This window comes from Micromonospora sp. NPDC005206 (genome assembly GCF_040608175.1).
Taxonomy (GTDB): Bacteria; Actinomycetota; Actinomycetes; order Mycobacteriales; family Micromonosporaceae; genus Micromonospora.
This window is the reverse complement of the sequence record NZ_JBEXHU010000021.1, coordinates 1-57024: the sequence shown is the minus strand read 5'-3', so window position 1 is coordinate 57024 and position 57024 is coordinate 1. Positions and strand designations below refer to the sequence as shown.

Annotated in this window: 51 protein-coding genes and 3 pseudogenes (1 of these 54 only partly in view); 25 read left to right on the top strand and 29 right to left on the bottom strand. The window is 70.7% G+C overall.

Going from position 1 to position 57024, the window contains the following annotated elements:
- A protein-coding gene (locus ABZU69_RS28675; protein WP_354967421.1) for a sigma-70 family RNA polymerase sigma factor crosses the window boundary here: on the top strand, positions 1-451 show its final stretch. 1433 nt of this gene lie to the left of the window's left edge; only the last 451 of its 1884 coding nucleotides appear in the window; its start codon lies off the left edge, out of view; the stop codon is at positions 449-451.
- 198 nt (positions 452-649) lie between these two features.
- Positions 650-976, top strand: a pseudogene (locus ABZU69_RS28670) (NAD(P)-binding domain-containing protein); the annotation flags it as partial.
- A 302-nt stretch (positions 977-1278) separates the two neighbouring features.
- Here ABZU69_RS28670 and ABZU69_RS28665 read toward each other — a convergent pair.
- Complete coding sequence (locus ABZU69_RS28665) at positions 1279-2391, bottom strand: RNA-guided endonuclease TnpB family protein (RefSeq protein ID WP_354967420.1); 1113 nt, start codon at positions 2389-2391, stop codon at positions 1279-1281.
- 101 nt (positions 2392-2492) lie between these two features.
- Between ABZU69_RS28665 and ABZU69_RS28660 the strand changes: the two genes are divergently transcribed.
- On the top strand, positions 2493-2861 hold the full coding sequence (locus tag ABZU69_RS28660) for a hypothetical protein (protein ID WP_354967419.1): 369 nt from the start codon (positions 2493-2495) through the stop codon (positions 2859-2861).
- On the opposite strand, the gene ABZU69_RS28655 is transcribed toward ABZU69_RS28660, so the two are convergent.
- The 6 genes from ABZU69_RS28655 to ABZU69_RS28630 form a co-directional block, all read right to left on the bottom strand.
- On the bottom strand, positions 2826-3725 hold the full coding sequence (locus tag ABZU69_RS28655; RefSeq protein WP_354967418.1) for an NAD(P)-dependent oxidoreductase: 900 nt from the start codon (positions 3723-3725) through the stop codon (positions 2826-2828). The two genes, ABZU69_RS28660 and ABZU69_RS28655, sit on opposite strands and share 36 nt — an antisense overlap.
- Before the next feature lie 85 nt (positions 3726-3810).
- Positions 3811-5040, bottom strand: a complete 1230-nt coding sequence (locus ABZU69_RS28650; RefSeq protein WP_354967417.1) for a TIGR02679 family protein — start codon at positions 5038-5040, stop codon at positions 3811-3813.
- On the bottom strand, positions 5037-9077 hold the full coding sequence (locus tag ABZU69_RS28645) for a TIGR02680 family protein (protein WP_354967416.1): 4041 nt from the start codon (positions 9075-9077) through the stop codon (positions 5037-5039). Before ABZU69_RS28645 ends, ABZU69_RS28650 begins: the two co-directional genes overlap by 4 nt.
- The gene (locus ABZU69_RS28640) at positions 9074-10297 is read right to left on the bottom strand and encodes a TIGR02678 family protein (RefSeq protein ID WP_354967415.1); all 1224 of its coding nucleotides are present in this window, start codon (positions 10295-10297) and stop codon (positions 9074-9076) included. The genes ABZU69_RS28645 and ABZU69_RS28640 overlap by 4 nt, the downstream gene beginning before the upstream one ends.
- The gene (locus tag ABZU69_RS28635) at positions 10294-11874 is read right to left on the bottom strand and encodes a TIGR02677 family protein (protein ID WP_354967414.1); all 1581 of its coding nucleotides are present in this window, start codon (positions 11872-11874) and stop codon (positions 10294-10296) included. Before ABZU69_RS28635 ends, ABZU69_RS28640 begins: the two co-directional genes overlap by 4 nt.
- A gap of 185 nt (positions 11875-12059) precedes the next feature.
- Entirely contained in the window at positions 12060-13037 is a 978-nt protein-coding gene (locus tag ABZU69_RS28630) for a Fic family protein (protein WP_354967413.1), read from the bottom strand.
- A gap of 612 nt (positions 13038-13649) precedes the next feature.
- Between ABZU69_RS28630 and ABZU69_RS28625 the strand changes: the two genes are divergently transcribed.
- Positions 13650-14144, top strand: coding sequence for a hypothetical protein (locus tag ABZU69_RS28625; protein WP_354967412.1), 495 nt, complete (start codon positions 13650-13652; stop codon positions 14142-14144).
- 166 nt (positions 14145-14310) lie between these two features.
- A complete protein-coding gene (locus ABZU69_RS28620; protein WP_354967411.1) occupies positions 14311-15180 on the top strand; it encodes an NAD(P)-dependent oxidoreductase in 870 nt (289 codons plus the stop codon).
- Between the two features lie 78 nt (positions 15181-15258).
- Here the strand turns inward: ABZU69_RS28620 and ABZU69_RS28615 are convergent, their stop codons facing one another.
- The gene (locus ABZU69_RS28615; RefSeq protein WP_354967410.1) at positions 15259-15609 is read right to left on the bottom strand and encodes a hypothetical protein; all 351 of its coding nucleotides are present in this window, start codon (positions 15607-15609) and stop codon (positions 15259-15261) included.
- Between the two features lie 99 nt (positions 15610-15708).
- Positions 15709-17643: a beta-propeller domain-containing protein gene (locus tag ABZU69_RS28610; protein ID WP_354967409.1), complete on the bottom strand. Its 1935-nt coding sequence runs from the start codon at positions 17641-17643 to the stop codon at positions 15709-15711.
- Between the two features lie 247 nt (positions 17644-17890).
- Here ABZU69_RS28610 and ABZU69_RS28605 point away from each other — a divergent pair, with 247 nt between their 5' ends.
- Complete coding sequence (locus ABZU69_RS28605; RefSeq protein ID WP_354967408.1) at positions 17891-18490, top strand: TetR/AcrR family transcriptional regulator; 600 nt, start codon at positions 17891-17893, stop codon at positions 18488-18490.
- On the top strand, positions 18487-20115 hold the full coding sequence (locus ABZU69_RS28600; protein ID WP_354967407.1) for an isovaleryl-CoA dehydrogenase: 1629 nt from the start codon (positions 18487-18489) through the stop codon (positions 20113-20115). Before ABZU69_RS28605 ends, ABZU69_RS28600 begins: the two co-directional genes overlap by 4 nt.
- Positions 20116-20226: 111 nt before the next feature.
- Here ABZU69_RS28600 and ABZU69_RS28595 read toward each other — a convergent pair whose 3' ends face one another.
- On the bottom strand, positions 20227-21417 hold the full coding sequence (locus tag ABZU69_RS28595) for an MFS transporter (protein ID WP_354967406.1): 1191 nt from the start codon (positions 21415-21417) through the stop codon (positions 20227-20229).
- A 230-nt stretch (positions 21418-21647) separates the two neighbouring features.
- Between ABZU69_RS28595 and ABZU69_RS28590 the strand changes: the two genes are divergently transcribed.
- Positions 21648-22154 (top strand): hypothetical protein, encoded by a 507-nt coding sequence (locus ABZU69_RS28590; protein WP_354967405.1) that lies wholly within the window; start codon positions 21648-21650, stop codon positions 22152-22154.
- 32 nt (positions 22155-22186) lie between these two features.
- Positions 22187-22693 (top strand): hypothetical protein, encoded by a 507-nt coding sequence (locus ABZU69_RS28585; protein WP_354967404.1) that lies wholly within the window; start codon positions 22187-22189, stop codon positions 22691-22693.
- A gap of 90 nt (positions 22694-22783) precedes the next feature.
- On the opposite strand, the gene ABZU69_RS28580 is transcribed toward ABZU69_RS28585, so the two are convergent.
- From ABZU69_RS28580 to coxB, 9 genes are read right to left on the bottom strand one after another with little or no spacing between them, the layout of a single operon-like run.
- Positions 22784-24547: a cytochrome bc complex cytochrome b subunit gene (locus ABZU69_RS28580; RefSeq protein WP_354967403.1), complete on the bottom strand. Its 1764-nt coding sequence runs from the start codon at positions 24545-24547 to the stop codon at positions 22784-22786.
- The gene (locus tag ABZU69_RS28575; protein WP_354967402.1) at positions 24544-25407 is read right to left on the bottom strand and encodes a Rieske (2Fe-2S) protein; all 864 of its coding nucleotides are present in this window, start codon (positions 25405-25407) and stop codon (positions 24544-24546) included. Before ABZU69_RS28575 ends, ABZU69_RS28580 begins: the two co-directional genes overlap by 4 nt.
- Positions 25404-26204 carry a c-type cytochrome gene (locus ABZU69_RS28570; protein WP_354967401.1) on the bottom strand — a complete coding sequence of 267 codons (801 nt, stop codon included), beginning with the start codon at positions 26202-26204 and terminating at the stop codon, positions 25404-25406. The genes ABZU69_RS28575 and ABZU69_RS28570 overlap by 4 nt, the downstream gene beginning before the upstream one ends.
- A gap of 3 nt (positions 26205-26207) precedes the next feature.
- A complete protein-coding gene (locus tag ABZU69_RS28565; protein ID WP_354967400.1) occupies positions 26208-26600 on the bottom strand; it encodes a c-type cytochrome in 393 nt (130 codons plus the stop codon).
- Complete coding sequence (locus ABZU69_RS28560; protein WP_354967399.1) at positions 26597-27511, bottom strand: cytochrome c oxidase assembly protein; 915 nt, start codon at positions 27509-27511, stop codon at positions 26597-26599. The genes ABZU69_RS28565 and ABZU69_RS28560 overlap by 4 nt, the downstream gene beginning before the upstream one ends.
- On the bottom strand, positions 27499-27903 hold the full coding sequence (locus tag ABZU69_RS28555) for a hypothetical protein (protein ID WP_354967398.1): 405 nt from the start codon (positions 27901-27903) through the stop codon (positions 27499-27501). The genes ABZU69_RS28560 and ABZU69_RS28555 overlap by 13 nt, the downstream gene beginning before the upstream one ends.
- Positions 27900-28526: a heme-copper oxidase subunit III gene (locus ABZU69_RS28550; RefSeq protein WP_354967397.1), complete on the bottom strand. Its 627-nt coding sequence runs from the start codon at positions 28524-28526 to the stop codon at positions 27900-27902. The genes ABZU69_RS28555 and ABZU69_RS28550 overlap by 4 nt, the downstream gene beginning before the upstream one ends.
- On the bottom strand, positions 28523-30448 hold the full coding sequence (gene ctaD, locus ABZU69_RS28545) for a cytochrome c oxidase subunit I (protein ID WP_354967396.1): 1926 nt from the start codon (positions 30446-30448) through the stop codon (positions 28523-28525). The genes ABZU69_RS28550 and ctaD overlap by 4 nt, the downstream gene beginning before the upstream one ends.
- A 17-nt stretch (positions 30449-30465) precedes the next feature.
- Positions 30466-31509 carry a cytochrome c oxidase subunit II gene (gene coxB, locus ABZU69_RS28540; RefSeq protein WP_354967395.1) on the bottom strand — a complete coding sequence of 348 codons (1044 nt, stop codon included), beginning with the start codon at positions 31507-31509 and terminating at the stop codon, positions 30466-30468.
- Between the two features lie 136 nt (positions 31510-31645).
- Here coxB and ccsA point away from each other — a divergent pair, with 136 nt between their 5' ends.
- The 6 genes from ccsA to ABZU69_RS28510 are packed head-to-tail and all read left to right on the top strand — an operon-like array spanning position 31646 to position 36434.
- Positions 31646-32398: a cytochrome c biogenesis protein CcsA gene (gene ccsA, locus ABZU69_RS28535; protein WP_354967394.1), complete on the top strand. Its 753-nt coding sequence runs from the start codon at positions 31646-31648 to the stop codon at positions 32396-32398.
- Positions 32395-32805, top strand: a complete 411-nt coding sequence (locus tag ABZU69_RS28530) for a cytochrome c maturation protein CcmE (RefSeq protein WP_354967393.1) — start codon at positions 32395-32397, stop codon at positions 32803-32805. The genes ccsA and ABZU69_RS28530 overlap by 4 nt, the downstream gene beginning before the upstream one ends.
- Positions 32795-34726: a cytochrome c-type biogenesis CcmF C-terminal domain-containing protein gene (locus ABZU69_RS28525; protein ID WP_354967392.1), complete on the top strand. Its 1932-nt coding sequence runs from the start codon at positions 32795-32797 to the stop codon at positions 34724-34726. The genes ABZU69_RS28530 and ABZU69_RS28525 overlap by 11 nt, the downstream gene beginning before the upstream one ends.
- Positions 34726-35277, top strand: a complete 552-nt coding sequence (locus ABZU69_RS28520) for a redoxin domain-containing protein (protein ID WP_354967391.1) — start codon at positions 34726-34728, stop codon at positions 35275-35277. The genes ABZU69_RS28525 and ABZU69_RS28520 overlap by 1 nt, the downstream gene beginning before the upstream one ends.
- Positions 35274-36170, top strand: a complete 897-nt coding sequence (locus tag ABZU69_RS28515; RefSeq protein ID WP_354967390.1) for a cytochrome c-type biogenesis protein CcmH — start codon at positions 35274-35276, stop codon at positions 36168-36170. Before ABZU69_RS28520 ends, ABZU69_RS28515 begins: the two co-directional genes overlap by 4 nt.
- 27 nt (positions 36171-36197) lie before the next feature.
- Positions 36198-36434, top strand: coding sequence for a hypothetical protein (locus ABZU69_RS28510; protein ID WP_354967389.1), 237 nt, complete (start codon positions 36198-36200; stop codon positions 36432-36434).
- A gap of 13 nt (positions 36435-36447) precedes the next feature.
- Here ABZU69_RS28510 and ABZU69_RS28505 read toward each other — a convergent pair whose 3' ends face one another.
- Together ABZU69_RS28505 and ABZU69_RS28500 are read right to left on the bottom strand one after the other, a co-directional pair.
- On the bottom strand, positions 36448-37938 hold the full coding sequence (locus tag ABZU69_RS28505) for a CoA-acylating methylmalonate-semialdehyde dehydrogenase (protein ID WP_354967388.1): 1491 nt from the start codon (positions 37936-37938) through the stop codon (positions 36448-36450).
- Positions 37935-39239, bottom strand: coding sequence for an aspartate aminotransferase family protein (locus ABZU69_RS28500; protein WP_354967387.1), 1305 nt, complete (start codon positions 39237-39239; stop codon positions 37935-37937). The genes ABZU69_RS28505 and ABZU69_RS28500 overlap by 4 nt, the downstream gene beginning before the upstream one ends.
- A 128-nt stretch (positions 39240-39367) precedes the next feature.
- Between ABZU69_RS28500 and ABZU69_RS28495 the strand changes: the two genes are divergently transcribed.
- The 4 genes from ABZU69_RS28495 (at position 39368) to hydA (ending at position 45023) form a co-directional block, all read left to right on the top strand.
- Positions 39368-40972, top strand: a complete 1605-nt coding sequence (locus ABZU69_RS28495) for a PucR family transcriptional regulator ligand-binding domain-containing protein (RefSeq protein ID WP_354967386.1) — start codon at positions 39368-39370, stop codon at positions 40970-40972.
- Positions 40973-41212: 240 nt separating this feature from the next.
- Positions 41213-42769 carry an NCS1 family nucleobase:cation symporter-1 gene (locus tag ABZU69_RS28490; RefSeq protein WP_354967385.1) on the top strand — a complete coding sequence of 519 codons (1557 nt, stop codon included), beginning with the start codon at positions 41213-41215 and terminating at the stop codon, positions 42767-42769.
- Entirely contained in the window at positions 42766-43608 is an 843-nt protein-coding gene (locus ABZU69_RS28485; protein WP_354967384.1) for a nitrilase-related carbon-nitrogen hydrolase, read from the top strand. The genes ABZU69_RS28490 and ABZU69_RS28485 overlap by 4 nt, the downstream gene beginning before the upstream one ends.
- A complete protein-coding gene (gene hydA / locus ABZU69_RS28480; protein WP_354967383.1) occupies positions 43605-45023 on the top strand; it encodes a dihydropyrimidinase in 1419 nt (472 codons plus the stop codon). Before ABZU69_RS28485 ends, hydA begins: the two co-directional genes overlap by 4 nt.
- A gap of 26 nt (positions 45024-45049) precedes the next feature.
- Here the strand turns inward: hydA and ABZU69_RS28475 are convergent, their stop codons facing one another.
- Positions 45050-46216 carry a transposase gene (locus tag ABZU69_RS28475; RefSeq protein ID WP_354967382.1) on the bottom strand — a complete coding sequence of 389 codons (1167 nt, stop codon included), beginning with the start codon at positions 46214-46216 and terminating at the stop codon, positions 45050-45052.
- Between the two features lie 22 nt (positions 46217-46238).
- Between ABZU69_RS28475 and tnpA the strand changes: the two are divergent.
- The 4 genes and pseudogenes from tnpA to ABZU69_RS28455 all read left to right on the top strand — a co-directional run.
- Positions 46239-46673: pseudogene (gene tnpA, locus ABZU69_RS28470) on the top strand (IS200/IS605 family transposase); the annotation flags it as partial.
- Between the two features lie 61 nt (positions 46674-46734).
- Positions 46735-47727 carry a TIGR03842 family LLM class F420-dependent oxidoreductase gene (locus ABZU69_RS28465; protein ID WP_354967381.1) on the top strand — a complete coding sequence of 331 codons (993 nt, stop codon included), beginning with the start codon at positions 46735-46737 and terminating at the stop codon, positions 47725-47727.
- 132 nt (positions 47728-47859) lie between these two features.
- Positions 47860-48105 (top strand): hypothetical protein, encoded by a 246-nt coding sequence (locus ABZU69_RS28460; protein WP_354967380.1) that lies wholly within the window; start codon positions 47860-47862, stop codon positions 48103-48105.
- Positions 48106-48259: 154 nt separating this feature from the next.
- The gene (locus ABZU69_RS28455) at positions 48260-49405 is read left to right on the top strand and encodes a hypothetical protein (protein WP_354967379.1); all 1146 of its coding nucleotides are present in this window, start codon (positions 48260-48262) and stop codon (positions 49403-49405) included.
- A gap of 70 nt (positions 49406-49475) precedes the next feature.
- Here the strand turns inward: ABZU69_RS28455 and ABZU69_RS28450 are convergent, their stop codons facing one another.
- The gene (locus tag ABZU69_RS28450) at positions 49476-49925 is read right to left on the bottom strand and encodes a VOC family protein (RefSeq protein ID WP_354967378.1); all 450 of its coding nucleotides are present in this window, start codon (positions 49923-49925) and stop codon (positions 49476-49478) included.
- A 125-nt stretch (positions 49926-50050) separates the two neighbouring features.
- Here ABZU69_RS28450 and ABZU69_RS28445 point away from each other — a divergent pair, with 125 nt between their 5' ends.
- Positions 50051-50485: a TIGR03668 family PPOX class F420-dependent oxidoreductase gene (locus ABZU69_RS28445; protein ID WP_354967377.1), complete on the top strand. Its 435-nt coding sequence runs from the start codon at positions 50051-50053 to the stop codon at positions 50483-50485.
- Between the two features lie 16 nt (positions 50486-50501).
- On the opposite strand, the gene ABZU69_RS28440 is transcribed toward ABZU69_RS28445, so the two are convergent.
- The 4 genes from ABZU69_RS28440 to aceE all read right to left on the bottom strand — a co-directional run bounded on the left by ABZU69_RS28440 (position 50502) and on the right by aceE (position 55233).
- The gene (locus tag ABZU69_RS28440; protein WP_354967376.1) at positions 50502-51458 is read right to left on the bottom strand and encodes a TIGR03619 family F420-dependent LLM class oxidoreductase; all 957 of its coding nucleotides are present in this window, start codon (positions 51456-51458) and stop codon (positions 50502-50504) included.
- Positions 51455-51847, bottom strand: a complete 393-nt coding sequence (locus ABZU69_RS28435) for a DUF2267 domain-containing protein (protein ID WP_354967375.1) — start codon at positions 51845-51847, stop codon at positions 51455-51457. Before ABZU69_RS28435 ends, ABZU69_RS28440 begins: the two co-directional genes overlap by 4 nt.
- Before the next feature lie 48 nt (positions 51848-51895).
- Positions 51896-52309 (bottom strand): DUF2267 domain-containing protein, encoded by a 414-nt coding sequence (locus ABZU69_RS28430; protein WP_354967374.1) that lies wholly within the window; start codon positions 52307-52309, stop codon positions 51896-51898.
- A gap of 239 nt (positions 52310-52548) precedes the next feature.
- Positions 52549-55233: a pyruvate dehydrogenase (acetyl-transferring), homodimeric type gene (gene aceE / locus ABZU69_RS28425; protein WP_354967373.1), complete on the bottom strand. Its 2685-nt coding sequence runs from the start codon at positions 55231-55233 to the stop codon at positions 52549-52551.
- A 397-nt stretch (positions 55234-55630) separates the two neighbouring features.
- Here aceE and ABZU69_RS28420 point away from each other — a divergent pair, with 397 nt between their 5' ends.
- Entirely contained in the window at positions 55631-56518 is an 888-nt protein-coding gene (locus tag ABZU69_RS28420) for an RNA polymerase sigma-70 factor (RefSeq protein WP_354967372.1), read from the top strand.
- A 112-nt stretch (positions 56519-56630) separates the two neighbouring features.
- Here the strand turns inward: ABZU69_RS28420 and ABZU69_RS28415 are convergent.
- Together ABZU69_RS28415 and ABZU69_RS28410 are read right to left on the bottom strand one after the other, a co-directional pair.
- Positions 56631-56811, bottom strand: a pseudogene (locus ABZU69_RS28415) (hypothetical protein); the annotation flags it as partial.
- A partial coding sequence (locus ABZU69_RS28410) for a hypothetical protein (RefSeq protein ID WP_354967371.1) occupies positions 56777-57024 on the bottom strand: 248 nt, incomplete at its 5' end. The pseudogene ABZU69_RS28415 and the gene ABZU69_RS28410, both read right to left, overlap by 35 nt.

Sequence of the window (57024 nt, the reverse complement as noted above, 5' to 3'; positions counted from 1 at the left end):
ACTGGAGTCAACCGGCCTCCCACTGGGCAGCCCTGCCGTAGCCTGGGGCGGGGACCGACCGGGCGAATGGCTCGACCGCTTCATGACCGGCGCGAAGGAGCGCGGCTACCGGGTCGACTTCATCGCCCTGCACTGGTACGGCGGCGACTTCACCACCGCCAACGCGGTCAACCAGCTCAAGTCGTACCTCCAGGCGGTCCACGACCGCTACAAGCTGCCGATCTGGCTCACCGAGTTCGCCCTGATCGACTTCTCCAACGGCGTCCGCTTCCCCAGCCAGGCCCAGCAGGCCGCGTTCCTCACCGCGGCGACCCGGATGCTCAGCTGGCTGAGCTGGCTGCACCGGTACGCCTGGTTCGGCCTGCCCGCTACCGACAAGGACCAGACCGGGCTCTTCCGTACCGGCAGCACGGCGACCGCCGTCGGCCGCGCCTACCAGGCCGCACGCTGAAACCTTCCAGGGTGTGCCACCCACCAAAAGGTAAGTACCTGAGGAAATAGTGCGTACTTGATGCCCCGAACCTGACGGACGCAGGATGGGACCGGCCCTGCCGAACGGTCCACACACGTTGCGGCGCCATCCCGTCTCTTTGAGGAGCACCTCCATGTCCGAGCACGTCCGTCCCCCCGTCACGATCTCGGACTCGGGCCGATGGGTCAGGCGCTGGCCGGCGCCATGCTGGCCGCCGGGCACCCCACCACCGTCTGGAACCGGACCGCCGCCCGGGCCGACCCACTCGTCGCCCGAGGCGCGCGACGAGCGACCACCGTGGACGAGGCGGTACGCGCCAGCCCACTGACGCTCGCCTGCGTCATCGACAATGCGGCGGTTCGCGCGATCGTCGAACCGGCCGCTGCCGCGTTGAAGGGCCACACCCTGGTGAACCTCACCGCCGACACGCCACGTAGCACTCGCGACATGAGCGAGTGGGCGGGCTCGCGCGGCGTGGACTATACCTCGACGGCGCGATCATGACCCCGGCCCTCACCATCGGCGGACCTGCCGCGCTCGTGCTGTACAGCGGCCCGGAGGACATCTGGCAGACCCACCGGGCGACCCTGGCCAGCATCGGCGGAGCCGCCGACTGGCTCGGACCGGAGCCCGGCCGCGCCGCCGCCCACGACATCGCACTGCTCGACATGTTCTGGACCGCGTTGACATCCTCCACCGCCCTGAAGGGCGGGGATTCCCTCGGTCACCCGAGGGGGTTCCTGTTTCACCGGGCCGCGCCTTCACCGCTTTCGCGGGTCGGGTCTCACCGGCCCTCCACAGGCGTTTCACCTCTCCGCCAGCCCGGCGGCGAGAAGGTTCCTGGCGGCGTTGACGTCCCGGTCGTGCACGGCATCGCAGCCGGGGCACGTCCAGACGCGAACGCCGAGGGTCATGGCGGTGTTGATCCGACCGCACGCCGAGCAGGTCTTCGTGCTCGGATGCCAGCGGTCGACGGCGATCACCTGCCGCCCGTACCAGGCGGCCTTGTACTCGATCATGCTGCGCAGTTGTGTCCACGCCGCGTCGGAGATGGCGCGGGCCAGCGAGTGGTTGCGCAGCATGTTGCGCACGCTGAGGTCTTCGATCACGACCGTTTGGTTCTCACGGACGAGTCGAGTCGACAGCTTGTGCAGGTGATCCCGCCGCCGGTCGGCGATGCGGGCATGGATGCGGGCCACCGCAAGCCGGGCTTTCGCCCGGTTCTTGGTGTCCTTGCCCTTACGGGACAGGTTGCGTTGCGCCTTGGCCAGCTTGCGCCGGTCGGCGCGCTCGTGGCGCGGGTTGGTGATCTTCTCCCCGGTGGACAAGGTGAGCAGACTGGTGATGCCCGCGTCCACCCCGACCGCCGTGGACAGCGGCGGCAGTGCCTTGACGGTGGGGTCATCGACCAGCAGGGACACGAACCACCGACCGGCCGCGTCGCGGGACACCGTGACCGTCGACGGTTCGGCCCCTTCGGGCAGGGGCCGCGACCACACGATGCCCAGCGGGGCGTCCATCTTGGCCAGGGTGAGTTGCCCGTGACGCCAGCGAAACGCCGAGCGGGTGTATTCCGCCGACGCCCGGGACTTGCGCTTGGCCTTGAAACGCGGGTAGCGCGACCGCTTGCCCCAAAACGCGGCGAACCCGGCTTGCAGGTGCCGCAGCGTCTGCTGCAACGGCACCGAGCTGACCTCGTTAAGGAACGCCAGCTCCTCGGTGCGCTTCCACTCGGTCAGCCACGCCGAGGACTGCACATAGGTGCTGCGCTGCCGGTCAACGGCCCACGCACGGGTGCGCGCCTCCAAGGCGAGGTTGTAAACCTTGCGCACGCACCCGAAGGTGCGGTTGAGCTGATCGGCCTGCTCGGGGGTCGGATAGAAGCGGTACTTGTATGCCCGCTTCACCACCTCACCCACGCCTCACATTCTATCCACCCATCATGCAAGACGAGCATCGAGGGGAGGGAGCGGCGTTACCTCCCGGCCCTAAACGGCCGGGTTTCCACGCCGCGATCCTGATGAGCGGCGTCGCCCACGCCTTCGCACTGGCCCGGGCCGAACAGATCAGCCCGACCGCGCTCGCCCCGTACGCCAAGGGCATCGGGGGCCTGCTGCCGGACCTCATCGACGACATGGCCCGCCGGCTGGGCGCCGACGACCATGCCGCCGACGTCTCCGCCATCGCCTCCACCGCCGCCAGCATGGCCCACATCATCGACGCCGCCGAGGAGCACCGAATCGACGCGGACGTGCTACGGGCGGCCCGCGCGGCGGCCCTGCGGGCGATCAGCGCCGGGCACGGCGCCGACGACTTCTCCCGGATGACCCAGGCCTACGCCGAGGTAGAGGCGTCAGCGGCCCGCGGTGTCCACGTGGTCTCGCCATGAGTGCCGCGGCTCGTAGCCCAGCACCCGTCGCGCCTTGTCGATGCTGAGCAGCGTCTCGTGCTCGCCGAGCTCCTTGCGGATCTCGACACCCGGGTAGACCTCGGCCATCAGGCTGGCGCTGGACCTGCTCATGACCGTGTCGGCGTTGGCGATGATGAAGACCTCGGCGCCCGGCTGGTCGTGGGCGAGGGCCCGCTCGACCGCCTGGGCGCCGTCGCGGGCGTCGATGTAGCCCCACAGGTTCCACCGGCGCAGCGCCGGGTCCGCGTCGAACGAGGGGAACGGCGCGTAGTCCTCGACGTCCATGACGTTGGAGAACCGCAGGCCCACCATAACCAGCTCGGGGTCCCACCGGCAGAAGTGCCGGGCCATCTCCTCCTCGAGCGCCTTGTTCAGCGAGTACGTGGACTCCGGTCGCGGCGCGTACTCCTCGTCGACCGGCGCGTACGGCGGCGGGGTGTCGAACGGCAGCCCCAGCACCGTCTCGCTCGACGCCCACACCACCCGCTTGATCCCTGCAGCCCTGGCTGCGGCGAACACGTTGTACGTCGCCGCCGAGTTGTTCGCGAAGGTGGTCGCGTTCGACATCAGGCCGGGGGCCGGGACCGCTGCCAGGTGCACGATCGCGTCGACGCCGCCGGCGTGCTCGTCGGCGCCGCCGGTGAACGCCTCCACCACCTGCCCGTAGTCGGTGAGGTCGACGAGGAGGAACTCGCCGTTGACGTCGCGGGGGTCGCGTCCGCCCGCGCGGTCGACGGCGAGCACGTCGACGCCTATGGCGCGCAGGTGCGCGACCACGGCGCGACCGAGTTTGCCGGTGGCCCCGGTGACGACGACGCGCCTAGGAAGTGTGGGATCGCTCATGCTGACATCTTCTCCGGCGGCGCGACGCGCCCCACCGGCGGGTGCGACCCTGGGTGTCAGCGGCCACGCACTCACCTGACCGCAGTCACACGGCCCGTTCGACACCAGCCCGTGCGGCCATGTCGACGAGCAGGGACTCGAGCACGACCTCCTCGAGCAGTGCGACATCGTGTCCGCGGACGACCTCAGCCAGCCGTGGGTCCCACGGCGTGTCGTCGATCCGGCCAGCGACCGGGCCGACACCCGGTGCGGCATCGAGATAGTCCTCAGCCTGTAACAGCCACGGCCGCGCGCCCGTCTTGGTCATCACGTGCGCGGCGATCCGCAGACCCTCACCGTCGATGTCTCCGTGATAGTGCAGCTCCGCCCCGGTCGCGGCGATACCGCGCAACAGCACCACGGCCGCCGTGCTCGGCCACCCGGCGACGCAGACCAGCGGCGGACACGCAGCACCGAAGTGCCGCAGAGCGACCGTCAACACTGCCGGGTTCTCGACGACGAACACCGGCCCGTCCAGCCGACTGACGGGGTAATGCTTCAGCTGCGCCAGGGTGACCACTGTGGCCTGACCGGCGTCAGCCCATGCCCGCAGTCCGCTGGCGAGCGGATCGTCGCCGGGTGGTCGCAGCCCGGCGACCAAGACGGTGGTGGAAAGCTCGTCGCAGGCGACGCCCGCATGTTCCCAGAGCCGTCGGCGGTGCTCGGCGTCGGCTGGCGGTTCTTCGTCGTGCAGGGCTGCCAGGGCACGGAGCACCAGCTTGCCGAGTCGACCATCGTCGTCGAGGGCATGCGAGTCGCCGATGAGCCGTGCGGCCAGCACCGGCAGCGGTTCCCCCAACACCGGCAATGCCGCGAGGACATGAAACACCTGATCCAGCAGGGCGCGGGTGACGAGCGCGTCGCCGGAAACGAGGCCGCCGGCGCGTACGCCGTCGAGCCAGGGCTGCAGTGCCGGTTCGGCGGCGACGACGGGGTGCTCACGCGCCCAGCGCCACAACTCGGCCCGGTCGGCTGCCTGCCGGCGCCGGTCACCCGCCCGGTCGGCGATCGGCCCACCGATCGCCTCCACCACACCTCGGGTGTCCAGCCCGCCGGTGGCGGCACGCAGGATCGCGTCCAGTCCCCGCAGCGCGACCGTGACCTCCGGATCGGGGGTGTACGCGAGGCCGAGCAGATCTGCCAGGGCGGCTCGCTCGGCCGGACGCAGCCCGCGCAGGTGCACGCGACTCACCGTTCCGTCGGTGGCCGCCAGTCGACGGCGTGCCTCCGCCCACAGCGGCGCGAGTTCCGGGCGGTCGAATCGAGCAGCCGTCATGTCACGTCTGCCGCCACGACGTCGCGGCCGGTCCAGACGAAACGGGCGGTGGTGACGGCGTCATCGCCGTCCTCCGCGCCGGCGATCAGTTGGTGGATGGCGATGCCGTCCACCTCGGCGTAGGTGCACCACTCCTGATCGGAGGTCAGCAGCAGGTCGAGGTCGAGGGCGCTCAGCACGGCCATCAACTGTCCACGGTTGGTCTGGTCGACGCCGACGAAGACCTCGTCGAGCAGGATGAGCCGGGGTGCCGAGGGTGCGGCCCGGTAGTGCGCGCCGGCCGCGGCGAACAGCGGCAGGTGCAGCACGATGGCCTTCTCGCCACCCGATTTGGCGCCGTGCTGGCGTCGAGTAACCGGGGACCAGTCGCCAGCGGCGGAACGGACCTGCACCACGAACCGGTGCCACCGTCGGTAGTCGAGAACCTCGCCGAGCTGCTGTTCCCAGCCGTCGGTCGAACCGGCGCCGCGGACGTCGTCGATGCGGGCGCGAAAGAAGTCGTGCAGCGCGGTGCGCTGGGCCTCGGTCAGCCGCGCCGGATCCTGCAACAACAGCTCCCGGGCCTGCCTCAACCGCGGATCGAGCTCGCTGTTGACCTCCCAGATCAGCCGGACGCCGAGGCCGGAGACGGTACGTACCTGCTCCAGCTGAGCACTGACCTGCCGCACCAGGTCAGCGGCCTGCCGGGTGCGGTGGGCCACGTGGCGACGGGTGTCGCCGGTGAGGGTGCGGTCGAACAACTGCCGCTCCTCCTCGGTCAGGTGGGCCCGCATCTCGTCGCGCTCCGTCGTCAGCCGGTGCACCAGGGCCGTTGGGGTGGTCCGCAGTCCGTCCACCGTGGCGGTGACGACCTGCACGTCGCACTCCTCATCGGCGTTCATCGCGAGATCGGCGTACCCGGCCAGCGAGGCGCTGATGACGTGCAGCACGTTGCTCAGCTCGCCCTCGTCCTGACGTAGGTGCCGGGGGCCGTGCGGAAGGCTGCCGAGTTCCTCCGCGAGCTGACGCGCGGCCTGCAGGGTCGCGGTGAGGGGACCGACGCCGGACAGGTCGGTGGCGAGCGCCGCGTCCGGGCCGAGGAGGTCGACGAGTCGGGCCAGCCGGGACACCGCAGCGTCGCGGGTGCCGGCGGCGGCGTCCCGGTCCTGTTCCGCTCGCTCGGCGCGGGCGTTGAGCTCGTGCAGGCGCCCGATGAGCGTGTCGTGGCGGGGCCGCAGCCGGCGCAGTTCCTGTTTCAGGGCTTCCGCATGGGTACGCAGCCGTTGCACCTCGTCGAGGACCGCGCGGTACTCGACGCCAACGGTGCGCTCGACGGCGTCGAGGCGGGCTTCGAGGCCGGCTGCGGCCTCCTCGGCGGTCTCTGCCCGCAGCGCCTCCTCCTCGGCCAGTGTCACGGCATGACCGGCGGTCTCGCGGGCGTCGTCGAGCCGGGCGGCGGCGTGGGCCTGCCGGCCCCGGTCGGTCAGCCACCCGTCCGCCGCCTGGCCCAGGGTACGCAGGGCGGCGGTCAGCAGATCGAGGTCCGCCGCGGTGGTTGGCAGGCCGTACCGGGAGCCGACGAGGGTCAACTCACGCAGTGCGGCTCGGGCGTCCTCGTCGCTGGCGAGCGCCTCGCGGGCTGCCTCATCGAGCAGGTCCTGGAGCCCGGCGAGCTTCAGCTCGGCCCGCCCGACCCGTTCTGCGAAACGCACCACCTCGCGATGATCCGGCCGGGCCGCCACCTCAGCGCGCAGCAGGGACCGCCGCTCAGCCAACTGCCGCAGCCGGTCGGCCACCACGCTGCGTTCCGCGTCGATTTCCGCGAGCTGTGCCGCAAGTTCGGCCAACCGGCGCTGCCGAGCCCGATCCCGGGCCGCCGCGCCCAGGAACTCCACGTCCGGCTTGCTCCAGCTGCCGTACAACGGACCGAGCCGCCACGTGCCGTCCGCGCCGATCGCCGCGCTGTGGTGGGGCGCGGCGGGCCCGAAGGCCACCCCGGCGAGGACGGCGGTCACCAGCGGCGCCGGCACCGTCGCCCGGGCATCGACGTCGAGTACGTCGAGCAGGGACCGGTGCGGCGCGGGCAGCGCGGCAGTCGCCGCCAGGTAGGTGTCATGGCCACGCCGGTCCGACGTCACCGAACCGTCGGGCCAGACCCAGGCGTCGAGCAGGCCGGAGACCTCGAGCGCGGCCTCCACGGCGGCCTGGACATGCGGGGGTACGTCGGCACGCCAGTCGACCAGCCGCCACAGTGGGCCGCCCGGCCGGTCCGTCCGGGGCGCGGTGCGATGCCGTGGTGCGGCTGGCTCCCGGGTCACGGCCGCCGCCAGCGCCTCGTGTTCCGCCGCCGGCGCGACACGACGCCGCTGCAGGTCGGCGCCGCAGGCCTGCTCACTGGCGTCCGTTGTGGCGAGCTGTTCGCGTACTGCGGCGGCGAGGTCAGCGACCACGGCGCCGAGGGAGACCTCGTCGCCGGCCAGGTCGACCAGATCCGTGCCACTGTCGGCGACGGGCAGAACACAGCAGCCCGACGCCCAACCCGCGATGTCGTCGCGCAGTCTGGCCAGCTCCTCCTCGTACCCTCGGGTGGTCTGTCGCAGGGCGGCGTCGGCCGCGTCGCGCTCCGCGGCCCGCCGCTCCCGTCGGCCCTGCGCCCGCTCCCGCTCGGCCACCGCCCGCTCGTGGCCGGTCAACGCGGCCCGCACCGACGTGACCTCGTCTTCCCGGCCGCGCACGAGGCCACGCAGCAACTGCCGGGCCCGCTCCACGGATTCGGCCGCGAGCGGCTCGACGAGCGTCGCTAGACCGGCCTCCAGCGCCGCGGCCGTCGTGTCCCGCCAGGATCGGGCGGTCTGCGCGACGGTCGCCGCCTCGTCAGCGGTCAGATGTTCCGCCCGCTCAGCGGCGCGTGCCGCCTCCGCGCGTCGACTTCCCGCCGTGGCGGCCACGTCCTGGGCACTCCGCCGGGCCGCGCGCGTCTGCGACCGCAGCTGGTCGAGCTGCTGCCCCTCCCGGTAGGCGTCGCTGTCGCGCAGGCCGCCGATCGCCTCTTCGGTGACGCCCTGGTCGCGCTCGTTGCCGGTGATGGCCGTCCGCACCTGCGTCAGCTCGTCGGCGGCCGTGGCGTGCTCCTGCCGGCGCTGCCGCGCGTCCCGGGTGACGTTGTCCAGCCCGGTGGTGGCGGCGATGACCTCACCGGCGCCCCGCCGCAGGGCCCGGCGGGCGTAGCGCCGCTGCCGCTCGGTCAGCCGCTGCGCGGCGAGCACCTCCTCATCGAGTCGGGCGAGCCGTTCGCGGCGCCGATCCAGCTGCTCAAAACCCTCGGCGATCTCGGCCAGGTCGCCCGCGTCCAACGGGGGGAGCGCCTTGGACAGCACCTCCGAGAGCGCGTCGGGATTCAGGTGCTCGGACAGCTTCGGGGTACGCAGTTGCAGCAGCGTCGCGATCAGTGCCTCGTACTGCGTCTCGCTCAACCCCCGGAACAGCGTCTCGCGCACCGTGCGCCGGTAGGACTCGGCTGCGGGGTGCACGACGCCCCGGTCGCCAAGCGCCTGGACCAGGTCCTGACGGGTCAAGGGCACGTTGCCGTCCTTGACCAGCGACAGGCCATCGGCGCCGCCCACGCGCAGGTCAGTGGTGAAGTAGGTCGCGTCGACGGTGCGGGTGTTGGTGGACGCGGCCAGCCGGGCACCGCAGGTGAACCAGCGCGGCGCGTCGTCGTCGCCGTGGCCGAACTCCAGCCACACATAGCCCACCCGGGTGGTGTGTGGGTAGCCGTCGCCCATCAGGTTCCAGTGCATGGTGCGCTCGGAGCCGCCGAAGGTGGACAGCCGCGACGGTCGCAGGTTGGCGTCGAGCAGGTACGGCAGCAGCAGCTCCAGGGCCTTCGACTTGCCGGTGCCGTTGGCACCGCGCAACAGCAGCCGACCTCGGTGGAAGGCGAACTCCTCGTCGTAGTAACGCCAGACGTTGAGCACGCCGGCTCGGGTGGGCTGCCACCGGTCGGTGCGCAGGGCGTCGGCGTCGGTGGCCGCGCCGGGTAGGGACAGAACGGTCACCGGTTGCTCCTGGCTGCTCGTGGGGTGGCGACGATGGCCGCGCCGACGGCGTACCGGGCCGCGGCGGGCAGCGCGCGCACGCCGCCGCCCGCCCGCTCGACCAGGCCGAAGCGGCCGAGCAGTGCCAGCGCCTCGCCGGCAAGCCGCTCCGGCCCGCCGTCGGAGCGGTAGGTACGCGCCCACGCCGGCACCGCCCCGAACCGGTCGGCGAGCTGCCGGATGAGCTGCTCCTCGGCGACCGGGGCGGGATGGGCCGCGAGGATGGTGTCGAGCAGCAGCAGCGCCGCCTGCCCTGCGACGCTGCCACCGGCCGGGAACTTCTCGTCCGTTGCTGCGGCGTCCGGGTCGACCGCGAGCAGGCCCTCGGCCCGCTCCTCCAGCAGCATCCCGGCCTCGGCCACCGCGGTGCGCAGCATCCGCCGGCCGGTGATGCTGGCGGCGTAGCTCCGCTGCGCCTCGGACAGGTCGGCGAGGTAGACGACCGGATCGTCGAGGAGCCGACGCACGATGGAGTGTCGCAGCCAGCGGTTGCGCTGCTCGTCGGAGACGTCCACGCCCGGGTCGTCGGCGCCGCCGTAGCGCGGCTCGTACACCAGGGCACCCAGGTCGAAGGCCGGCAGCCGCGACGGCGCCTGCCGCGCAGCGAGCAGCCGGACCAAACGACCGCTGTCGACCCGGTAGAGCACCTTGGCATCGGTCTGCTGCAGAAAGGCGTCGGTGCTGCCGTCCACGGCGGTGAGCACGCCCAACTCCTCGAGGACGAGCAGGGCGTCGACGTAGGCGCGGCGGTCGTCGTGCCGGATGCTGTCGAACCCGGGGATGTCGGGCTCGACCGCGGACGCCTGCGCCAGCCGCTCGGCGATGATGCCGATCGTGGTCACCGGCCCGGCGAGCAGCTCGGCGGCGACCAGGCAGAACAGGGTGTAACGGCGACGGTCGAACGGGGCTCGCGCCCCGCGCGGACGGCGGGCCGGGCGGTCGGCTGGCGGCTGCGGTGAGGACTTCAGCAGCCGGGCGTACCCGGCGCGGGGTTCGACGACCAACCGCCAGCCGGTGTGCGTGTCGAACCAGGTGATCAGCTCCCCGCGGTGCCGCACCACGAGGGCGAAGTCGTCCGGACCGGCGTCACGGGTGAGCAGGGGACGGGCGAGCAGCGCCCGGATCGCCTGGGCACGCTCGGTGGCCCGCTGACGGTCGAGTTCGCTGCGCAGGTCACTCACGCGCTCGCCTCCCGGGCGTCGGCCGCTCGGGCCTCGATGTCGTGCGGTCGGGCCTCGGTGATCGACACCAGGAAGTCCGGTGCCGAGAGAACGCCGTGCGGTGTCCGCAACCGGGCCCGGCCGGCACCCTGCGAACCGGTGAGCGCCACGATCAGCCGGCCGTCAGCCGTCGCCGCCCGACGTACTCCATTCTGGGGCGCGGCCGACAGCGCCCGCGACAGAAGCTCCAACAGCCGACCGAAGCTGCCCGGGTCCAGGGTGCCGAAGGCCGAGAGCCGCACCGGACCGGGAGTGGCCAGCCGGCGCCACGCCCGCTCCAGCTCGGCCCGCTCCGCGAGCACCCGTCCGCGCCGCAGCCGCCGCACCTCGCCGGTGTCCCGCACCCGGGCGGTGCGGGCGACCTTGTCCACCTGCCCGGTGGTGCGCAGCAGCGGCGACACGGGCACCGCCGGAGCCTGCCACCAGGAGGTGGTGGCCGGCACCGCGGTCGGGTCGTCCAGCGCGAGGTGGGTGTGCCGGGCCGGCCACAGCCCGAACGCCCCCGACCACAACTCGTGCGCCGCGTCGTCGGAATCGCAGGCGGAGAACCAACGGGCCAGGACGCGGAAGTCGGCGGCCGTGCTGGAGCCCCGGCGCCGACTGTCGCTGAGCCGCTCCAGCGCCCGCATCAGGGCGACGATGGCCCGCCGCGCCACGTCGGCGAGCTGATCGATGCGCGGACGGCCTCCATCGGTGGGCCGGAACCAGGCGCACAGACCGTCCCACCGGGCGGCACGATGCTGCAGCCAGCGCGGGGCCGGGTCAGCCTCACCCGGCAGCGCCGGCAGGTCGGCGCCACGCAGCGCCCGATGGTGCAGGACGGTGACCCCCCGCTCCTCGACCCGGGCCACGCCCTGCGCGATCCCCTGCCGGCGAGCGTCGAGGTTCGTCACGAACTCGGACAAATAGGCAATCGTTGCCTGCTTGACCTCGGCGAACGTCGCGGAATCGGCGCCCTCCGCGCGCAACAACCGCTGCAACTGGCCGTTGAACTGCTTGGTGCTGGCGCGCAGCCCGGCGAGGTGGCCCTCCAGCTCCATCAGGGCCGCATAGACCCGCCGGTCGGCGCTGTCGTCGGCGACGAGCAGATCGTGCAGCTCGCCGAGGCGGTCGAGGATCGCGTCGAGCACCGCGGTCTGCAGCGCCCCGGTCGACGACAACAGCTGGACCGCGTGCAGCACGCCCTCGTAGGCCGCCTCACCCTTGCGGCTCAACGAATAGTGCAGATTGCGTCGCTCGTACTCCTCCGCCGAGGCGTAGTGGGCGGTGTGGTTCTGGGTGCGCTCGACCAGCCCGTACTTGTGCAGCGCCCCGAGCGTGTAGTCCAGCGAGCTGTCAGTGACCGGCTCGTACCAACCGACGCCGGGCAGCGCGGCGAGAACCTCGTCGAACGTCAGCGCGGCGACCAGCCGCTCGTGGGCGTCGCCGAAGACCTGCATGACCGCCGTGTGCAGCTCGGCCCGGTCGGTGGTGGTGAAGGCGAACATGTCCGCCGGAACCTGGCGGAAGACCGGCCGTGGGCGCGGATCGTCGACCACTTACCCCTCCCGTGCTCACGCTTGCGGACGCCCTCGCAGGCTACCCGGCGCCGCCGACAAACCACCGCACGTCACCGGCCGCTCTCCGGGAGGCCTACAGCGGCCAGCGGAGGTGATTGTCGCCCCACAGGTCGCCACCGAACTGCTGCCGGCGGTTGCCGTCGAAGCGATGCGCGGCAACTGGGTCAGGTTCCCTCGGCGCGCTGCCGCTTCTGGTTCTTCGTCGCCCGGTACGCCTCGACCGCCTTGCGGGAACTTCGCCAGATGCCGTCCGATCCCTGTACGGCGTCCAGACGCCCGCGCTGCGCAGCCTGTCGCAACGCCGGAAGGCTGAACTCCTTTGTGACCAGGGCCGCGAGCGGCACGAGGCGGGCAGGGCCGGCGACGTTCGGCACGATGAAGCGGTTCAGGTTGTCGTACATGGCACGAGCGATGAGTTCTCCCAGCGCACCGTAGTCTCCGACGTCTGCCCTCTGCATCGCGGCGAGGTAGGCGTCACGCTGGCGCTTGAAGATGATCACGGGCGGGTAACCGAGGCGTACGAGGATTAGGTTGAGCAGCAGCCGGCCCGCACGCCCGTTTCCGTCAATGAATGGGTGCACCCGCTCGAAGTCGTTGTGCAGCCGGGCGAGTTCCTCCGGCAACGGCCGATGCTGCGGGCGGCCGGCCGCGAGACGCTCCCCGGTCGCGCAGGCGTCCTCGACCCATTGGTCGACCTGCGCCGGCACCAAGGGCCATGCTGGCGGGGCCATCCCGGCGGAGAACGGATGGATATCGTGCTGCCTGAAGCTTCCCGGCCCTTCGCTGCCGCTGGCCTCGGGGTGAGGTTCAACATCCCAGACGGGAGTCATGGCGGTGTGGTGGACCTGGCGCACCTCTGTGACGCTGACCAGCCGACCATCGTGCCATCCGTCGGGTTCGAGCGCCTGGCTGTAGACCCAACGGGCGGCGTCCGCATAGCCGCGGACCTCGTTGTACTCCCTCAGCGGCTTCGACCCGACGGCGCGGCCCCGTTCGAGCAACGCCTGCACCTCACGCAGCACGAGCGTGTTGCCCTCCAGTGCGGTGGAGTGGTGGGCCTCCTGGTGCCAGATGTCTTCCCAGATCGTCTGGGCCTCCTTCGGGCTCGGGAGGCCACCGAGACGCTGGTTCAGTTCGCCCAACGCCTGATCGAGACGTAGATAGACGGTGGCCCGGCTTGGACGCCCTCTACCGACCACGCACACCTCTTCTCAGCTATCCGCCGTTCCGATATCGATGAACGAAACTTGTCATAGGATTTCGGCGGCTAATTAAACTTATCAAGTTCTGCGAGTCGGTGAGCGACGGCGCGCAGCAGGAGTGGAACTTTCCCCCACCCACTTCGCCAAGGTCGTCGATTCAAGTTCTCGAAGACTGACCCAGCTCTGCCTTACAGACAGCGATCTGCCGGCGGCAGTGTCGTGCCAGCTCGCGGTCGCCGCCCCGGTTGCTCAAGGACTCGGGCCAACGCGACGAACTCGGCCAAGGGCCTCGCGGTAGGAGCCGACCATCTCGTGGAGGTTCGCCAGGTCCAGCCGGAGCCCGATGATCTGAGGATCCAGTGGGCTCGCTCCGCGGCTGAGACTTTAGACGCGGTTGCGGGACCACCTGGATCCGCTTCGGAGGGGAACGGGCACCGGTCAAGCGGCGCAATCGTCACCTCCGCAGGCGCCGACGCTCTGCCCATTCGATCTTCAGGCTGGGCCTGATGCCCTTGATCTTGAATGTCGTACCCCTGCGGCACGATGTGCGCCATGACGACGCACCACCCGAACCCCCGGCGCCTGGTCTACGGCCACGCACAGATGCACGACTGCCTCGCCTTCGCCGACGCCGACGCCGCCCCCGCCGAGGCCGAGGAGATCAAGGCGCTGGCTTCCGCCCACACCTGGGGCGAAGCCCGGCAGGTTCAGACCACCTATCTGTGGAACCCTGCGGGCCCGGAGTACTACGACCCCGAGGACGGTTTCGCCGACGACAAGCCCTTCAGCATCAACGAAGTTCGTGCGGTTGTGGAGGGAGACTGGCCCCCGATGGTCACGGAGCGGGCGTTCGAGCTGCTGCCGCGGGACCTGCAGGCCCGGTTCGGAGGACGCGAGTTCACAGCCCTCAACGGCGACATCCTCGAGATCCCGCTCGACCACGAAGCCGAGCTGGTGGCCGACCTGCGCCAGCGTGGCTACAAGGTGACCCGCGACGACGATCTCATCAACGTCCTCGACGGCCGCAGCTTCAGCCCCCTCGGCTGAAGCTGCCCAGGCAGGGACACCGCAGCGGCCAGGCACCCGGCGCCCGGTCGAGGCAGTTTCGACCTCGGCCGGGCTGCGGCGCCTCAGGGCCACGGAGCTGATGATCGATGTAGACGAGTCGGCGCTTTGTGCGGCATTGCCCGGACGAAATTGGAAGGATGGCGCCATGGCCACGGTCGCTGTGATCGGTCTGGGTGGGATGGGTAGCCGGATAGCAGGCCGGCTGCTCGACGCCGGCCATGACCTCGTTGTCTGGAACCGCACGCCGCAGAGGGCCAGCGATCTCGTGGCGCGTGGCGCGGCCGCGGCCGACAGTCCGGCAGGGGCTGCCCGCCGGGCCGATCTGGTCATCACCATGCTGGCCGACCCGACCGCGCTGCAAGAGGTGGCTGAGGGCGCACAGGGCATCCTCGCCGGTGTTACCGCGTCGACGACGCTCGCTGAGATGTCCACGGTCGGGCCGCCCGCGGTGCGACGGTTGGCCGAGATGCTGCCGGATGGTGTGGGCCTGCTCGACGCGCCGGTGCTGGGCAGCGTCTCGGAGGCCGAGTCGGGTTCGCTGCGGATCTTCGTCGGTGGGCCGGAGCCGCTTGCCCAACGGTGGATGCCGGTGTTGGGCGCTCTTGGCTCGCCGATGCATGTCGGACCGCTCGGTGCCGGCGCTGCGGCCAAGCTGGTCGCCAATTCGACCCTCTTCGGTGTGCTAGCCGTTCTTGGTGAGGCGCTCGCCCTCGCGGATGGGCTTGGACTGCCGCGTGACACGGCGTTCGAGGTCTTGTCCGCGACTCCTGTCGGCTCGCAAGCGGATCGGCGACGACCAGCGGTCGAGTCCGGTCAGTTCCCGCTCCGGTTCGCGCTGTCACTCGCCCTCAAGGACGCCAATCTGGTCGTGTCGGCCGCCGAGTCGGCAGGCGTCGACCTGCCGGTCGCGGCGGCCGCACGGCAGTGGGTCGCGTCAGCCCAGGAGGCCGGCCTTGGCGACCGGGACTACTCTGCCGTGATCGCGCACATCACCGACGCCGCCCGATCAGCTTGAGACCTGGCCGTGCGGCAGGCCCGTCAGTGACCCTTGAACTCGCAGGGCAGCAGGCAATGCCAGATCGACCCGCCAGGTTCAGCGTGGTCGACTCAGCCATTCCCAGGCTCGGCGGAGGCCCACCTGCACCGGGTCGTCACCCGCGCCCTCGACCTCTCTGGCCGGCGTGTCCTCGCCCGGCTCGTGCATCTCGCCACCAGGCACCGACAGCACGACCCCCCGCTCGTACAGGTCGGCGATCTGCTCACGGTGGGCGAAGCGGTGGGAACCGTACGGCTTCGGCGGGGCCACGATCACGCCGTGGAAGATGTCGGAGCGTTCGTCGGTGAGCACGTGCTCGACCACGCCGACGGGTGCCGAGTCGACGTCGTAGACCCGGGTGCCGACGGCGAGCGCAAGGTACGAGACCTTCGCGCCGAGATCCTCCACGGCGTTCACGGTACCCGCCGCCTGATCACCACGGGCCTGATCACTCGTAGTCGAGCGCACGCCAGGGCAATGCGCGGCCGGCCTACACGACCGTCCCGGTCACGGCGTACGCAGCCAGTCGAGGGTCTTCATCGTGGAGAGGCTGGTCGCCTTGAGGCCATCGGCGGAGACGGTCCAGAGCACTCCGTCGATCACCAGTGACCGGCGGATCGGCGTGAACCCATCGGTACGCTCGGTGCCTACTGTGTGGTCGATCCTGCCGACCTCGGTGAAGCCGCCGTCGCCGACCCGCAGAGCCACGGCGACGTTGCTCGGCATGCCCTTGCCGTAGACGGTCAGTGGGGCCACGACCAGGCGTTCGGCCGGCCAGTAGAGGAACGCATGCGGGTCGAACTCCGCCTCGGAGTGCCCCTGCTTGACGTGATACTGGGCGATCCGGGTCGGCCTGGCCGGATCGGCGACGTCGAAGAGCGAGAGCTGGGTGCCCTGGACACGGCCCTGGTCGGACGCCTCCTGCCCGACGCCGAGCAGCCGTCCTTCGCCGGCCGGGTGCAGGTACGCCGAGTACCCGTTGATCTTCAGTTCGCCGCTCACCTTCGGCGCCCCCGGATCACGCAGATCGACGGTGTAGAGCGGGTCGGTCTGCCGGAAGGTGACGACGTACCCGGTGCCGCCGACGAACCGTACCGCGTATATCCGTTCCCCCTTGCCCAGTCCGGTGACCTTGCCGACCTGGGTCAGCGCCGTGCCGTCGGCGCGCAGGACGTAGACACTGGACGTCGAGTTCGGCTTGTTGCCCCAGGTACGGCCAGTGGTGGTGGCCACTCTCAGGTGACCGTCCCACTCGGACATCGCGTACTGGTTGATGAGCCAGCCCGGTACGGAGGCGTCGGCGACGTACCGCGGGGCACCCGCGCCCGAGATGTCGAACTGATAGATCTCGGTGGTCTCGTCCCTGGGATCGGGTGCGACGTTCCGCGCGGTCAGCATCGGCAGCACCCGCCACCGCTGGTCGTTGGCGACGTACAGCCGGGGTCCGTTGCTGTAGACGGTGTCGCCGTCGGCGATCACGGTGACCGGGTCGCCAGCGCCGAGCGTGGCCACACCGAGGTCGAAGCTGAGCACGGTCAGCAGCGACGTGCCGGAGTAGGCGGCCGGCCGACTCACCCGTTCGCAGCCGACCCGTCCGGCGCTGGTTCGCCCGCCGGAGGTGACCTCGTACCGGGGCAGCCAGTCGTCAACGGTGGCGTTGTCGATGATCTCGCGGTTGGCAGCGGTGCGCTGCTCATCGGTGGCCCGTTGCCGGTACGGGAAGTTCAGCCGGGGCGCGGAGCGGACCACGACCCGGACCGTCGTGCCGACCTGGCGGGCGTCCACCAGATTGCCGTCGATCCGGTACTCGCCGATGATCTTCGGCTCGCCGGAGAGATCGACCATGATCAGCCGGGGGCCGACGATGCCGTCCGGCGTCGGGCCGTCTGCCGGGCGCGCGCCTCCCCCGCGGACGGCCGGTTTCGCCATCCCGGCCCACCCTTCGCGGAGCAGCACCAGCGCCCGTTCACCGTGCAGCAGCAGGCCGTCTTCGGCCCCGCGGAACCCATCGGCACCCGGTGCGAGTTCCAGTTCTCCGGTCAGCCGGCGGGTGGCCGGGTCGACCACGTACAGCTTGCCGTGCTGCACGGTGACAATCCGCTTGCCGTCGGTCTTGACCAGGTCCGGTTCATCGGCCCCGGCCTCGTGCGTGTTGGTGCCCGAGTAGCTCTTGGGCGCCGCATCCGCCCGCCCCGCAGTGGCGGGCCCAGCAGCCTGTTCGGCGCTGCCGAGGGCACGGATGTCCCCGTTCGGCCCGAGCCCCCAGGGCCCGACGTACGCCCTGGCAGCCGTCTTCAGCTGCCGCAGCGCCTCCGGGCAGGAGTCGAACGCGACGAGCCGGAACCCGCCGGCCGGCGCCGGCCGGTCACGGGGCGGCACGGGGACCGGCTCCGCCGTACAGCCGGTGACCAGCGCCAGGCCGGCGACAAGGGCGAGCCCCATGACGCGAGCTGGAGTCATGACTCGGGGGACGCCGGTGGCGGCCGTTGGCTGGGGTACGTGGGCGCTGCTACGCGTCATGCCCCCTACGACGTGGCCGCCCCCGGCTCGGTTCCCGGCATGCAGACCTCACGCCGAGCAAGCGACCGGGGGTTCGAGCGTCGGTGGCACCACCGCGACGGTCCGGCGAGGCCGGCCGGACCGGCACGACACCTTGTCGCGAAGGATTGAATGATGGTTCAATCCTTGCGTGGCGTACCGAAGCACCGAGCGGGTGAAGGCTCGGCTGAGCGCCTCCCGGGAACGGATCATCGCCGCGGCGCTGGGAATCATGGCCGAGCACGGGTACGCCGGCTGCTCGGTCGCCGCCGTCGCCGAGCGGGCCGGCGTGGCGACCGGCAGCGTCTACCGCCACTTCCCGACCAAGGCCGACCTGTTCGCCGAGGTGTTCCGCACGGCCTCCCAGCGCGAGGTGGACGCGGTCGCGCGCGCCGCAGCGCTGGAGACCTCCGCCGCCGAGCAGATGGCCGCCGTCGTCGAGACGTTCTCCGGCCGCGCCCTGCAGTCCCCACGGTTGGCGTATGCCCTGCTCGCCGAGCCGGTCGACCCGGCGGTCGACGCCGAGCGGCTCGTCTTCCGCCGCGCGTACGCCGAACTGATCGCCGGGTACGTCGCGGCCGGTGTGGCGAGCGGCGAACTACCTCCACAAGATCCAGAGCTGACCGCGACCGCGCTGGTCGGCGCCCTGGCCGAGGCCATGGTCGGTCCGCTGGCCGCCGGGGTCGCCGGCCCGGAGACCATCCCCGCCCTGATCGCCTTCATCCACCGCGCGCTGGGAGTATCGCCGTGACGACACACGAGGTCTTCAACCAGGTTCCCTCGCTCGCCGGCTACGACGCGGCGGACGACCCGGCACTGCTCGACGGGGTCGAGCGGGAGGGCGCCGGCTGGGCCACCGCCGAGCTGCACGAGCTCGGCCGCCTGGGCGGCGCCGAGCAGGCCAGCGAGTACGGGCGGCTGGCCAACGAGCATCCGCCGGTCCTACGCACCCACGACCGCTACGGCCATCGCATCGACGAGGTGGAGTTCCATCCCGCCTGGCACGAGCTGATGCGCACCGCGGTCACGCACGGCCTGCACGCCGCACCGTGGGCGGATGCCCGACCGGGCGCACACGTGGCCCGGGCCGCCAAGTTCTACACATGGCGGCCCGACGCCGGCCACGGCTGCCCGATCTCGATGACCTACGCGGCAGTGCCGGCGCTGCGGCACAACCCGGAGCTGGCCGCGCGGTACGAGCCGCTGCTCGCTGCCACGACGTACGATTTCGGGCTGCGTCCGCCGCTGGCCAAGCAGGGGCTGCTGGCGGGCATGTCGATGACGGAGAAGCAGGGCGGCTCGGACGTGCGCGCCAACACCACCACCGCCCGCCCTGAGCCGGACGGAACCTACCGGCTCGTCGGGCACAAGTGGTTCACGTCGGCGCCGATGTGCGACATCTTCCTCACCCTCGCCCAGGCACCGGACGGAATCACCTGCTTCCTCGTCCCGCGTGTCCTTCCCGACGGCACCCGCAACCCGATGCGGCTGATGCGTTTGAAGGACAAGCTCGGCAACCGGTCCAACGCCTCGGCGGAGGTCGAATACGAGCAGGCGGTCGCCTGGCGCGTCGGAGACGAGGGCCGTGGCGTGCGCACGATCATCGACATGGTCAACCTGACCCGCCTCGACTGCGTGATCGGCGCGGCGGCCGGGATGCGCCAAGGCGTGATCACCGCCGTCCACCACGCCACCCACCGGCAGACCTTCGGCCGGTACCTCATCGACCAGCCACTGATGCGCAACGTGCTCGCCGACCTCGCGGTCGAGTCCGAGGCCGCCACCGTCCTCATGATGCGCCTCGCCGGAGCGACCGACCGATCCGCGCGCGGCGACGCCGGCGAGACCGCGTTCAAGCGGCTCGCCCTCGCCGTCGGCAAGTACTGGGTCTGCAAGCGCTGGCCGGCACACGCCGCAGAGGCCCTCGAATGCCTGGGCGGCAACGGCTACGTCGAGGAGTCGGGCATGCCGCGGCTGTTCCGCGAGTCGCCGCTGAACTCGATCTGGGAGGGCTCCGGCAACGTCGCCGCACTGGACGTCCTGCGCGTTCTCGTCAAGGAACCCCAGGTCATGGAGGCGTTCCAGGCCGAGGTGAGCGCCGCTGCCGGCACCGACGCACGGCTCGACGCCGCGGTCCGCCAGGTGCGGGCCGACCTGTCCGACGTCGACGACCTCGAACTGCGGGCGCGGCGCGTCGTCGAGCGGCTGGCCCTGGTGCTGCAGGGCTCGCTGCTGGTGCGGCACGGCCACCCCGCCGTCGCCGACGCCTTCTGCGCGTCCCGGCTCGGCGGCGACCACGGCCAGGCGTACGGCACCCTGCCGACCGGCGTCGACTTCGCCGCGATCATCTCCCGCGCCACCGCGAAGGTGAGCTGACAGAAACCTCCCCGGTGGCCATCACCGTGCGGACCGGTGTCGGCCGTACCAGACGCGGCGGGGTGCCGGCTGGTCAGCCGGACGTCCGCCGCCGGCTCTCGGTACCCAACGTCAGGTCGCCGGTCGAGCGATGGCAAGGAACAGGGCCAGGGCGACGGCCTGGATGCCGGCCACGGTGATGATCAACGCGGTGATCGAGTAGTCGTAGAGGGCGCCGGTGAGCAGCCCACCGACCAGGGTCGCCCCGCCCAACCCGGCGGCGAAGATGCCGTAGGCGGTGCCCCGCCGAGCGGCGGGGACGATGTCGGCGATGGTCGCACGCATGGTGGATTCCTGGATGCCGAGCACGGCGCCCCAGGCCAGGACCCCGGCGACCGCGGTCGCCGGGGTCGTGGTGAAGGCCGCCAGCGGGATCAGGGCGGTCAGCACGGGTACGGCGGCCAGTACCCGGACGCCGGCCCGGTCGTACAGCCACCCCGAGGCCAGCGCGGCGAGCGCGTCGACGCCCATCGCGGCGGCGTACACGACCGGGACCACCGCCACGGGTACGACGTGCCGGGTGGCGAGGTGGAAGCTGAGCACCCCGAAGGTGGCGTAGCCGGCCGTGGTCACCGCCGTGAACGCCAGATAGGTCCAGAACACGCGGGGTAGCTGGCCGCCCGGCGGGGCGGGCGGCGCGCCGGGTCGAGGGCCCGGTTCGAAGCGACGCGGGTCGGGCACGCCGGCGCGTAGCCACAGCAGCAGGAGTATCGCCGCCACGGCGGGTACGGCCAAGGCGAGGAACGCGGGCCGGTAGTTGTGGGCGGTCGTGGCCAGTACGGCGGCGACCAGCAGCGGCCCCGCCACGCCGCCGGCCTGGTCGAGCGCCTCATGGACGGCGAAGCCCTTGCCGCGGCCGACTGCCGCAGCGGCATGCGAGAGCATGACATCCCTCGCCGGGCCGCGGATGGCCTTGCCGGCGCGCTCCGCGACGAACAGCGCCGAAGCCAGCCACAGTGCGGTGGTCAGCCCGAGAGCGGGCACGGCGACCATGGTCACGGCATAGCCGACCAGGACGAGCGGCCAGTAGGCGCGGGTCCGGTCCGCGAGGGGTCCGGTGGCCAGCCGCCCGGCCAGGGCGGTCGCCTCGCCAGCGCCGGTGACCAGGCCGACGACGGTCGCGGATGCGCCGACGATGGCCAGATAGGGGCCGATGACCGACCGGGCGCCCTCGTACACCACGTCCGACAGCAGGCTGACAAGACCGAAGGCGGTCACGAACCGCCACGGCGTCCACCTGATGGTGAGCGCGGTGACTCTCACCCGTGCAGTCTGGCCTACCGGCAAGTTGGCCGGGCGTGGATCGGCCCAGCGGCCCCGGTGAACCGCCCCGTGTACGCCGTGCACGTCGATCGCACTACCGCCACGGCCCAGGGCCGCCCCCGACGCCGACTCCCTGATCCCTGCACTGAACCGGGCTGAGCAGAAGGTTCAACACCCGCCGACCACGGCCAGGCAACAGGTGCCCACGAGGTGCCGGAAGACAGGCATACATGTCCCGGGAGAATCACTCTCGGTCAGCGCCCGGCCGGGCCGTTGAGCTGTCCCGCCCGCACGAGGGCAGCGTCATCACGGCGCGGTGGCACACCGACGTCGAATCCACCGCCATCACCGGGCCGGACGAGGTGGTCGTCCGTGTCGCCGACGACGCGTCGCCCGAGGTCCGGGAACGCGGGGTCACGTCGGCGGTCCTGCACCGGATCAACCGGCAGGTCGACGACATGGTGGCCGAGTTCCACCTCTTGCCGAGCGTCGGGGCGTACCAGGTGATGGTGCGGCGCTACATCGAGGGACGGCTCATCGAGCTCGCCCGGGCACGGGGTGCGACGGCGGATGGCTTCGAGTCGGACCTGCTCCCCGTCTGCGTCGACCTGGCCGGGCGCGGGGACGCGGATCCTCTCGGAGCGCTCGCCGCGGCTACCGGCCGGTCGCGGGAAGCCCTCGGCCGTCTGCTCGACATGGCCCGCCGGCGGAACGATCATGACGGGCACCCCGCGTGAACGCCCCGACCACCGGTTCGGATACTTCCCGCGTGACATCATCGAAGCCGAGCCGGGCCTGGTCGGAGGTCTTTCGCCGCAGCCGCATCTCGCCCTACGTGTTCGTCGTCGCCGAGGACGCCGCGAAGGAGGTCGACCGGGTCGTCGCCGGGCTCGGGCTGCCTGAGGCGTCCTCGAACAGCCTGTTCGACAACGCCCACTGGGCCACGCCGCTGCTCGACGGCGCCGTGGCGCGGCTGCGCACCTACGGTTGGTCCACCCTGCCGAGCGGCACCCGGGTATACGGTCACCGGCCGTTGCGGCTGCTCTGCCACTTCATGGACCTCCAGCCGCCCACCCGCGCGCTGTCCGGAGAGCGGTCGGTGCCGGAGGTGGACCAGTTGCTGGCCGACCTCGACCGGCAGCGGCAGGCCGATACCGCGGCGCTGCTCGCCCAGGCGGGTATGGCGATGGCCAACGATCCGCAGGAGGTCCTGGCGGCGGTTCGGGCGCTCCTCGGCGACGAGGCGATCGGCACCGTCGCCGAGGCTAGCGTCTAGCTCCATCGGTGATACATCACCGGTCGCGCCACCCTCGGCGACGACGGAGCCTTCATCGGCCCTTTCCCTCCACGCGCCCCACCAGGTGTGTCATGTCCGCCCATCCCCGGTCGGCGCCTCTTCCGCCGGCTCCGGCGGCGTCGGGCCGTCCACCCGTTCCCGCTCCCGGCGGTCCCGCCGTCTCTCGACGAGGGCTGCGAGCAGCAGCGACCCGACGGCCGCCGCCCGGCCCCAACGGCGCAGGGCGGCGCGGATCGGCCCGGGCGGTGGCGCCGGCGGCGGTCCGGGCACCACCACCCGGTCGACCCCCGGGTACGCGAGCCGGGAGGCCGAGATCGCTTCCTCCTCCGAGCGCAGGGCCCGGTTCCCGCCGATGACGAGGTGCCGGGCCTCGTCGCGGTAACGCCAACGCCACAGGTCGCCCTCCGGCCACAGCTCGATTCGCTCCCCCGGCCTGTCCAGGGCGGGTGTTTCCGGTTCACCCTCGCCCTCGGGCGAGTGAGGCGAGCGGTGGGCGGCCCGCCGCAGGTCCGCGCGGGTGAGTTCGCCGACGCCGGCTGCTCCGCCGCGGTGCAGCGCCCGCGCGGTCAGGAAGGCGAGCGCCCCGGCCAGGATCGGCAGGACGAGCACCAGCACCTGGAACACCGACAGCAGGTCGTAGATCGGCACCCGCAGCAGGCGGGCGATGATGTCGTCGCCGGCCGCCACCGTGAGTACCGCGTAGAAGGTCAGCGCGGCCACACCGATGCCCATCCGCAAGGGATGGTCGCGGGGCCGGTCGAGCAGGTGGTGCTGCCGGCGATCGCCGGTACGCAGCCGTTCGACGAACGGCCACGCGTAGAGGACGAGGAAGGTCAACCCGCCGAGCACCACGCCGGGGAAGAACGGCGCGGGCACCAGATGCCCGGCGACGCGGAACTCCAGCGGCGGGAACAGCCGCAGGGCCCCATCACCCCAGGCGACGTACCAGTCGGGCTGGGCCGGCGCGGTGGACTGGGCCGGTTCGAAGGGCCCGTAGAGCCAGACCGGGTTGATCTGGATCAGGCCGCCGAGGGCGAACAGTACCGCCAGCACCCAGGCGAACAGGGCGAGCGTGCGCAGGGTGTAGCTCGGCCACAGCCGGGAGCCGACGACGTTGTGCTCGGTCCGCCCCGGACCGGGGAACTGGCTGTGCTTCTGCCGCACCAGGATGCCCATGTGCAGCGACACGAGGGCGACGAGGACGGCCGGCACCAGCAGCACGTGGGCGACGAACATCCGGGGGATCATCTCGTCGGAGGGGAACTCCCCGCCCAGGGCCAGGGAAACCAGCCACGCCCCGACCAGGGGGATCGACTCCACCACCGAGGTGATGATCCGCAGGCCCAGCCCGGAGAGCAGGTCGTCCGGCAGGGAGTAGCCGGTGAAGCCGTTGGCCAGGGCGAGGGTCAGCATGGTCACGCCGATCAGCCAGTTGACCTCACGGGGTTTGCGGAACGCCCCCGTGAAGAAGATCCGCGCCAGGTGCAGCACGATGGCCGCGACGAAGACCAGCGCGGCCCAGTGGTGGGTCTGCCGGATCAGCAGGCCGGCCCGGACGTCCCAGCTGAGCCGCACCGTCGAGGCGTACGCCGCGGAGGTGGTGGCGCCGTCCAACGGGGCGTACGCACCGCGGTAGACCCGGTCGGCGGAGCTGGCGTCGAAGAAGAAGGTCAGGTAGACGCCGGTGAGGATCAGCGCGATGAACGAGTAGAGCGCGATCTCGCCGAGCATGAACGACCAGTGGTCGGGAAAGACCTTCACCAGCGCCCGGCGGGTGATCGGCGAGAGCCGTAGCCGGTCGTCCAGGGCCCGGGCCAGCCGGTCGGTGATCATGGTGAGCTCCAGAAGCCCGCGCCGGGCGGCACGGTGAAGTCACCGGTCGCGCGGAGGAAGCCGTCCGGTCCGACCTCGATCGGCAGCCCTGGTAGCGCCCGGGCCGCCGGACCGGCCACCGGCCGGGCATCTGCCAGCAGGTCGAAGGAGGACTGATGGCAGGGACAGAGCACCTGCCCGGTGCCCTTGAGGTAGATCCGGACCGGGCACCCTGCGTGCGTGCAGAGCAGCGAGTGGACGACCAGCCCGTTCAGGTGACCGGCGGAGGGCGGGCGGGAGAAGCGTTCCGGGTCAAGGCGGACCGCGAAAGCGGGGCCGTCCCCGGTGTCGAGGTGGCCCTCGGGAAAGATCCCGACCGCGGTGCCGGCGGGCACGTCCTGCAGCCGCAGTGGCCGTCCGTCCGCGGTGACCAGCCGCACGCCGGGTCCCCATGGGGTGTCTCTGCGTGCCTGGAGCGGGTCAGCCCGTCCGGAGGGCAGCAGGGAGCGCAGCGGGAACAGCGCGGCGGCGCCGAGCGCGCTCAGCGCGAGCCCGAGCGCGGCGAGCAGGCCCCGCCGCCGCACCGGGCTGTCCGGCGCGGCGAGCACCGAGGCGGTCATCGCCTGCTCGGTCGGAGGCGGCGCGAAGCCCTCGTGCTCCTCGACATACCCGTCGACCGGCACGAGCCGCCGGCCCCAGATGGCGAGGCCCACGGCCAGCCCGGCGAAGGCCACCGCGAGACAGACCCCCTCCCAGCGGGTGTCGCCGCCCACCGCGTACGTCACCGCGAAGCCCACCGCCCCGGCTGCGCTGACCAGAAACGCGACGACGGTCCGGCGACTGGCCGCCCGCTCGCTCGCCGAGGGACGCCGCGCGCTCACTCCCCCGCCCTCCTGCCCAGCCACCGCGCGGCTGCCACCAGCAGACCCAGGACGGCCACCCAGGCGACCAGTCCCTCGGCCAGCGGGCCGAGCCGACCGAGAGGGTTGCCGCCCCGGTCCAGCCGCTCGCCGCGGAGCCGCTGCACGTACGCGGTGAGGTCGTTGACCTGCTGGTCGTCGAGCACCTGGCTGGGAAAGTCCGGCATCAGCCCGGGGCCGACCCGGACCGCCTCGGCGACCTGCGTCGCTGTGGCGTCGTACAGCGGCGGGGCGGTCCAGCCGTCGGTCAGCGCGGTGCCCGCGCCGGTGGCCCCATGGCAGGGTGCGCAGTTGGCGGCGAAGATCTCCTGACCGGAGGCCAGGTTGCCCGGGGCGACCCGGGGTATCTGCGGACCACCCCCGCCGAAGCTGCCGACGTGGCCCACCAGTGCGCGGATGTCGTCGGCCGAGAACACCGGTTCCGCGCGCCGGGCCTGCTGCTCCTCCCGCGACAGCGGCATCCGTCCGGTGGAGACCTGGAAGTCGACCGAGGCGGGGCCGACGCCGATCAGCGACGGGCCCCGCTGCGTGCCCCGCCCCTGCTCACCGTGGCAACTCGCGCACTGCTGCAGGTAGAGCTCGGTGCCCCGGTCCGCCGGGTTGGACGACGGCGCGGACACGGCCGGGGTCGTCGCCCCGGGGGTCGGCTCGGCGGCGAGCGCCACCGGCCCGGCGGCGAGCACCAGCACGGCTCCGACCGCGAGCATCCGGCGGGGATGCAGGGTGAGCCGCCGGGCCGCGGCTCGTGAGTGCCGCATCGGTCAGTCCAGCGTGTAGAGGTAGGCGGCGATGTCCTGGGCGTCAATGGCACTGATACCGAGGTTCGGCATGGCGGTCCCGGGCTCCACGGCCTGGGGATCGGCGATCCAGCGCCGGAGGTTGTCGGCGTTGTTGGGCAGTTGACCGGCGATGTAGGAGCGGGCGCCGAACCGGGTCAGGGGCGGGCCGACCAGGCCGTCGGCGCGGTTGATGCCGGGGATGGTGTGGCACGACCCGCAGCCGTACTGGGCGATCAGCTTCGCGCCGCGGTCGGGCCGTCCGTTGCGCGACTCCGGTGGTGGCGGTGGGGCCGTCGAGGCGCAGGCGGTGACCGCGACCATCGGCAGGATCATGAGGGCCGCACCGAGTGCCCAGAGCTGGCGGGGCAGCATCATGGCACCATCCCTTCCGTTTCAGCTGTGGTCACCATCGGGCGGGTCCCTCCGGGTGGCGGCCCCCCGCGCAGGCCGTCGGGCCGGTCGCGGTCCATCCGCAGCAGCCAGCCCAGGAACACGGTCAGCGTCACGACCAGCACGGCCAGGTCCATCGGCGCCCACATCAACAGGCCGGCGAGTTGCTGGTCGGCCAGCGGGTCGGCGCCGAACACCCGCTGCGGATAGATCGGTTGCGGGGCGAAGGTGAGCACGGCTCCGAGGGCCGAGGCGGGCAGCATGGTGCCGGCCAGCAGCAGCACCGTCACCGGGGCGGGGGCGCGGTGCCGTGGCGAGCCGAGCACCGGGGCCCAGAACAGCCAGGCCGTGGCCAGGAAGCACAGATGCTCGGTGGCGTGCACGACGGGACGGTCGACCGCGGCCGCGTACGGCCCGGGCAGGTGCCAGAACCAGAGCACGGCGGTCTGTCCGCCGCCGGCCAGCAGGGCGTACGTGCCCGGGTGGCGCAGCCGGCGCATCGGCGGCGCCACCCGGCAGCGGGCGAGCAGCCGGCGCAGCGGGAGCGGCACGGCCATGTTCAGCGGCAGCCCCGCCGCGCCGGCCGCGAGCAACGGCCCGGCCACCAGCAGGAGCAGCATGTGCTGAGCCATGTGCCCGGCCAAGGAGGACTCCGCCATCTCGTGCGCCGGCCCGTGCTCAGTGCCGAGCACCACCAGCAGTCCGGCGCCGAACGCGGCCACCCGCCAGCGGGGGACCACGTGCCCCGCGCCGCGGCGCGACCACAGCTCCTGGACGCCCCGCCCGTAGCCGGCTGCCAGCAGGCAGACCGTGACGACGACGAGCATCGCCAGCAGGCTCTCGGCCAGCGGGCTCTGGCCGGGCCCGTGTGCCTGGTGGATGCTCAGAGCTGACATGGCGGCAGCACCAGCACGGCGACCCCGCCGAGCACGATGATCGTCAGGAACAGCAGGTTGACCCAGACGCCCACCACGGCGAGCATGCGGGACCGGCCGTACGCCCGGTCCTGGGTGCCCGTGGCCTGCGCGCGGGCGGTGCGTCGCCACGCCAGGGCGGCGACCGCCAGCGAGCCCGCGGTGACCAGGGCCGGGACGATCACCGCGAGCCCGACGACCCGCCCGAGCGGCATGGCGAGGACGCGGTCGGAGCCGGCGGCGCAGGCGAGTTCGTCGAGGCCCCAGGCGGCGAGCACGTGTACGGCCCAAGCGACGCCGCCGCCGAGGACGCCGTACCAGAGCAGCACCCCGCCGGTCAGACGGGCCCGTGGCCCGGGTGGTGTGGTGGTCATAGTCGTGGGGAGAGGTAGATGGTGAACAGGATGGCGGCCCACACCGCGTCGACGAAGTGCCAGTAGATGGCGGTGTTGCGGACCCGCTCGCGCCGGTGGGCGTCGATGGTGCCGCCGCTCAGGGCGGCGGCGAGCAGCCAGCCGATCATGGTCAGGCCGACCAGGACGTGCAGCCCGTGGAAACCGGTGATCAGGTAGAACAGCGACCCGTACACGTCGGTGGTCAGGGTGAAGTGCCGGAGCTTCTCGGCGTACTCGGTGGCCTGCAGGGTCAGGAAGGTCAGCCCGAGCACCATGGTGGCGCCCAGGCCGCACCGCAGCTGCCACCGCCGGCCGTGCCGGCTGCCGCGTTCGGCCCACACCATGGGCAGACTGCTGGGCAGCAGCACGGCGGTCATGATCAACGGCTTGAGCAGCTCCGGGGCCCCGATGGCGCCCGGCGGCCACTGGGGGCCGTACTGGAAGCGGAGGTAGAAGTAGCTGCCGAGCAGGCAGGCGAAGAGGGTGGCCTCGGTGGCCACGAACATCACCATGCCCCACCAGCCGGTCGATCGACCGGCTGGCAGCTCGGTGCTCAGCGCCTCAGCGCCGGTGGCCGCCATGATCCCGCCCCGATCCGTCATGGTGTCGCCACCCCGCTCGTCCGGCTCGGTCCAGCTGGCCAGAGCCAGACCGCGATCGTCGCGGCCACCACCACCGCGGCGACGGCCGCCACCGGGTACCAGGCGACGAGCAGAGCGGCGAAGAAGACCAGCAACGCGGCGGCGAGCACGAGGGGCTTGAGCGTTGACTCCGGCATCGGCACCGGGCGTTCGACGCGGGCGTCCAGTTCGCTGGTGAGCAGTGTGTCGCGTCCCTCGCTGAGGATGCGGTCCGCGGTCGCCCCCTCGCCAATCGAGTCGGCGGTCCGTTCGTCCCACACCGGGTGCAGGCTGTGCACGCGAGGCAGGACGGGGAAGTTGTACGGCTCGGGCGGTGACGTGGTGGCCCATTCCAGGGTGTCGGCGCCCCAGGGGTCCGGCGGGGCGGGCCGACCCCGTCGGACGGCGTGCACCACGCCGACGAGCACGAGCAGCAGTCCGAGAGCGAGCACGTAGGAGCCGATGGTGCTGACCAGGTTCCATCCGCCCCAGCCCGGCTCGCTGGCATAGGTGTAGACCCGGCGGGGCATCCCGAACAGACCGTAGAGGTGCATGGGGAAGAAGGTGACGTGCATGCCCACGAAGACCAGCCAGAACGCCCAGCGCCCCAGCCCTTCGTGGTACATCCGCCCGGTGATCTTGGGCAGCCAGTAGTAGATGCCGGCGAGCATCGGGAAGACCGCGCCGCCGATCAGCACGTAGTGGAAGTGCGCCACCACGAAGTAGGTGTCGGTGACCTGCTGGTCGAACGCGGTCAGGGCGAACATCGTGCCGGTGACGCCGCCGAGCACGAAGGTCACGATGAAGCCGACGACGAACAGTAGCGGCACCCGGATGACCAGCCGGCCGAGCAGCATGGTGGCCAGCCAGGCGAAGATCTGCAGCCCGGACGGAATGGTGATGATCGTGCTGGCCGCGCTGAAGAAGCTGTACGACAGTTGCGGCAGCCCGGTGGCGAACATGTGGTGCACCCAGACCCCGAACGAGATGATCGCGATCGCCACGATGGACAGCACGATCAGCGGGTAGCCGACCACGCCCCGCCGGGTGAAGGCGGGTAGCACCGCCGAAACGATGCCCAGCGCCGGCATGACGATGATGTACACGTCGGGGTGTCCGAAGATCCAGAACAGGTGCTGCCAGAGCAGGACGTTTCCGCCGGCCGACGGGTCGAAGAAGTGGGTGTCGAACCGGCGGTCGAAGAACAGCATCGCGTTGTCGAGGTTCAGCGCCGGCAGCGCGAAGATCACCATGAACGCGGTAGCGACGATCGCCCAGACGAACAGCGGTACCCGGTTGAGCGACATTCCCGGTGCGCGCAGCTTGAGCGCGGTGACGATGAAGTTGATCGAGGCGGCGGTCGTGGATATGCCGAGGAAGAGCAGACCGAGGGCGTAGACGTCCATGTGCAGGCCGGGGTTGTGCTGCTCGGAGCTCAGCGGCGCGTACGCGAACCAGCCGTTGTTGGGGGCGGCGCCGAAGGGCAGGCTCGCCCACATGAACAGGCCGGCGAACAGGAAGACCCAGTAGCCGAAGGCGTTCAGTCTCGGGAACGCCATGTCCCGGGCGCCGATCATCAGGGGTACGAGGTAGTTCCCGAAGCCGAAGAGCATCGGTGTGGCGAACAGGAAGATCATCGCCGTGCCGTGCATGGTGAAGAGCTGGTTGTACTCCTGGGGTGATAGCAGTCGCGCCTCGGGTCGGGCGAGCTGGGTGCGCATGGCCAGGGCGCTGAGTCCGGCGAGGACGAAGAAGACCCCGGCGGTGACCAGGTAGCGCCGGCCGATTCTCTTGTGGTCGACCGTGCTGAACCAGCCCCGTACCGAGGGCGACTCCGCCCAGTGTTCCGTCAGCCGGGCCAGGTCCACCCGGCTGACTCCGGGCGGCGTGCTGGTCGTGGACATAGTTCCCCCTCCCCGACCTACTCGAGCGACCGCAGGTACGTGATCAGGTCGGGCAGCGCGGCCGCGCCGACCGGCTGTGGGGGCATCGCGTTGCCGGGCTTGACCGTCTGGGAGTTGACGATCCAGCCGCCGAGGTGTCCGGCGTCATTCGGTACCGCCCCGGCGCCGAGGCTCCATCGGGAGCCCACGTTCGACAGGTCGGGCCCCACCTGGCCCTGGGCGCCGGTGCCCCGCACCGCGTGGCAGGCGGCGCAGGTGCCCTGCACGAACGCCTGCTGGCCGCGGCGCTCGGCCTCCGTGCTCGGCTGACGGGCCGGGGCGTTCAGGCGGGTCAGCCACGCGTCGAAGTCGGCGCGGGGTTCCGCCACGACCAGGAAGGCCATGTGAGCGTGCTGGGTGCCGCAGTACTCGGCGCACTGGCCGCGGTAGCGGCCGGCCCGCTCCGCCCGCAACCAGGTCTCACGGGTCTCACCGGCGATCAGGTCCGTCTTCGGCATGAGCTGCGGCACCCAGAAGCTGTGCAGCACGTCGTCCGTTCGCAGCCGGACCTTCACCCGCTCCCCCACCGGAATGTGGATCTCGTTCGCGGTCGCCCCGGACGCCCCCGGATAGCGCACCTCCCACCACCACTTGTGGCCGGTCACCTCCACCGTCGGGGCGTCGGGGTCGGGATCGGCGGCGAGCGCGGCGAGGTCCCGCAGCCCCACCCCGTAGACGGCGACGAGAATGACGAACGGCAGCCCGGCTCCGGCGATCGCGACGAAGCGGAGCGGCTGCCCGTGGCGCACCCGGACGTTGCCCCGCCGGAACACCAGCGCCCAGATCAGCAGCGCCATGACCTCGGCGACCACCGCCAGCGAGATCCAGAAGAGCAGCCACCACAGGTTGGCGACCCGGGCGGCGCCCGTGCCGGCGGGGTTGAGGGTGGACGGCGGGTCACCACCGCATCCGGCGAGCAGGGCCAGGCCGCACAGGGCCGTCAGCACCGGGAGCGGGCGCGGTTGCCGGCGCCGCCCGGCGGGTCGGGCGGCGCTCATGGTCATCCCTGCTGTCGTGTCCACCGAGAGCGACACTAGGCCCTTCCGAACCCTTTTCGTCCCTGTTTGCGGCTGATAACCCGACGAATGCGACCAGACCGATTTATGGTGATGTCGCAACTCGATCCGCAAGCGCCCCGGGGGCGCGGACAGGGAGATCATGCGAGCCTCCACCGTGGACCTTGTCGCGGACACCGGCAGAGCGGCCGCCGGCCGCCGGACCATGGCCTGGCTCGCCGGCGGGCTCACCGCGGCGGCGACGGTGGCCGGCGGATGGCTGGCACCCCCCGACGAGGTGCAGGGCCAGGCGCAGCGACTGATGTACCTCCACGTCCCCGCGGCCTGGGTTGCCTACGCTGCGTTCGCCGTCGTGCTGACCGCCAGCGGCGCGTACCTGATCGGGGGCGACCTTCGCTGGGACCGGTTCGCGCGGGCGGGCGCCGAGATCGGCGCGGCCCTGACCGCCGTCGCGATCGCCACCGGGTCACTGTGGGGGAAGCTGGTCTGGGGTGCCTGGTGGGCGTGGGACCCCCGGCTGGTCAGCACCGTCCTGCTGCTGCTGGCGTACGCCGGCTACCTGGCCCTGCGCCGCTCGCTGGCAGAGCGGACCGGCGCGCGAGACGGAGGCGACCACCGGGTGGCGCGGCCCGCCGCGGTCGTCGGGATGGCCAGCTTCCTGCTCGTCCCGGTGGTGCACTTCTCCGTCGTCTGGTGGCGGTCGCTGCACCAGCAGGCGACCGTGCTCGCCCCGCAGCGCCCGCCCATCGACCCCAGGATGGGCGCCGCCCTGCTGCTCGCCGTCGCCGCCGCGACGCTCGCCGCGCTCTGCGTCCTGCTGCACCGGGTGGTCCGGCTGGAACGCCGGCTGACCCCCGACACGGCCCCCGACCGCGTCCCGGCCCGGGTCGGATGATCCGTCGCCGGGCGGGCCGGACCGCCGTCGTGGCCGTGCTCCTCGCCGCCGGCGCGCTGCTGGTCACCAGCGCGCTCCGGGAGACCCTGACCTATTACCGCACTCCGGGCGAGGTGCTCGGCGATCCGGACGCGACCTGGGAACGGGTACGCCTTGGCGGCGACGTGGTGCCCGGGTCGCTGCGGCGCACCGGCGACCTCGTGGTGTTCCGCCTCACCGAAGACGGTCGCGAGATCACCGTCGAGCAGCGGGGCGTGCCGCCGGAGACCTTCCGGGAGGGCGAGGGAGCGGTCGTCGAGGGCACGCTCTCGGAGGACGGGGTGTTCCGCTCCGACCACGTCGTGGTCCGGCACGGCAACGAATACCGCCCGTCCACCGCCCCGCCGGGGTCGGTCGATGCTCGCTGACCTCGGCACCGCCAACCTCACGGTCGGTCTGCTCTGCGCCACCCTGACCGCCCTGCTCTGGCTGCGGGTGGCCCTGTTCGCCACGCCCACCCGAGCGGCCCGCCTCGGGACCGCCGCGACCCTGACGACCGCCGCCCTCGCCTGCGCGCTGCTGGAGGCGGCCCTGCTCCGGCACGACTTCAGCGTCCGATTCGTGGCGGAGAACGGCGGACGCCAGGTGCCGTTGTACTACACGCTGACGAGCCTCTGGTCCGCCCTGGACGGGTCGCTGCTGCTCTGGCTGCTGATCCTCGCCGGGTACGCGGCACTGCTGGCCCACCGCAGGCACCCGCCTCGGCTGCACGCCTACGCGATGGTGGTCGTCAGCACGGTAACCATGTTCTTCTTCGCGCTGTCCGCCTTCGCCGCGAACCCGTTCCGCGAGGTGAACCCGGTACCCGCCGACGGCCCGGGGCCGAACCCGCTGCTGCAGCAGCACCCGGCGATGGGCGTGCACCCTCCCCTGCTCTACGCCGGCTACATCGGCCTGGTCGTGCCGTTCGCCTTCGCGATCGCCGCACCACTGGCCGGCCAGCAGGGGCGGGGCTGGCTACGGTCCGCCCGACCCTGGGCCCTGGCGGCGTGGGCGGCGCTGACCGCCGGCATCGGGCTCGGGGCCTGGTGGTCGTACGCGGTGCTGGGCTGGGGCGGCTACTGGGCGTGGGACCCGGTGGAGAACGCGTCGCTGCTGCCCTGGCTGACCGCCACCGCCTTCCTGCACGCCACCCTGGGCCGCGCCGCCGGCCGGGCCGGCTGGAACCTGGCCCTGGCATGCGCGAGCTTCGTGCTGGTGCTGCTCGGCACGTTCCTTACCCGGTCCGGCGCGGTGGCCAGCGTGCACGCCTTCACCGACTCACCGTTGGGGCCGATGCTGCTCGGCTTCGTGCTGCTGACGGTCGTCGTGTCGACGGTCCTGACCGGATGGCGCGATCGAGAACCCGCCCACGGCGGGAGCACACCGCTGCTGTCCCGGATGACGGCCGTGCTGGTCAACGGCGTGCTTCTGGTGACGATCGCGGCGGTGGTGCTGATCGGCACGATCTTCCCGCTGCTCTCCGAACCGCTCGGCGGGGTGCGCACCTCGGTCGGACCCGGCTACTACCAGCGGACGGCGGTACCGCTGGCGATCGCGGTGCTGCTGATGATGGGCGTGACGCCGGCCCTGCGGGTCCGCGACCGGACGCAGGCGCTGCGGCGACTCGCCCTACCCGGCGCCGTGGCGCTCGCCACCGTCGCCGTGGTGGGGCTGCTCAGCCGGCCCGGCCTGCCCGCGCTCACCGCGTTCGGAGCGGCGGCGTTCGTGCTCACCGGCGTGGCCGCAGAGCTGGCCGACCGGCGGCCGCGCTCCGGCCGGAACCGGAGACCGGGCAGGGCTGCCGGACTGGTCGCGCACGCCGGGATCGCCCTGATTGCGGTGGGCGTCGCGGGATCCTCCGCGTACGGCCGCGACGCGGAGCGAACCATCCACACCGGGGAGGCGCTGCGGGTGGGCGACGTGTCCGTGCGCCTGGTCGGCGTGGACCGCAGCGGCGCCAGCGGGGGTATGACCGTACGGGCGCGGCTCCGGCTCACCGAGGCGGGCGGCGGGGAACGAACGGTCCGGCCCGCCCTACGCTACAACCCCGCCCGGGACACAGCTGTCACGGTGCCGGCGATCCAGACCGGACTGCTGCGGGACACGTACGTCACCCTGATCGCGGTCGCCCCGGACAGCGGCAGCGCGACCGTACGGCTCGCGGTGAACCCGCTCGTCGGGCTGCTCTGGGCCGGCGGCACGCTGACGGCCGCGGGGGGACTCCTGGCGGCGATCCGCACCGCCCGTCCGCGACGCCCGGACGTCGTCGCGGCGTCGCCTGACCCGGTCGCCGCCGGGGCCCGGTGATGACCGCCCGCCGCCTGCTGCGACCTGGCCCGGCGCTGGTGCTGGTGCTCATCGTCGCCGTTGGCACCGTGGTCGCCCTCGGCCTGCGGTCACCGTCGACGCCGCTCGACGCCGGCGCCGCCAACGGCGTCACCCCCGCGCCGGCCCCGGCGCTCACGGGCGCCACCCTGGATGGTGGCCGGTTCGACCTGACCGAAGCCCGTGGTCACGTGCTGCTGGTCAACGTGTTCGCCTCCTGGTGCGGCCCGTGCCGGGACGAGCTGCCGCTACTGGTCGAGACGGAACGGCAGTGGTCGCCCCGTGGGCTGCGGCTGGTGGGGTTGAACGTCCGGGACGGCGCCGAGGCGGTCCGGGCGCTACTTGACGAGACCGGCGCACGGGAGTTGACCGTGCTGCCAGACCCGGAGGGCACCCGGGCGGTCGACTGGGGCGTCCGGGCAGTGCCGGAGACGTTCGTGGTGGACCGGGACGGCCGGATCGTCGACCGGCAGCCGGGTGTGGTCACCCGGCAGTGGCTTGAGCAGCGGGTGGCGCCGTTGCTGGCCCGATGAGGTGGCGCGCGGCCGTTGGGGCACTCGTCCTCACGGCGCTGATCGCCGCAGCGGGCGCGGGGTTGGTCCGGTCGACCGGCGGCACCGGTCGGGAGGACCCCGTACGCGCCGTGGCAGTGGGTCTACGCTGCCCGGCCTGCCAGGGTGAGTCGGTGGCGGACTCCCGGTCGCCGATCGCGGCGGCCATGCGGCAGGTGGTGGCGGACCAGCTGGCCCAGGGGCGGGACCGCGACGAGATCCGCCGCTGGTTCGTCCAGCGCTACGGCCCGGAGGTGCTGACCGACCCGCCGACCCGCCGGGCGGAGCTGCTGCTCTGGGCCGTACCCGCGCTGACCTTGCTGGCCGGCGGCTACGCGGCCCTGCGCACGCTGCGTCCCCGCCCGACCCCGTCCGCGCGGGCCACGGCGGTGCGGGCGGCGCCCACCGGTCGGGCCGCGCGCCGGGCGTGGCGCGCGGTGTCGGTGGGAATGGTGAGCCTCGTCGCGTCGGTCACGGTGGCCGCCAGCCGCCTGGACCGGCCGGGCCAGGATCCGGAACCGGCCGATCCCGTGACGGTCGCCGTGCAGCTGGCCCGCGACCTCGAGGGGCAGGCCCGCTACGACGCCGCAGCGCGGATGTACCGGGAGGCCCTGCGGGACCGCCCCGACGATGCGATCCAGCTGCGGCTCGCCTTCGCGCTGCTGCGGGCCGGCGACAACGCCGGCGCGGAGCAGTCGGCGCGGGAGGTGCTGACCCGCTCCCCAGACTCCCCGGACGGCCTGCTCGTGCTCGGGCTGGCGCAGCGCGACAGCCGGTCCGCCGAGGCGGCGCGCACCCTGCGACGCTTCCTGACCATCGCTCCGGAGCATCCGGCCGCCGGAGAGATCAGCCGGCTGTTGGCCACCGGCCCGTGACACCCACCCGAACCCCATGGATCCACGTTGAGCCGGGTCGCGCACGCATGGGTGCTGGCCCGCACCGATCGCGGCCGATCCTTCGAGATGCTGCTGACCGCACTCGGCACCGACCTCGCGGATCCGGAGCACAGCTCGACGCGGAACGGCATACACCTCGGCGCCACTGCCGGAACGCTGGACATCCTGCAACGCTGCTACACCGGCCTGGAGGTCAGCAGGCCGCCCCGATGCCGCGAGATGGCCGTCCCCGGGCGCAGTTGATTCAGGCCGGTGCTCAGCTGTTCTGTGGGAAGCCGAGGTTCACGCCACCGTGGGACGGGTCGAGCCACCGGCTGGTGACGACCTTGGATCTGACGAAGAAGTTCACTCCCTCTGGCCCGTACGCGTGAGTGTCACCGAACAGTGAGTCCTTCCAACCCCCGAAGGAGTAGTACGAGACCGGGACCGGGATCGGGACGTTCACCCCGATCATGCCGATCTCGACCTCGTTCTGGAACCGGCGAGCTGCGCCACCGTCGTTGGTGAAGATCGCCGTACCGTTGCCGTACCGGTTGGCGTTGACGAGTTCGACGGCGGCGTCGTAGCTGGGCAGCCGGAGCACCGAGAGGACCGGTCCGAAGATCTCGTCGGTGTATATGGACATGTCGCTGTCGACATGGTCGAAGAGAGTCGGTCCGAGCCAGAAGCCGGCTTGCTCACCGTCGATCGGGTGGCTCCGCCCGTCGACCACCAGCTGCGCCCCCGCGGACCGACCAGCGTCCAGGTATGACATCACCCGGTCGCGGTGAGCGCCGGTGACCAGCGGCCCCATCTCGCAGCCCGGGCGACGGCCGTCGCCGACGTGGAGTGCCGCGATCCGTTCGCTGATCTTGCCGACGAGCTCGTCACCGACGGGGTCGACGGCCACGACGACGGAGATGGCCATGCAGCGCTCGCCGGCCGAGCCGAAGCCGGCCGAGCTGGCGGCGTCGGCGGCGAGGTTGAGGTCGGCGTCGGGCAGTACGACCATGTGGTTCTTCGCGCCGCCGAGCGCCTGCACCCGCTTGCCGTTACGGGTGCCCGTTTCATAGACGTAGCGGGCGATCGGAGTGGAGCCGACAAACGAGATGGCCTTGACCGTCGGGTGTTCGAGAATCCGGTCGACCGCCTCCTTGTCGCCGTGCACGACGTTGAGAACGCCGTCCGGCAGCCCGGCCTCCGCGAACAGCTCCGCCAGGAAGTTCGACGCGGAGGGGTCCTTCTCGCTCGGCTTGAGCACCACCGTGTTGCCGCACGCTATGGCGTTCGGCACGAACCACAGCGGGACCATGGCCGGGAAGTTGAAGGGGGTGATCACCCCGACCACGCCGAGCGGCTGCCGGATGGAGTACACGTCCACCTGGGCCGAGGCGTTCTCGCTGAACCCGCCCTTCAGCAGTTGCGGGATCCCGCAGGCGAACTCGACCGCCTCCAGCGCACGCTGGATCTCCCCCGCGGCGTCGGAGAGCACCTTGCCATGCTCGGCGGTGATGATCTGGGCGAGGTCGGACTTTCGGGCGTTGAGCAGTTCCCGGAAGGAGAACATGACGCTCATCCGCCGGGCGAGGGATGCGCTACGCCATCGGGTGAACGCCTCGTCGGCGGCGGCGACCGCCTCATCGACGACCGAGGCGGTTGCGAAGTCGACCTGTCCGGAGACCTGGCCGGTGGCGGGGTCGTAGATGTCACCGGTGCGCTCGGCGACACCGTTCCATGGCTTGCCGCCGATCCAGTGCGTGGTCGTCATCGCTGCTGCACCTCTTTGGCCACGGCCTCGATCGACGAGGTGAGGATCTCGAGGGCTTCTTCGGCCTCGGCCTGGGTCAGGGTCATCGGCGGCGCCAGGCGGATGACGTTGCCGTACAGGCCGCCCTTGCCGACGAGCAACCCACGTTCCCGCGTTTCCTCGAGCAGGGCGGCAGCGGCCGCCGGGTCGGGTGCGCCGTGGGGTCCGACGAGCTCCAGCGCGATCATCAGGCCCTTGCCGCGGACGTCGCCGACCACGGGGTGCGCCGCGGCGACGGCGCGCAGGCCGTCGAGCAGGCGGCTGCCCAGCTTCGCGGCGTTGGCCTGGAGGTCGTGCTCCAGCAGATAGTTCAGCGAGGCGAGAGCGCCGGCGGTGGCGAGCGGGTTGCCACCGAAAGTGGAGATCGAGTTGGCCCGCAGGCAGTCCATGAGGTCAGGACGGGCGACCACGCCCCCGATCGCCAGGCCGTTGCCCAGACCCTTGGCGAAGGTGATCGCATCGGGCACGACGTCGTGCGCCTGGATGCCCCAGAAGTGCTCGCCGGTGCGGCCCCAGCCGGTCTGCACCTCGTCGGAGACGAGGAGGATGCCGTACTCGTCGAGCACCTTCTTGAACTCGCCGAACAGCCCGTTGGGTGGGGTGGTGAAGCCACCGACGCCTTGGATCGGCTCAACGATCATGCATGCGACGTCTCCCGCCGTCGTCGTTTCAATGATCTCGCGCAGGTCGGCGACGCAGGCCTTGATGTAGTCCGGGTCGGACAGATCCCGGAACGGGCTGCGGTAGCGGTAGCCGCCGTGCACCCAGCTCACCTTGATCGGGCTGAGGGCGCTGGCCGACCAGCCGCGGATGCCGGTGATCGCGACGGTGGCGAATGCGCGGCCGTGGTAGGAGTTGCGCAGGGCGAGCACCTGCTCGCTGCGGCGGTACTGGGTGGCGAGCATCAGGGCGGTCTCGTTCGCCTCGGTGCCCGAGTTGGTGAAGAACACCCGGGCGTCCGGGATGCCGGACAGTTGCGCGATCTTCTCGGCGAGCTCGACCTGCGACTTGATCAGGTACAGCGTGGAGGAGTGCAGCACGCCGGTGTCGAGCTGCGAGCGGATGGCGTCGCTGATCTCGGCCACGTCGTAGCCGATCGCGTTCGTGAGGATGCCGGCGAAGAAGTCGAGGTAGGTCCGTCCCTCGCGATCGGTCACCCGGCGGCCCTGCGCGGTGGCGATCTCGATCGGCTGCTCGTAGTACAGCGCCAGCCATCTGGGCATCACGGACCGGTGCCTGGCCAGCAGCTCGCGGTGCGCCATCTCGTCCCCCTATCTCGTCCCTACGGCGAGTGTGGACGCATTCGTTGTCCAACCGCTATGCACAACCTGTACCGCCCTGGTCGCTAGGGCATTACGTTGTGTGCATTCCCGCCCGAGGAGAGGCTGCGATGTATCCCTCCGTCGCAGAAGCCATCGCGCTACCGGTGATCCGGCGCGCGAAGCCGCACGTCGTGGCCGGATCGGCCGGCATGCAGGACCGAGTCCGCTGGGTCCACGTGGCGGAGGTCGCCGACATCGCGCACCTGCTGCGCGGCGGAGAACTGGTGCTGACCACCGGAATCGCGCTGCCGGACGACGCGGCGGCGCTCACCCGGTACGTCGACGACCTGGCGGCGGTCCGCGCGGCGGGACTGGTGATCGAGTTGGTCCGGCGCTGGAGTGACGGGATACCAGAGGCGCTCGTGACGGCGGCCGACCGGCACCGACTCCCCCTGATCACGCTGGCGGAGGAGACGCGGTTCGTGTCCGTCACCGAGGCGGTGGTGGCGTTGATCGTCGACGCGCAGCTCGCCGAGCTGCGGGCTGCCGAGCAGGTGCACGAGACGTTCACCTCGCTCACCGTGGCCGGAGCGGAGCCGGCGGAAGTGCTGCGCGAGGTGGCCAGGATCTCCGGACTGCCGGTCGTGCTGGAGACGCTGGGGCACGAGGTGCTCGCCTACGACGCGGCCGGGCAGGATCCCGCCGAGCTGCTGGCCGACTGGGGTCAGCGGTCCCGGTCCGTGGTGGCGCCCGAGCGGACCGCCCACGACGAGGAGGCCGGCTGGTTGGTCACGATGGTCGGCGCGCAGGGCGCCGACTGGGGGCGCCTGGTCCTGCTCTCGCCGGATCCTCCGCCGCATCGGCACGTCGTGGTTGCCGAGCGGGCCGCGTCGGCGCTGGCGGTGCATCGGCTCGTGGCGCGCGATCGGGAGAGTCTGGAGCGGCAGACGCACCGCATGTTGCTCGCGCAACTGCTCGGTCAGGCAGTACCGCCCCCGGATCTCGCCGCCCGGGCGGCCGCGCTGGGCGTCGGCCTCGATCGGCGGCAGCTGATCGGGGTCGCGATCCGGCCCGCGACCGTGACGCCACGCGCCCCTGCACTGGCCACGCAGGAGGTGTTGCGCGACCTCGCGGAGGCGACCGCGTTGGCCGCGCGGCGGCTGGCCGTGCCCGCCCTGGTGGGCATCGTGGACGACACGAGCGTTCGCGCGTTGTTGTCACTGCCCGCGCAGACTGGAGTGGACGGGGTACTGCGCCGGTTGGCAAGAGAGGTGCACCGCTCCGCGTCCGGTCCGGTGCTTGTGGCGGTCGGCACCACAGTTTCACACGTCGCCGAGGTGCGCCGCAGCCTGAGCGAGGCCGCCCACGTGGCGGGGGCGGCCCTACGCTCCCCCGGCACGCAGCTCTACCACAAGCTGGACAACGTGCGCCTGCGCGGCCTCCTACATCTGTTGCGGGAGGACGAGCGGGTCCGGGCATTCGCGGACCGCGAGTTGGGTCCGCTGTTGGCGCGGGACGCCAACCAGCGCACCCGGCTCGTGGAGCTGCTGCGCTGCTTCTGCGAGCAGGGCGGGAACAAGTCGGCGGCGGCCGCCGCCGCGCATCTGTCGCGTACGGCCTACTACCAGCAGCTGTCGCGGATCGCGCAGGTGCTCGGGGTGTCGCTGGAAGACCCGGAATCGATGCTGTCGCTGTACGTCGCGCTGCTGGTGCACGAACTCGACGACGCCTGACGGGTCAAGGGGCCAGCAGGAGGCCCCAATCCATCCGCCGCGCCGATTGACAGCCCGGCGTGGGCATGCCGTGGACAGAGTGTGCCCCGATCATGCCAAGCGTGGACACTTTGCCGCTGCCCGTGGCGGGTCCGGGACACCCACCATTCCGAGATAAAGATCGAGCTGATCCGCCCCCACCCGCAGCACCCGCGCCGGTTGGCCGGCCACTGTTGCGGCAGCGTAACAGCGAGGTGAGCGATGGCCGTTGAACCCCTGCCCCCCGCCGAAACCACCGCGGTCGAGCCGGGCACACAGATCACGCATCCGGATGGCCGAGTCGAGCTGCGTGACTTCTCCACGATCGCCGACAGCCCGTACTTCAACGAAGAGCTCGCCCCGGTGCCCATCGAGAAGCGCACCTGGACCACGTACAACTTCGCGGCGCTGTGGATCGGCATGGCGCACAACATCCCCACCTACCTGCTCGCCGCCGGGCTCATCCAGCTCGGCATGAACTGGGTGCAGGCGTTCCTCACGATCACGCTGGGCAATCTGCTCGTCCTGATCCCGATGCTGTTGAACAGCCACGCGGGCACGAAGTACGGGATCCCGTTCCCGGTCTTCGCCCGCGCGTTCTACGGAGTCCGCGGCGCGAACCTCCCGGCCCTGCTCCGCGCCTTCATCGCGTGCGGCTGGTTCGGCATCCAGACCTGGATCGGCGGCGAGGCGATCTACGCGATCGCCGGCAAGCTGCTCGGCTCCTGGTGGGTCGACGCGGCGACGGTGATGGACTACCCGTGGACGCTGTGGGCCTCGTTCTTCCTGTTCTGGGCGATCGAGATGGCGATCATCTGGCGGGGCATGGACACCCTGCGGCGCTTCGAGAACTGGGCCGCACCGTTCGTCATCGTGGTCGCCGTCGCCCTGCTGATCTGGGTGCTGGTCGAGGCGGGCGGGCTCGGCCCGATCCTGTCCCAGCCGTCGAAGCTGGGCTGGGGCGCCGACTTCTGGAAGCTGTTCGCGCCGTCACTGATGGGGATGATCGCCTTCTGGGCGACGCTGTCGCTGAACATCCCCGACTTCACCCGGTTCGGCGGCAGCCAGCGGCAGCAGGCGACCGGCCAGATCCTCGGCCTGCCGACCACGATGTCGTTCTTCGCCATCCTGTCCATCCTGATCACCTCGGGCACGGCCGTGATCTACGGCGAGGCCATCTGGGACCCCATCCAGCTCGCGGCCAAGTTCGAGAACCCGCTGGTCGTCGCGCTCGGCCTGTTCACCGTCGTGGTCGCCACGCTGTCGGTGAACGTCGCCGCGAACACGGTCAGTCCGGCGTACGACTTCTCTAACGCCGCGCCCCGACTGGTCAACTTCCGGACCGGAGGGCTGATCACCGGCGTGCTCGGCATCCTGATCCAGCCGTGGCGGCTGGTGCAGGACCCCAACATCTACATCTTCGTCTGGCTCGGGTTCTACGGCGGCCTGCTCGGCGCGGTCGCCGGCGTACTCGTCGCCGGGTACTGGGTTCGCAACCGCACCAGGCTCCAACTGCCGGCCCTCTACCGCCCCGAGGGCAGGTACTGGTTCTCCGGCGGCTGGAACTGGGCAGCGGTCCTCGCCACCGTCGTCGGCGCGGTCCTCGCGGTGGGTGGCGCCTACTCCGCACCCGGCAAGGGGCCGTTCCCGTCCGACGGGCTCATCCCGTTCCTCAAACCACTCTACGACTACAGCTGGGTGGTCGGGCTGGTCGCCGGGTTCCTCGTCTACCTGGCGCTGTCGATGCCGCGCACCGCGCACGCGAAGGGGGAGAAGTGAGCAACATCATCCGAGCCGGGCTGGTGCAGCAGAAGTGGACCGGCGACAAGGAGTCGATGATCGCGAACGCGGTGGAAGCGATCCGCAGCGCCGCCTCGCAGGGCGCACAGGTGGTGTGCCTGCAGGAGTTGTTCTACGGCCCGTACTTCTGCCAGATCCAGGACGCGGACTACTACTCGTACACGGAGGCCATCCCGGACGGGCCGACGACCGCGCTGATGCGCGAGGTCGCCGAGCAGCACGGCGTGGTGCTGATCGTGCCGATGTACGAGCAGGAGCAGCCCGGTGTCTACTACAACACCGCCGCGGTGATCGACGCCGACGGCACCTACCTCGGTAAGCACCGGAAGAACCACATTCCGCAGGTGAAGGGGTTCTGGGAAAAGTTTTACTTCCGGCCGGGGAACCTCGGCTATCCGGTGTTCGACACCGCCGTGGGGCGCATCGGCGTCTACATCTGCTATGAGCGGCACTTCCCCGAGGGCTGGCGGGCGCTCGGCCTGGCCGGCGCGAAGATCGTTTTCAACCCGTCGGCGACGAGCCGCGGCCTGTCGGAGTACCTGTGGCGGCTGGAGCAGCCCGCGGCCGCGGTCGCCAACGAGTACTACGTCGGCGCGATCAACCGGGTCGGCGTGGAGCCGTTGGGCGACAACGACTTCTACGGCCAGTCGTACTTCGTGGACCCGCGCGGGCAGCTGGTCGGCGACGCGGCGTCGGACACCGAGGAGGAGGTCGTCGTCCGCGACCTGGACATGGACAAGCTGGCCGAGGTCCGTGACCTGTGGGCCTTCTACCGCGACCGGCGTCCCGAGACGTACGAATCGCTGGTGAAGCCGTGAGCATCGTCATCCGCAACGGAACAGTCGTCAACGCCACCGGGGCGTACCCGGCGGACGTGCTGGTCGAGGGCGAGCGGATAGCGGCGCTCGCCGCGCCCGACTCGGGTCTGGCCGATCAGTGGGCGTCCGGTGCCGAGCGCGTGATCGACGCCGCCGGGAAGTACGTGGTGCCGGGCGGCATCGACGGCCACACCCACATGGAGATGCCGTTCGGTGGCACGTTCTCGGCGGACAATTTCGAGACCGGGACAATCGCGGCAGCCTGGGGCGGCACGACGACCATCGTCGACTTCGCCGTACAGGGCAAGGGCACGTCCGTGCTGTCCGCGCTGGACAAGTGGCACAGCAAGGCCGACGGCAACTGCGCGATCGACTACGGGTTCCACATGATCATTTCAGACGTCAACGACACGTCTCTGAAGGAGATGGAGGCCTGCATCGACGCGGGCGTCAACACGTTCAAGATGTTCATGGCCTATCCGGGAGTCTTCTACGCCACCGACGGGGAGATCCTGCGGGCGATGCAGAAGGCCCGGGACACCGGGTCGATGGTCATGATGCACGCGGAGAACGGCATCGCCATCGACCAGCTCGTCCTCCAGGCGCTGGCCAACGGTCAGACGGAGCCGGTGCAGCACGGCCTGACCCGGCCGCCCGAGCTGGAGGGCGAGGCGACCTCGCGGGCGATCGCGCTGGCCAAGGTCACCGGCGCGCCGCTGTACATCGTGCACCTCTCCGCCGCGCACGCCCTGGACGCGGTCACCCAGGCGCGTGACACCGGGCAGAACGTGTTCGCTGAGACCTGCCCGCAGTACCTGTTCCTGTCGCTGGAGGATCTGGCCAAGCCCGACTTCGAGGGCGCGAAGTACGTCGCCTCTCCCCCGCTGCGCACCAAGGAGCACCAGGCGGAACTGTGGCGGGGCCTGCGCACCAACGACCTGTCGCTGGTGTCCACCGACCACTGCCCCTTCTGCTTCAAGGACCAAAAGGAGCTGGGCCGGGGAGACTTCTCCAAGATCCCGAACGGGATGCCCGGCGTCGAGCACCGGATGGACCTGCTCTATCAGGGCGTCGTGAAAGGCGAGATCACCCTGGCGCGCTGGGTGGAGATCAGCTCGACCACGCCCGCCAGGATGTTCGGGCTCTATCCGCGTAAGGGCGTCATCGCGCCGGGTGCCGACGCGGACATCACGGTGTACGACCCGACGGCTCAGCAGACCATCTCGGCCAGCACGCACCACATGAACGTGGACTATTCCGCGTACGAGGGCATGGAGTTGACCGGAAAGGTCTCCACCGTGCTGTCCCGTGGTCGGGTCGTGGTCGACGGCAACGCTTTCCACGGCGCGGCCGGGCACGGCAGGTTCCTGAAGCGCGATCTCAGCCAGTACCTGGTGTCAACTACCCGCCTATGAATGGGCAGGCTTGCAGGTCAGTCCCCCTACTGGATGCAGGGTGATGCCGCGTGCGGACGGTTGACTGCGCCCCAGCCCTCGACGCCGCGCTGGGCGATGTTGAGCGCCGCATTGTGGTCGGCGTGGGCAACGACCCCGCACGACCGACAGTGGAAGGTTTCCTGGTCCGGCCGGTTCCGCTTGTCGCGGTGCCCGCAGCCGTTGCAGGTCTGGGAGGTGTACCGCGGGTCGACCTGGACCAGCGTTACACCTGCTCGGCGGGCCTTGTAGTCCAGGAAGCTGCCGAGCTGGTGAAACGACCACGAGTGCAGTGTGACCCGTTGGGGCTTGCGGAGCCGGACCCGTTCGCGGATCCCCGTCAGTTCTTCGACGGCGATGCCGCGACCGGTGCGTACAGCCTCGGTCACGATGGTCTTGGCGATGCAGTGGTTGACGTTCCCGGCGTGCCGCGCTTCCTTCTTGTTGCGCCGCGCCAGCAGCCGTCGGGCCGACTTGGTGCCCTTCTTCTGCAACCGCTTGCGCAACCGCAGCTGCCGCCGGCGGTAGCCGTTGAGCCGGTCGCCCGCGTAGCGAGTGCCGTCGGAGTCGTAGGCGATGTTAGCGATGCCCATGTCCACGCCAAGGAAGCCGGACGGGTCGATCAGTTCAGGTTCGCACACCTCGACGGTGGCGTACAGGAACCACATGCCGTCCCGGAAGATCAGGTCCGACTCGCCGGTCTTGCTGGTGGCGATCGCCTTGAGCTGGTCGGCGGACCCGGTATAGGCGACGCCCTTGAGCCGGCCGTGCGTGGTGAAGATGGACACGGTCCGGGCATCGGCCTGCCAGGACAGCATCCGGGCGTCATAGGGCTGGGCCGCGTTCCAGCGGAACCCGATCGGATTGGTCTCCACCTTCCGGCGCCGCTTCGAGCCGGGCTTGCCGTAGGTGCCAGCCCGCAGGTTCGCCTTCAAGGTGGCGTAGGCGTCGGAGACCTTCTTGATCACATGCTGGGCCGCTTGGGCACCCAGGGCGTAGTCAGCCTTGATCCCGGCGTAGACCTGCTTACGCAGGTCGTAGTTCCGGTACACCCCGGTCTCCCGGGCCACGGCCGCCACGTCGGACGCCGCCGTGTTGCACGCGCGCAGGGTCGCCTCCAACGCCGACGCCTGCCCGGGCGTCGGCAGCAGCTTCACCTGCACGACCAGCTTCACACGACCACCGTAGCTTCGGCCTATGTCACCCAGATGGACCCCACACCCGGATGTTCGCCGAGGTCGCTCAGTCGTCCACAACCTGCATGCCCACTTGGTCCTCACCACGAAGTACCGGCGGGGCGCGCTCACCTCAACCCCATCCTCACTCGCTGCCAGCAGATCATGACCGACGTCTGCACCGACTTCCGCGGAGCTGCGCGAGTTCAACTGCGAGGACGACCACGTCCACCTGCTCGTGCATTACCCGCCGGCCCTCGCACTGTCGAAACTGGTCAACAGCCTCAAAGGCGTATCGGCCCGCCGACTGCGCCAGGAGCGCGAACCGCACCTGCACCGGTACCCGTGGGGCGCGCACCTGTGGTCCCCGTCGTACTTCGCCGGGTCCTGCGGCGGCGCACCACTCGCCGTGGTCAAGGAGTACATCGAAAACCAGAAGCATCCTGGTCCGCAACAGCGTTCCTCCGGCCCTGAAGGACCGGGGTTCCCGCCTAAGCAACTGTTGAAAAGGAGAAGCGATGGACTTCGGTGTCGTACTCCAGACCGACCCGCCAGCTCGCGACGTCGTGGCCGGCCTCACCGCCGCCGAGGACAACGGGTTTCGCTACGGGTGGACGTTCGACTCCTGCGTGCTGTGGCAGGAGCCGTTCGTCATCTACTCGCAGGTCCTCGCCGCGACCAAGCACCTGATCGTGGGGCCGATGGTGACCAACCCGAGCACCCGCGACTGGTCGGTCACCGCGTCGCTCTTCGCCACGCTCAACGACATGTTCGGCAACCGCACGGTGTGCGGGATCGGCCGCGGCGACTCGGCCCGGCGGGTCATCGGCCAGCCGCCGGCGAGCCTGGCCACGCTGAAAGAAGCGATGCACGTGATCAAAGAGCTGGCCGAAGGCAACGAGGTCGAACACCACGGCACGCCGGTGCGCATCCCGTGGGTGCGTGACGGCAGGCTGGAGATCTGGATGGCCGCCTACGGCCCGAAAGCGCTGCGGCTGGTCGGCGAGCAGGCCGACGGCTTCATCCTGCAGACGGCCGATCCCGACATCGCCCGCTGGACGATCGGCTCGGTACGCGATGCGGCCACCGCAGCAGGTCGAGATCCCGACTCGATCACGATGTGCGTGGCCGCGCCGGCTTACGTGGGCACCAACCTCGCGCACCAACGGGATCAGCTGCGCTGGTTCGGCGGCATGGTCGGCAACCACGTGGCCGACCTGGTCGCCCGCTACGGTGACTCCGGGGTCGTGCCGAAGGCGCTCACCGACTACATCGAGGGGCGCGAGGGCTACGACTATGCACACCACGGGCGCGCCGGCAATCCGTCCACCGACTTCGTGCCCGATGAGATCGTCGACCGGTTCTGTCTCGTCGGCCCCGAGTCAGCCCATGTCGACCGGCTGCAGGAGCTCAAGGAGATCGGGGTGCACAACTTCGCCCTCTACCTCATGCACGACGACAAGGAGAAGACCCTCTCCTCGTACGGCAAGAACGTCATCACGCAGGTCTGATCCGGGCCAGTCGACGTACGCCTCGCACGTTCCCTGAGAACGAGCTGGCTGCGGCGGTCCTCGTGGCCGCCGGAACGGTCTCGGGACGTTCCTGTAGGGACGGCGGTGCGGAGGACACGAAGGGGCCGTGCCTTGATCCCGACCCTGGTCCTCGTTGGCCTGCTCCTCGGGCGCTGGTGGTGGCTGCCGCTCCTGATCGCCGCCGTTGGTTGGCCGATACTGCTCGTCGCCACGGGCACGATGACCATCGAGCCGGGCTCGATCGCTGCCGCGTCCGGGCTGGCCGTGCTGAACGCCGGCGCCGGTGTCGTGGTCTGCCAAGGCATCCTCTGGGCGGTTCGACGGGCGCGTCGCGCGGATCCCTCGTCGCGCAGGTGACGCGAGGCCAGCGGCGACACAGGGCCCTGAGGGGCAATAGACCGATTAATGCCAACTGACGGCATATGCGGCGTTGCATACATAGCAGAACCCGTATGGCCAGCCAGACAAATGTGAAGCAGCATGTAGGCAACGTTTTAGTGGGGTGGTTCACGTGGTCAGTACCTATAAAATAGTTCGCAATTTTCGCCAGTTTCCCGTGGAAGCCCAGCGATCGGCGGACGGGGCAACGCAGGAGCGTGAGCAGCGCCTCCAGACGATCGCCAAAAAGCGCAGTAGCAAGGCCGCGAAACTGTCGGCTCAGGCAAGCCAGCGGCTGCAGCGCCTGCTCGGAGACGACAACTGGGCGGACTTGAGGCAACTGATGCGGCAGGAACGGTTGACTTTTCGTGACCTGCTTCAGCCGCCCCAAGGGTTGAGGTCGCCCTACGCGAAACTCAACAAAGCCAGGAAACACAAGGCCGACGCATTCCTGCGAAGTCGAGACGTCGGGCGCGAGGCCATTGCCGCAATAGCGACGGAATACCACGATTCACTAACCGACGCCTTCACGGTCGACGACAACATCAGCAACGGATTCCACCTCTCGAACAACCTCGACAAATGGTTGAGCCTGTCTCCGTTCCACGATCGCGCGCTCCCCTGGGGAGTCTTCGAACCCGACGACAGCCAGGACCCGCACCGGTGGGAAGTGTTCCGGCCGCCGTTCTTCGGGTTCAACTTCGGCTTCATCCCGGTGCACAACGACAACTTCGTCGTTGATCGGATTCACACGCTGAACCCGTCGGTCGGAGACGTGGGCATCTCGATCACGATGGACAACAGCGACGCCGGCGACTTCGACTACGCGTCCGGTGACGCATTCAGCGCCATCGCGTTCGCCTTCGTGCCGCCCACCACCGGCCTGGTCGAGGTCCTCATCGACGCGCAGTGCGTCGAGGCAACGCACCGCTTGGAAACAGAAGACGAATGGGGATGGTCGAACTCCAGCACAGGCCAGCGGAACTTCCTGATGCTCGACGTCCTGCATCCCAACGTGTCCGAGCCCTCATATGCCCAGATGTCGGTCCTCGACGAGGAGACCGACGATGACGAGAGCTTCCTGCAGGTGAAGTTGACCCGTGGCGCCCACTACTTCGCGCAGCTGTTCAGCGCGGGACCGGTGCCCGCGGGTCAGTCCGTCATCGTGTGCGCCGGGACGCGTTCGTTCGACATCAGCGGCACAAACGACGTGTCCATTGACAGCACGTCCGACTTCCGGTGGTTCATCAGCTCGGTAGAGGTACGAGTCTCGCCCTGATCACCAGGGGCCCGATCACGATGGTTGGTCTGGCCGTGACCAAGGGTGCCGGCGGCGCCTGTCATCAGGCTCAGGCAGTGGCTGCGCGACCCATCTCGACGAGGATCCCGGTGCCCTGGCCGAGCTCGATCAGGTAGCCGTCCGGATCACGCAGGTAGCACCGGATCTCGACGCCATGGTCCTTCGGCTCGGTCAGGAACTCCCCACCTCGTGACCGCCACTGCTCATAGACCGCCCGGACGTCGGTGACCCGGATGTTCATCGCGCTGCTGAGTGTCCGCGAATCCGGCGGCGCCTGCGCCTGCACATCCGGCTTGTCGTCGGTCGGACCACCCTCGTCGTTGATCACGATGTAGCTGTTGTGGAACCGCAGGATCGCCGGCTGGCGTTCCCGCACCACCGTCGCCCCCAGCACCCGCTGATAGAAGTCCCGTGAACGGTCCACATCCCGCACGATCAGCAGGTGCGTCAGCACCAGCCCAGCCTCAGGCTGGAAGTAGTCGGGCGCCTCGTTCGCCATCACGCCTCCCCGGGTCCGATCGGCAGGGCGTACCCACGTGCGGCGCCGGCACACCCACCGGCTCGACGACGCCCGCCGGCGACAACGAGTCATCACGACCGGTGTCGGCTGTTACCGTCGGGCCTGTGCCCGCCGACGAGATCCGGCATCGGGTCCGGTCGGCAAGGGTGGCCCGGCTGGCCACCGTCGCAGCGGATGGGCGTCCCCATCTGGTGCCCGTGTGCTTCGTGCTGCTCAACGACGTCGTCTACCACGCGGTGGACGAGAAGCCCAAGCGCCATCGGCGGCTGCGCCGGCTGGAGAACATCCGGGCGACGGGGCATGCCTGCCTGCTGGTCGACGAGTACGACGAGGACTGGTCGCGGCTGTGGTGGGTCCGGCTGGACGGGCACGGCCGGCTGGTGGAGGACCGCGCGGAGGAGGCCGAGGCCCGCGCGGCGCTGGTCGACAAGTACCCGCAGTACGTCCAGCGGCCCCCAGCCGGGCCGATGATCGCGATCCAGGTAACCGGCTGGTCGGCGTGGTCCGCGACGGAAGCGGCAGCCGACCCGGCCGGGTGAGCGCCGCTCAGGGGTGTCAGCGGGTCGGAGCGAGGGCGTCCAGCACCTCGTCGGCCCGGCGCAGCGACGCCTGCGCGTCGGCGCGGGGTGAGCCGATCTCCGGATCAAAGTTGAGGTCGACGAACACTTCGGTGATGCCGGCTTCGGCAAGTCGGCCGAGGTCCGAGCGGATCTGCTCGATCGTGCCGGTGAGCGGCTCGCGATCGGGCGGGCCCGTCGGGCGTACGCGGACCGCGCCGCGGCAGACGAATCGCAGTGCGCCGGGATCCCGGCCCGCCTCCGCGGCGGCGGCCTTGACGGTCGCGACCGCCTCGCCGATGCCCGTCAGGTCCGCCTGGCTGCCGCTGACCCAGCCGTCGGCGAGGCGGCCGGCCCGACGCAACGCGACAGGCGCCTGGCCTCCCAGCAGAATCGGCGGATGCGGCCGCTGCACTGGCTTCGGCTCCAAACGCGTCGGCGGGACCTGGTAGAACTCGCCGCGATGCTCGGCGACGTCGTCCTGCCAGAGGGTACGAAGAACGGCGAGGAACTCCTCGGCCCGCTGGCCCCGCCGATGCTTGCTCACCCCCGTCGCCTGATACTCCTCATCCGCCCAGCCGAGGCCCAGTCCCACGTCGAGCCGTCCGGCGGCGAGGATGTCGAGGGTCGCGGTCTGCTTGGCCAGCAGCACCGGAGAGATGAACGGCATGTTGAGCACCGCGACGCCGAGCCTCACCCGCGTGGTGTGGGCTGCCAGGAACGCCAGCGTGGTCAGCGGATCCTGGACGCTGTGGTAGGTCTCGCTCCAGCCGAGGTCGGCGGGGACCAGGAGGCGCTGGAACGTCCAGAGCGAGTGGTATCCGAGCTGCTCGGCGCGGCGGGCGACGTGGATCATGCACTCTGGTGTGGCCCACGAGCCGGAGACGGGCGGGGCGAATCCAACCTCCACCCGCGCACCGTACCCGGACCGGGCCAGGAAGGTGGCTCGGTTCAAGCCCCGACGCTGCGGTCCACCGGACGGAGCAGCCGACGGAAGTCCTTCGGCAGCTCGGATTCCAGGTTCTCCAGGTCTTCCGCGCTCACCGCCTCGCGCAGGGTCGTCAACACGGCGCGGGCAACCTCAGCGGTCCGGTCGCCATCCGTTCCCGCGCGCGCCCCCACCTCATTGAGGAACTCCACGAGGTCGATCCGTTCGGCGAAGTCCACTTCCTTGTGCAGGTAACCTCGCAACTCCTCGGGTAGCTGTGTGGCCAGCTGCCGCGCCTCGCCGCCAGTGACCCCTTCCGCCAAGGTCGTCAGCGTGGCTCCGACGACGTTCGCCGCCTCCGTCGCCGGCATTCGCGCCCGCTTCCCCACCGCTTCGAGAAACTCGGCGTAGTTCACCAGTTCTCCTTCCCGATTCGTTGGGGTGCGTCGCGGCGTGCGCGCGTGCTACCCGCGGCGCTGCCCGCCACCGGCACCCACCGGTTCGATCACCTGCTGGAACTCCTTCGGAAGCTGGGCCACCGCGTCCTCGAACTGGTCACGGGAAACAGCCTCACGGAGCGTGGTGAGCACCGCGCCGACGCCGGCAGCGGCGAGCGCACGGTCGACGGACGGGCGGTCCGCCACCCGCCGCACGAACTCGTCGAGCCCGAACGGCTTGGCATGTTCCGCTCTACGTGGTGGCGGATTACGCAGGGAATCGTCAAGCCCTCCGGGAAGCTGATAGGCAAGGTTCTCAGCCTGGCCGGCGCTGATCCGGTCTGCCAACGTCTCCAACGTCGCGCGGCTGAGTGTCGCCGCCTGATCGGTCGACACCTTCGCCCGCGTGGCCACTGCGTTGATGAAATCCTGGTACTCCACCTGATTCTCCTCTCCGGCCCGATCGCGTCGAACCGTCAGTTACGCGCCCCTGACCTCCATGCGCCGCGATCGCACACTTCACCTCTCGGGCGCCGAGCGAACTCGTACCTCGACAGCCTCCTGGGACGGGGGGTGACCCTGCCTCATCCCCATCGGGCGAATCACCAAGGCCCCGCTACGGCGACATCCTCGACATACCGAAGGACTGGCACGGACGGGAACCGAAGGCAGGAGTGCCTTCAGGCGATCCCGTAGCGTTTTCGGGCCTCCTGAACGGTCTCGGGCTTGACGTCGCCGCGCCGGGCCAGGGCTGCCAGCGCCGCGACCACGACCGACTGCGGGTCGACCCCGAAGTGGCGACGGACGGCCGCACGGGTGTCGGAGAGGCCGAAGCCGTCCGTGCCGATCGAGTGCCAGTCCTGCGGCACCCACTGGCTGATCTGGTCCGGGACTGCCCGCATCCAGTCGCTGACGGCGAGCACCGGGCCGGGAGCGCCGTTCAGGACCCGGGTCACGTAAGGGATACGATCCTCACCCTCAAGCCGCACCGCGTCACAGTCCAGAGCGTCGCGGCGCAGCTCGCTCCAGGAGGTGGCCGACCACACGTCGGCGGCCACACCCCAGTCGCCGGCGAGGAGCCGCTGGGCCTCCAGGGCCCAGTGGATCGCGGTGCCGGAGGCGAGAAGTTGCAGGCGCGGGGCATCCGCTGCCAACTCCATGTCATTGGCTTCCTGGTACCGGTAGAGGCCCTTGCGGATGCCCTCCTCGATGTCCGCGCCGGATGGCATGGGCGGCTGAATCTTCGCCTCGTTGTAGACCGTGAGGTAGTAGAAGACGTCCTCGGCGTCCGGGCCGTACATCCGGCGCAGACCGTCGCGGACGATCACGGCGACCTCGTATGCGAAGGCCGGGTCGTAGGCGATCGCCGCCGGGTTGGTGGATGCGATCAGGTGGGAGTGTCCGTCCGCGTGTTGCAAACCCTCGCCAGTCATCGTCGTACGGCCGGCGGTGGCACCGATGAGGAAGCCACGGCCGAGCTGGTCGGCGAGCGCCCACATCTGGTCGGCCGTCCGCTGCCAGCCGAACATCGAGTAGAAGATGTAGAAGGGGATCATCGGTTCGCCGTGGGTGGCGTACGACGTTGCGGCGGCCGTGAAGTCGGCCATCGAACCGGCTTCGGTGATGCCCTCGTTGAGGATCTGGCCGTTCGTGGCCTCCTTGTAGTACAGGAGTGTGTCGCGGTCGACCGGGTCATAGGTCTGGCCGTGCGGTGAGTAGATCCCGGCGGTGGGGAAGAGCGACTCCATGCCGAAGGTTCGCGCCTCGTCCGGAACGATCGGCACCCAACGCCTGCCGGTCTCCGGGTCCCGCATCAGGTCCTTGACCAGGCGGACGAAGGCCATGGTCGTCGCGATCTCCTGACTACCGGACCCCTTGGCCAACGTTTCGAAGGGCTTGGCGGACGGTGCGGGCAGCGCCACCGGGTGGACACGGCGAGCCGGGGCGGGCCCGCCCAGCGCGGCCCTGCGCTCGTGGAGGTAACGGACCTCCGGCGAGTCGGCGCCGGGGTGGACGTACGGCACCACCTCACCGCTGAGCTTGCTGTCGGGGATGGGAAGTTCGAGGAGGTCGCGCAGCGCGCGGAACTCGTCGCCGGTCAGCTTCTTCATCTGGTGGTTGGCGTTGCGCGACTCGAAGGCGGAGCCGAGCGTGTAGCCCTTGACCGTCTGGGCGAGGATCACGGTCGGCGCGCCCCGGTGCTCGACGGCGGCCCGATAGGCGGCGTACACCTTGCGGGGTTCGTGTCCCGCCCGCGAGGCGTGGAAGCACTCGGCGATCTTCGCGTCGGTCAGCACCTTCGCCATCTCGACGAGCGCCGGGTCGGCGCCGAAGAAGTGCTCGCGGATGTAGCCGACATCCCGGGCCGCGTACGTCTGGAACTGCCCGTCGGGGACCTCGCGCAGCCGGCGGACGAGCGCGCCCGTGGTGTCGAGCGCGAACAGGTCGTCCCAGGCCGAGCCCCACAGTGACTTGACGACGTTCCAGCCCGCCGCGCGGAACCGCGCCTCCAACTCCTGGACGATCTTGAAGTTGGAGCGCACCGGCCCGTCGAGCCGCTGCAGGTTGCAGTTGACCACGAAGGTGAGATTGTCGAGGCCTTCGCGACCGGCAAGAGCGAGCGCGGCGGTCGACTCGGGCTCGTCCATCTCGCCGTCGCCGAGGAACGCCCACACCCGAGAGGCTGAGGTGTCCTTGATGCCACGGTGCTGCAAGTAGCGGTTGAACCGCGCCTGGTAGATCGCCGACAGCGGGCCCAGGCCCATCGACACGGTGGGGAACTCCCACAGCCACGGCAGCCGGCGCGGGTGCGGGTAGGAGGGAAGGCCATCGCCGCCTGCCTCCTGCCGGAACCGATCGAGGTGGCCCTCGGTGAGCCGACCGTCGAGGAAGGCGCGGGCGTAGATGCCGGGGGCGGCATGGCCCTGGAGGTAGAGCTGGTCGCCGGAGCCGTCGGCCTCCTTACCGCGGAAGAAGTGCTGGAAGCCGGTCTCGTAGAGCCAGGCGGCGGAGGCGTAGGTGGCGATGTGACCGCCCAGGCCGTAGCGGCTGCCGCGGGTCACCATCGCGGCGGCGTTCCAGCGGTTCCACGCGGTGATGCGCCGTTCGATTTCCTCATCACCGGGGAACTCCGGCTCGGCGGCGGTCGGGATGGTGTTGATGTATTCGGTCTCGAGCACCTTCGGCAGCGCAAGGCCGACGCCCTCAGCGTGTTCGAGAGTGCGGCGCAGAAGGTACGAGGCGCGCTGCGGCCCGGCCGCGGCGGTGACGGCGTCGAGAGAGGCCGCCCACTCGGCGGTCTCCTCGGGGTCGCGGTCCGGGATCTGATCGAGCGCACTTGGGTTGTTTCGCCCGATATCAGTCATGGTGGCCACCTTCCGACGGTTCCGGACCTCTCGATCGCAGGGCGGGAGGTCGACATGGTGAGACAGGAAGCTGCCGCCTCGCCGATCCACCATCAAGGACCAGGTGAGGCAGGGATTCGTGACAACCGACCTGCGCTCGGCGAGGAGACTGCCGTCACCTCTCCGGCTGCCCTCGCCCGGTAGGGCCGACCTACGACCGCTCTGAACCGGCAGGCTGAGGCCGTGACACGACTTGCCCGGGCCGTGCGCTACCGGCCGCCCGCGCTGACACGGTCAGCGATTCGAATCACGGAACGGGTATGCCGGCACCAGACGCGGCAACCGGCAAACTGAGACCAGATGGACAAAGACCTCGGCAAACAGCGACAGGCGGCCACCAACGGGAGGAAAGAGAGGCATGTCCCACCGCGAGGTCCCGATGGATGCCGTGCGGACCTTCGACACGGTCCGGCCCCGGCTGTTCGGCATCGCCTACCGGATGCTGGGCAGCGTCCACGACGCCGAGGACATCGTCCAAGACACGTGGCTACGGTGGCAGCGCACAGACCACAGGGCGGTACGGGACCCGACAGCATTCCTCGTTACCGCAACGACCAGGCTCGCTCTGAACGCGGCGACATCGGCACGCGCCCGGCGAGAGACCTACGTCGGCCCATGGCTGCCCGAGCCGGTCCAGACGTCGGTCGACCCGGCAACCCGAGCCGAGCAGGGCGAAGCTCTCGGACTTGCGTTGCTCCTCCTCCTGCAACGACTGACTCCGCACGAGCGCGCCGTGTACGTGCTACACGAGGCCTTCGACTACCCCTTCCGGCAGATCGCCGAGGTCCTCGACATCACCGAGGCGAACGCGCGGCAGCTCGGGCGCCGGGCGCGCACGCACCTCGCCGAAGAACGGCACGCGCCGGTCGCCCCCGCCGAGCACGGCCGGCTGCTCCACGCCTTCCTCGCCGCCGCACGCTCCGGTGATCTTGGTCAGCTGGAAAAGCTGCTCGCGAACGACGTCGTCTCCTACGCCGACAGCGGCGGCATGGCCAGCGCGGCGCGGGTACCGGTCACCGGCCGGGCCGACGTCGCCCGCTACATCGCCGGCCTCATGAGAAAGTTCGGCGCGGTCGTCTCGCTGGAGTTCGTCGAGTCCAACGGGCAGGAAGCCGTCCTCGTCCGCCGGGCAGGATCCGTCGTCGCACTGTGCGCGATCGATGCCTCTCCCGAGGGGATCACCCGAGTGCTGATCACCCTCAACCCGACCAAACTCGCCCGGTTTGATCCACGGGATACCCGCTAATCGGGCGGCGCCCCCAGGCACGGCCCGCAGACCAGGTCGGCCAGCAGCTGCTCTTCCCGTTCGGCGTCCTGAGCGAATATCAGGACTGCTCCGACACTTGCGGACCGCGGGACCTGGCTGCCCGGATCCGTCCCTCACCGGCGTGGGCCACGGGCGGCCACCTCGCGTTGCAGACACGCCGCGCCGAACTCCTCATACGTCCACGACTCCGCCCGTGCCCGCTCGACTAAGTGCTCGGGTTCGTAAGTCCTTCGGGGGTTATGCGGCCAAGGCGTGTGCGGCAGGCTGGTGATCGCAGCCGGCGGGTTGTTGGAGGTTCTGCTCTTTCTGTTTGTGTCGCTCGATCCGGGCCATCAGGTCCTCGATGTCGGCCGGGGTGAACTTCCATCTGAACGGCCGGGCGGTCGCGTGGTAGCGCTGCTCGAAGGCGGTGAGTCGGTCTTCGACCTGGTCAAGGCTGGTGAAGTCGTTGGGTGTGAGCACTTTGCGCTGGACGATGGAGAAGT

Coding starts and splice junctions, on each gene's coding strand:
- ABZU69_RS28660 (WP_354967419.1), top strand. CDS start 2,493: ATGAGCGGCGTCGCCCACGCCTTCGCACTGGCCCGGGCCGAACAGATC.
- ABZU69_RS28655 (WP_354967418.1), bottom strand. CDS start 3,725: ATGAGCGATCCCACACTTCCTAGGCGCGTCGTCGTCACCGGGGCCACC.
- ABZU69_RS28650 (WP_354967417.1), bottom strand. CDS start 5,040: ATGACGGCTGCTCGATTCGACCGCCCGGAACTCGCGCCGCTGTGGGCG.
- ABZU69_RS28625 (WP_354967412.1), top strand. CDS start 13,650: ATGACGACGCACCACCCGAACCCCCGGCGCCTGGTCTACGGCCACGCA.
- ABZU69_RS28620 (WP_354967411.1), top strand. CDS start 14,311: ATGGCCACGGTCGCTGTGATCGGTCTGGGTGGGATGGGTAGCCGGATA.
- ABZU69_RS28610 (WP_354967409.1), bottom strand. CDS start 17,643: ATGGGGCTCGCCCTTGTCGCCGGCCTGGCGCTGGTCACCGGCTGTACG.
- ABZU69_RS28590 (WP_354967405.1), top strand. CDS start 21,648: ATGTCCCGGGAGAATCACTCTCGGTCAGCGCCCGGCCGGGCCGTTGAG.
- ABZU69_RS28580 (WP_354967403.1), bottom strand. CDS start 24,547: ATGATCACCGACCGGCTGGCCCGGGCCCTGGACGACCGGCTACGGCTC.
- ABZU69_RS28570 (WP_354967401.1), bottom strand. CDS start 26,204: ATGCGGCACTCACGAGCCGCGGCCCGGCGGCTCACCCTGCATCCCCGC.
- ABZU69_RS28565 (WP_354967400.1), bottom strand. CDS start 26,600: ATGATGCTGCCCCGCCAGCTCTGGGCACTCGGTGCGGCCCTCATGATC.
- ABZU69_RS28560 (WP_354967399.1), bottom strand. CDS start 27,511: ATGTCAGCTCTGAGCATCCACCAGGCACACGGGCCCGGCCAGAGCCCG.
- ABZU69_RS28555 (WP_354967398.1), bottom strand. CDS start 27,903: ATGACCACCACACCACCCGGGCCACGGGCCCGTCTGACCGGCGGGGTG.
- ABZU69_RS28550 (WP_354967397.1), bottom strand. CDS start 28,526: ATGACGGATCGGGGCGGGATCATGGCGGCCACCGGCGCTGAGGCGCTG.
- ctaD (WP_354967396.1), bottom strand. CDS start 30,448: ATGTCCACGACCAGCACGCCGCCCGGAGTCAGCCGGGTGGACCTGGCC.
- ccsA (WP_354967394.1), top strand. CDS start 31,646: ATGCGAGCCTCCACCGTGGACCTTGTCGCGGACACCGGCAGAGCGGCC.
- ABZU69_RS28530 (WP_354967393.1), top strand. CDS start 32,395: ATGATCCGTCGCCGGGCGGGCCGGACCGCCGTCGTGGCCGTGCTCCTC.
- ABZU69_RS28525 (WP_354967392.1), top strand. CDS start 32,795: ATGCTCGCTGACCTCGGCACCGCCAACCTCACGGTCGGTCTGCTCTGC.
- ABZU69_RS28520 (WP_354967391.1), top strand. CDS start 34,726: ATGACCGCCCGCCGCCTGCTGCGACCTGGCCCGGCGCTGGTGCTGGTG.
- ABZU69_RS28515 (WP_354967390.1), top strand. CDS start 35,274: ATGAGGTGGCGCGCGGCCGTTGGGGCACTCGTCCTCACGGCGCTGATC.
- ABZU69_RS28505 (WP_354967388.1), bottom strand. CDS start 37,938: ATGACGACCACGCACTGGATCGGCGGCAAGCCATGGAACGGTGTCGCC.
- ABZU69_RS28500 (WP_354967387.1), bottom strand. CDS start 39,239: ATGGCGCACCGCGAGCTGCTGGCCAGGCACCGGTCCGTGATGCCCAGA.
- ABZU69_RS28495 (WP_354967386.1), top strand. CDS start 39,368: ATGTATCCCTCCGTCGCAGAAGCCATCGCGCTACCGGTGATCCGGCGC.
- ABZU69_RS28490 (WP_354967385.1), top strand. CDS start 41,213: ATGGCCGTTGAACCCCTGCCCCCCGCCGAAACCACCGCGGTCGAGCCG.
- ABZU69_RS28465 (WP_354967381.1), top strand. CDS start 46,735: ATGGACTTCGGTGTCGTACTCCAGACCGACCCGCCAGCTCGCGACGTC.
- ABZU69_RS28450 (WP_354967378.1), bottom strand. CDS start 49,925: ATGGCGAACGAGGCGCCCGACTACTTCCAGCCTGAGGCTGGGCTGGTG.
- aceE (WP_354967373.1), bottom strand. CDS start 55,233: ATGACTGATATCGGGCGAAACAACCCAAGTGCGCTCGATCAGATCCCG.
- ABZU69_RS28420 (WP_354967372.1), top strand. CDS start 55,631: ATGTCCCACCGCGAGGTCCCGATGGATGCCGTGCGGACCTTCGACACG.